Annotated in this window: 45 protein-coding genes, 2 other RNA genes and 3 pseudogenes (1 of these 50 cut by a window edge); 27 read left to right on the top strand and 23 right to left on the bottom strand. The window is 65.7% G+C overall.

Features of this window, described 5'->3' with window-relative positions:
- The 4 genes from XdyCFBP7245_RS16140 to XdyCFBP7245_RS16125 form a co-directional block, all read right to left on the bottom strand.
- Positions 1-1,073: the 5' portion of a TonB-dependent receptor gene (locus tag XdyCFBP7245_RS16140; protein WP_104616561.1), read on the bottom strand. The gene continues 1,642 nt to the left of window position 1, outside the view; 1,073 of the gene's 2,715 nt are visible here — the first part of the coding sequence; its start codon is at positions 1,071-1,073; the stop codon falls past the left edge of the window.
- A 130-nt stretch (positions 1,074-1,203) separates the two neighbouring features.
- The gene (locus tag XdyCFBP7245_RS16135) at positions 1,204-2,379 is read right to left on the bottom strand and encodes a phosphatidylinositol-specific phospholipase C1-like protein (RefSeq protein ID WP_386261772.1); all 1,176 of its coding nucleotides are present in this window, start codon (positions 2,377-2,379) and stop codon (positions 1,204-1,206) included.
- A 129-nt stretch (positions 2,380-2,508) separates the two neighbouring features.
- Positions 2,509-2,585, bottom strand: a non-coding RNA gene (locus XdyCFBP7245_RS16130) — sX9 sRNA.
- A 94-nt stretch (positions 2,586-2,679) separates the two neighbouring features.
- The gene (locus XdyCFBP7245_RS16125) at positions 2,680-4,638 is read right to left on the bottom strand and encodes an acetyl-CoA hydrolase/transferase C-terminal domain-containing protein (protein WP_104616560.1); all 1,959 of its coding nucleotides are present in this window, start codon (positions 4,636-4,638) and stop codon (positions 2,680-2,682) included.
- A gap of 142 nt (positions 4,639-4,780) precedes the next feature.
- On the opposite strand from XdyCFBP7245_RS16125, the gene XdyCFBP7245_RS16120 reads away from it, so the two are divergent.
- From XdyCFBP7245_RS16120 to XdyCFBP7245_RS16075, 10 genes are all read left to right on the top strand, one after another.
- A complete protein-coding gene (locus XdyCFBP7245_RS16120) occupies positions 4,781-5,464 on the top strand; it encodes a thermostable hemolysin (protein WP_372469479.1) in 684 nt (227 codons plus the stop codon).
- On the top strand, positions 5,461-6,957 hold the full coding sequence (locus XdyCFBP7245_RS16115; protein WP_104616559.1) for an AMP-binding protein: 1,497 nt from the start codon (positions 5,461-5,463) through the stop codon (positions 6,955-6,957). The genes XdyCFBP7245_RS16120 and XdyCFBP7245_RS16115 overlap by 4 nt, the downstream gene beginning before the upstream one ends.
- Entirely contained in the window at positions 6,954-7,628 is a 675-nt protein-coding gene (locus XdyCFBP7245_RS16110) for an iron-containing redox enzyme family protein (RefSeq protein WP_104616558.1), read from the top strand. The genes XdyCFBP7245_RS16115 and XdyCFBP7245_RS16110 overlap by 4 nt, the downstream gene beginning before the upstream one ends.
- Positions 7,628-8,461: an SDR family oxidoreductase gene (locus tag XdyCFBP7245_RS16105; protein ID WP_104616557.1), complete on the top strand. Its 834-nt coding sequence runs from the start codon at positions 7,628-7,630 to the stop codon at positions 8,459-8,461. The genes XdyCFBP7245_RS16110 and XdyCFBP7245_RS16105 overlap by 1 nt, the downstream gene beginning before the upstream one ends.
- The gene (locus tag XdyCFBP7245_RS16100; protein ID WP_104616556.1) at positions 8,448-9,110 is read left to right on the top strand and encodes a hypothetical protein; all 663 of its coding nucleotides are present in this window, start codon (positions 8,448-8,450) and stop codon (positions 9,108-9,110) included. The genes XdyCFBP7245_RS16105 and XdyCFBP7245_RS16100 overlap by 14 nt, the downstream gene beginning before the upstream one ends.
- A 22-nt stretch (positions 9,111-9,132) precedes the next feature.
- Positions 9,133-9,822, top strand: a complete 690-nt coding sequence (locus tag XdyCFBP7245_RS16095; protein ID WP_104616555.1) for a response regulator transcription factor — start codon at positions 9,133-9,135, stop codon at positions 9,820-9,822.
- 17 nt (positions 9,823-9,839) lie between these two features.
- Positions 9,840-11,210, top strand: a complete 1,371-nt coding sequence (locus XdyCFBP7245_RS16090) for an ATP-binding protein (RefSeq protein WP_104616572.1) — start codon at positions 9,840-9,842, stop codon at positions 11,208-11,210.
- Between the two features lie 275 nt (positions 11,211-11,485).
- On the top strand, positions 11,486-11,851 hold the full coding sequence (locus XdyCFBP7245_RS16085) for a BlaI/MecI/CopY family transcriptional regulator (RefSeq protein WP_104616554.1): 366 nt from the start codon (positions 11,486-11,488) through the stop codon (positions 11,849-11,851).
- A gap of 4 nt (positions 11,852-11,855) precedes the next feature.
- Entirely contained in the window at positions 11,856-13,133 is a 1,278-nt protein-coding gene (locus XdyCFBP7245_RS16080) for a TonB family protein (RefSeq protein WP_104616553.1), read from the top strand.
- 8 nt (positions 13,134-13,141) lie between these two features.
- The gene (locus tag XdyCFBP7245_RS16075) at positions 13,142-13,726 is read left to right on the top strand and encodes a hypothetical protein (protein WP_211287718.1); all 585 of its coding nucleotides are present in this window, start codon (positions 13,142-13,144) and stop codon (positions 13,724-13,726) included.
- A 231-nt stretch (positions 13,727-13,957) separates the two neighbouring features.
- On the opposite strand, the gene modC is transcribed toward XdyCFBP7245_RS16075, so the two are convergent.
- The 9 genes from modC to XdyCFBP7245_RS16030 all read right to left on the bottom strand — a co-directional run bounded on the left by modC (position 13,958) and on the right by XdyCFBP7245_RS16030 (position 20,182).
- On the bottom strand, positions 13,958-14,572 hold the full coding sequence (modC, locus tag XdyCFBP7245_RS16070) for a molybdenum ABC transporter ATP-binding protein (RefSeq protein WP_104616551.1): 615 nt from the start codon (positions 14,570-14,572) through the stop codon (positions 13,958-13,960).
- A complete protein-coding gene (gene modB / locus XdyCFBP7245_RS16065; RefSeq protein ID WP_211287717.1) occupies positions 14,572-15,258 on the bottom strand; it encodes a molybdate ABC transporter permease subunit in 687 nt (228 codons plus the stop codon). The genes modC and modB overlap by 1 nt, the downstream gene beginning before the upstream one ends.
- A gap of 16 nt (positions 15,259-15,274) precedes the next feature.
- A complete protein-coding gene (gene modA / locus XdyCFBP7245_RS16060) occupies positions 15,275-16,051 on the bottom strand; it encodes a molybdate ABC transporter substrate-binding protein (protein WP_104616549.1) in 777 nt (258 codons plus the stop codon).
- 73 nt (positions 16,052-16,124) lie between these two features.
- Positions 16,125-16,949 carry an MBL fold metallo-hydrolase gene (locus tag XdyCFBP7245_RS16055; RefSeq protein ID WP_104616548.1) on the bottom strand — a complete coding sequence of 275 codons (825 nt, stop codon included), beginning with the start codon at positions 16,947-16,949 and terminating at the stop codon, positions 16,125-16,127.
- Positions 16,950-16,963: 14 nt separating this feature from the next.
- A complete protein-coding gene (locus XdyCFBP7245_RS16050) occupies positions 16,964-17,779 on the bottom strand; it encodes a S1/P1 nuclease (RefSeq protein WP_104616547.1) in 816 nt (271 codons plus the stop codon).
- An 85-nt stretch (positions 17,780-17,864) separates the two neighbouring features.
- Positions 17,865-18,479, bottom strand: a complete 615-nt coding sequence (locus tag XdyCFBP7245_RS16045) for an OmpW/AlkL family protein (RefSeq protein WP_104616546.1) — start codon at positions 18,477-18,479, stop codon at positions 17,865-17,867.
- 126 nt (positions 18,480-18,605) lie between these two features.
- A non-coding RNA gene (locus tag XdyCFBP7245_RS16040) (sX9 sRNA) lies at positions 18,606-18,682 on the bottom strand.
- A gap of 61 nt (positions 18,683-18,743) precedes the next feature.
- Complete coding sequence (locus tag XdyCFBP7245_RS16035; protein WP_104616545.1) at positions 18,744-19,367, bottom strand: OmpW/AlkL family protein; 624 nt, start codon at positions 19,365-19,367, stop codon at positions 18,744-18,746.
- Positions 19,368-19,669: 302 nt separating this feature from the next.
- Entirely contained in the window at positions 19,670-20,182 is a 513-nt protein-coding gene (locus XdyCFBP7245_RS16030; protein ID WP_104616544.1) for an SgcJ/EcaC family oxidoreductase, read from the bottom strand.
- A gap of 455 nt (positions 20,183-20,637) precedes the next feature.
- Between XdyCFBP7245_RS16030 and gap the strand changes: the two genes are divergently transcribed.
- The 7 genes and pseudogenes from gap (at position 20,638) to pyk (ending at position 30,113) form a co-directional block, all read left to right on the top strand.
- Positions 20,638-21,639 carry a type I glyceraldehyde-3-phosphate dehydrogenase gene (gene gap / locus XdyCFBP7245_RS16025; protein ID WP_005988872.1) on the top strand — a complete coding sequence of 334 codons (1,002 nt, stop codon included), beginning with the start codon at positions 20,638-20,640 and terminating at the stop codon, positions 21,637-21,639.
- A gap of 326 nt (positions 21,640-21,965) precedes the next feature.
- A pseudogene (locus XdyCFBP7245_RS24930) lies at positions 21,966-22,167 on the top strand (hypothetical protein); the annotation flags it as partial.
- 254 nt (positions 22,168-22,421) lie between these two features.
- Positions 22,422-24,779: pseudogene (locus XdyCFBP7245_RS16020) on the top strand (DUF2339 domain-containing protein); the annotation flags it as partial.
- The gene (locus tag XdyCFBP7245_RS16015) at positions 24,776-26,119 is read left to right on the top strand and encodes a DUF3999 domain-containing protein (protein ID WP_104616542.1); all 1,344 of its coding nucleotides are present in this window, start codon (positions 24,776-24,778) and stop codon (positions 26,117-26,119) included. The pseudogene XdyCFBP7245_RS16020 and the gene XdyCFBP7245_RS16015, both read left to right, overlap by 4 nt.
- 449 nt (positions 26,120-26,568) lie before the next feature.
- A complete protein-coding gene (locus XdyCFBP7245_RS16010; RefSeq protein ID WP_104616541.1) occupies positions 26,569-27,744 on the top strand; it encodes a phosphoglycerate kinase in 1,176 nt (391 codons plus the stop codon).
- The gene (locus XdyCFBP7245_RS16005; protein ID WP_104616540.1) at positions 27,741-28,388 is read left to right on the top strand and encodes an HAD family hydrolase; all 648 of its coding nucleotides are present in this window, start codon (positions 27,741-27,743) and stop codon (positions 28,386-28,388) included. Before XdyCFBP7245_RS16010 ends, XdyCFBP7245_RS16005 begins: the two co-directional genes overlap by 4 nt.
- 258 nt (positions 28,389-28,646) lie before the next feature.
- Positions 28,647-30,113 carry a pyruvate kinase gene (gene pyk, locus XdyCFBP7245_RS16000; protein ID WP_104616539.1) on the top strand — a complete coding sequence of 489 codons (1,467 nt, stop codon included), beginning with the start codon at positions 28,647-28,649 and terminating at the stop codon, positions 30,111-30,113.
- Positions 30,114-30,337: 224 nt separating this feature from the next.
- Here the strand turns inward: pyk and XdyCFBP7245_RS24765 are convergent, their stop codons facing one another.
- Positions 30,338-30,463, bottom strand: coding sequence for a hypothetical protein (locus XdyCFBP7245_RS24765; RefSeq protein WP_280523199.1), 126 nt, complete (start codon positions 30,461-30,463; stop codon positions 30,338-30,340).
- A gap of 349 nt (positions 30,464-30,812) precedes the next feature.
- Here XdyCFBP7245_RS24765 and XdyCFBP7245_RS15990 point away from each other — a divergent pair, with 349 nt between their 5' ends.
- Positions 30,813-31,817 carry a class I fructose-bisphosphate aldolase gene (locus XdyCFBP7245_RS15990; RefSeq protein ID WP_104616537.1) on the top strand — a complete coding sequence of 335 codons (1,005 nt, stop codon included), beginning with the start codon at positions 30,813-30,815 and terminating at the stop codon, positions 31,815-31,817.
- Between the two features lie 407 nt (positions 31,818-32,224).
- Here the strand turns inward: XdyCFBP7245_RS15990 and XdyCFBP7245_RS15985 are convergent, their stop codons facing one another.
- The 4 genes from XdyCFBP7245_RS15985 to cobA form a co-directional block, all read right to left on the bottom strand.
- Positions 32,225-32,764 carry an O-acetyl-ADP-ribose deacetylase gene (locus XdyCFBP7245_RS15985; protein WP_104616536.1) on the bottom strand — a complete coding sequence of 180 codons (540 nt, stop codon included), beginning with the start codon at positions 32,762-32,764 and terminating at the stop codon, positions 32,225-32,227.
- A gap of 267 nt (positions 32,765-33,031) precedes the next feature.
- A complete protein-coding gene (locus XdyCFBP7245_RS15980) occupies positions 33,032-33,538 on the bottom strand; it encodes a methyltransferase family protein (RefSeq protein ID WP_104616571.1) in 507 nt (168 codons plus the stop codon).
- Positions 33,539-34,237: 699 nt separating this feature from the next.
- Entirely contained in the window at positions 34,238-35,197 is a 960-nt protein-coding gene (gene cysK, locus XdyCFBP7245_RS15975; protein ID WP_104616535.1) for a cysteine synthase A, read from the bottom strand.
- Between the two features lie 15 nt (positions 35,198-35,212).
- Positions 35,213-36,415, bottom strand: coding sequence for a uroporphyrinogen-III C-methyltransferase (gene cobA, locus XdyCFBP7245_RS15970; RefSeq protein ID WP_104616534.1), 1,203 nt, complete (start codon positions 36,413-36,415; stop codon positions 35,213-35,215).
- Between the two features lie 163 nt (positions 36,416-36,578).
- Here cobA and XdyCFBP7245_RS15965 point away from each other — a divergent pair, with 163 nt between their 5' ends.
- Both XdyCFBP7245_RS15965 and XdyCFBP7245_RS15960 read left to right on the top strand, forming a co-directional pair.
- Positions 36,579-37,559 (top strand): LysR family transcriptional regulator, encoded by a 981-nt coding sequence (locus tag XdyCFBP7245_RS15965; RefSeq protein ID WP_104616533.1) that lies wholly within the window; start codon positions 36,579-36,581, stop codon positions 37,557-37,559.
- A gap of 10 nt (positions 37,560-37,569) precedes the next feature.
- Positions 37,570-37,854, top strand: coding sequence for a hypothetical protein (locus XdyCFBP7245_RS15960; protein WP_104616532.1), 285 nt, complete (start codon positions 37,570-37,572; stop codon positions 37,852-37,854).
- Between the two features lie 660 nt (positions 37,855-38,514).
- On the opposite strand, the gene XdyCFBP7245_RS15950 is transcribed toward XdyCFBP7245_RS15960, so the two are convergent.
- Complete coding sequence (locus tag XdyCFBP7245_RS15950) at positions 38,515-39,711, bottom strand: GAF domain-containing sensor histidine kinase (protein ID WP_170068675.1); 1,197 nt, start codon at positions 39,709-39,711, stop codon at positions 38,515-38,517.
- 304 nt (positions 39,712-40,015) lie between these two features.
- Between XdyCFBP7245_RS15950 and XdyCFBP7245_RS15945 the strand changes: the two genes are divergently transcribed.
- The 3 genes from XdyCFBP7245_RS15945 to XdyCFBP7245_RS15935 all read left to right on the top strand — a co-directional run bounded on the left by XdyCFBP7245_RS15945 (position 40,016) and on the right by XdyCFBP7245_RS15935 (position 44,379).
- A complete protein-coding gene (locus XdyCFBP7245_RS15945) occupies positions 40,016-40,450 on the top strand; it encodes a DUF2946 family protein (RefSeq protein ID WP_104616569.1) in 435 nt (144 codons plus the stop codon).
- A gap of 192 nt (positions 40,451-40,642) precedes the next feature.
- Positions 40,643-42,646: a TonB-dependent receptor gene (locus tag XdyCFBP7245_RS15940; RefSeq protein ID WP_170068677.1), complete on the top strand. Its 2,004-nt coding sequence runs from the start codon at positions 40,643-40,645 to the stop codon at positions 42,644-42,646.
- The gene (locus tag XdyCFBP7245_RS15935) at positions 42,646-44,379 is read left to right on the top strand and encodes a PepSY-associated TM helix domain-containing protein (protein ID WP_104616529.1); all 1,734 of its coding nucleotides are present in this window, start codon (positions 42,646-42,648) and stop codon (positions 44,377-44,379) included. The genes XdyCFBP7245_RS15940 and XdyCFBP7245_RS15935 overlap by 1 nt, the downstream gene beginning before the upstream one ends.
- A gap of 321 nt (positions 44,380-44,700) precedes the next feature.
- Here XdyCFBP7245_RS15935 and XdyCFBP7245_RS15930 read toward each other — a convergent pair whose 3' ends face one another.
- The 3 genes from XdyCFBP7245_RS15930 to XdyCFBP7245_RS15920 form a co-directional block, all read right to left on the bottom strand.
- A complete protein-coding gene (locus XdyCFBP7245_RS15930) occupies positions 44,701-45,426 on the bottom strand; it encodes a phosphoadenylyl-sulfate reductase (protein WP_104616528.1) in 726 nt (241 codons plus the stop codon).
- Entirely contained in the window at positions 45,423-47,129 is a 1,707-nt protein-coding gene (cysI, locus tag XdyCFBP7245_RS15925; protein WP_104616527.1) for an assimilatory sulfite reductase (NADPH) hemoprotein subunit, read from the bottom strand. Before cysI ends, XdyCFBP7245_RS15930 begins: the two co-directional genes overlap by 4 nt.
- A gap of 108 nt (positions 47,130-47,237) precedes the next feature.
- A complete protein-coding gene (locus XdyCFBP7245_RS15920) occupies positions 47,238-49,085 on the bottom strand; it encodes an assimilatory sulfite reductase (NADPH) flavoprotein subunit (RefSeq protein WP_104616526.1) in 1,848 nt (615 codons plus the stop codon).
- A 182-nt stretch (positions 49,086-49,267) separates the two neighbouring features.
- On the opposite strand from XdyCFBP7245_RS15920, the gene cysD reads away from it, so the two are divergent.
- From cysD to XdyCFBP7245_RS15900, 4 genes are all read left to right on the top strand, one after another.
- Complete coding sequence (cysD, locus tag XdyCFBP7245_RS15915; protein ID WP_104616568.1) at positions 49,268-50,176, top strand: sulfate adenylyltransferase subunit CysD; 909 nt, start codon at positions 49,268-49,270, stop codon at positions 50,174-50,176.
- A 92-nt stretch (positions 50,177-50,268) separates the two neighbouring features.
- Positions 50,269-52,188 (top strand): sulfate adenylyltransferase subunit CysN, encoded by a 1,920-nt coding sequence (gene cysN, locus XdyCFBP7245_RS15910; protein ID WP_372469588.1) that lies wholly within the window; start codon positions 50,269-50,271, stop codon positions 52,186-52,188.
- A gap of 253 nt (positions 52,189-52,441) precedes the next feature.
- On the top strand, positions 52,442-53,512 hold the full coding sequence (locus tag XdyCFBP7245_RS15905) for an efflux RND transporter periplasmic adaptor subunit (RefSeq protein ID WP_104616524.1): 1,071 nt from the start codon (positions 52,442-52,444) through the stop codon (positions 53,510-53,512).
- Positions 53,509-56,634 carry an efflux RND transporter permease subunit gene (locus tag XdyCFBP7245_RS15900; RefSeq protein WP_104616523.1) on the top strand — a complete coding sequence of 1,042 codons (3,126 nt, stop codon included), beginning with the start codon at positions 53,509-53,511 and terminating at the stop codon, positions 56,632-56,634. Before XdyCFBP7245_RS15905 ends, XdyCFBP7245_RS15900 begins: the two co-directional genes overlap by 4 nt.
- A 124-nt stretch (positions 56,635-56,758) precedes the next feature.
- Here the strand turns inward: XdyCFBP7245_RS15900 and XdyCFBP7245_RS15895 are convergent.
- Positions 56,759-57,100 (bottom strand): annotated as a pseudogene (locus tag XdyCFBP7245_RS15895) (hypothetical protein); the annotation flags it as partial.

Here is a 57,100-nt window from a genome sequence, read left to right as displayed (position 1 = left end):
TCCAAGCGCAAACGGTCCAATGTGGTCTGCCCGCCAAGCTGCAAGGTCGCCAGCTTCTCGTCGATGTCGTGGGTATTGAAATAGCCGCCGCGCACCGCCGTGGGTTGGTTGAGATAGGTTTCCAGGCGTGCGCTGGATTGATCCTGCTGCCCAGTGACGCCGTAGCTGCCGTAGATGGCGCGCGCATAGAGCGCACTGGTGTCGCCTTGCCAATCCAGCGAGAGGTTGCCGCCATAGCGTTCGATCTGGCTGGTGTACAGGCTGTATTTGTAGCGCGTGCTGATCAACGGGCCGGCAGCGCGCAGATCGGTTGCATTGGCCAGCGCGGGATCGGCCGGCACGTATTTGCTGTTGGGTGCCGGTGCCTGCGCCATGTTGTTGTTCTTGCCGTAATAGGCCGATGCGTAAACGCCAAACGCATGGTCGCTGCCGAATTTCCAGGCGATTTCCTGCTGGAACGTGCCGCCGGTGTGCTTGCCGCCCAGGTGCGAGGCCAGTGCGTTGAGCTGGCCTTGCGCGGTGCTCCTGGCATACACGTCCTGGTCGAAATCGAATGCATTGGGCGTACGCATGTCGATCGCACCGCCGATCGCATCGCCGGGCATGTCGGGTGTGGGCGATTTGGACACCTGCACCGACTGGATACCGAACGGCGCCAGCATGTTCAAGGAGATTGCGCGCGTCGACGCATCGGTTTCCGGCATGCCGAAGCCGTTGAGCGTGTACGCGTTGTAGCTGGCGTCCATGCCGCGGATGCTGACGTAGGCGTTCTCGCCGGTGGTGGCCTGGCCCAGATGCATATCGCTGTACGACGACAGACCCGGCAGATGCGCCACGACATCGGCGATGCCGCCGGAGGGGATGGCGTCGATCTGCTGCTTGCTCATCACGCTGTTGACGCTGCTGGACAGGCGTTGCTCGTTGAGCGAGCCGGGCGTGGCGGCGTGCTTGGCCTGCACGTTGACCGAATCCAGCGTGGTGGTGGCCAGCTCGGGCGTCTCGGCCAATACGGGTGCAGACAGCACCAATGCGATGGCGCAGCTCAGGCGATGGAGGGTGCGGGGAGTGTGCATAGGGGAGACTCGTGTCAGTGAAAGGGGCCGCCTGGCCGTGACGCGGGCGCAGGCATGCAGTGCCGATGCCTTCCATTGCGGCGGGTCTGTGTGTGCGTCTATGCGTGTGCGCCAACGTCAGTGACGCCGATCAGTGACTCAGATCGACGCCCTTGCAGCGCGTTGGCGGCCGCTGCGGATTGCAGCGCGCAATCGCATCGCCATCCAGGCGCACCTCGTAACCGGTATTGGCCGGCTCGTGTGCGGGAAAGTCGGTGCTCAGCAACTGCGCACCACTGGCCAGCATGCTGTCGCGGCGGGTGGTGTCGTGTTGCTGGGCTTCTTTCAGGTCTGCGTCGGTTCGCGTGCGCACCAGGTAGCCGGCTTTCACCAGCTGCGTGATCATGTCGGCAGGCCCGTCGTTGAGTTCGGTGAATGCGGCATCGTCCTGGCCAGGCACGGCATTGGTGAAACAGACCCGGCCACGCAGCGACGGATGCCCGGGCAGGTAGCTCGCCCCGGCGTTACGTTGGTCGAGCAGAAACACCACCTTGCCGCGCGTCTCGGCCAACGAGGGCCAACCATGCGCACGCACCGCCGCGTTGAGCGTGCGCGCGCTGCCACGCACCTGGTCGGGGCTGACGTATTCGCCCGGTCGAAAGACCGAGCGCAGTTCTGCATCCAATGCATCCATGGCCTTTGCATCGAACGGCTCAGGCTGCACGCTGGGAAAGCCCAGCTGCACGGGCGCCTGCTTGGTTTCCAGCAGGATGAAGATCGGCACGTGCCCGGGGTGTTGCCTGGACCAGGCGCGCACCTGCCGCAGGCAGGCGATCAGCGGCTGGCAGTTGCTGCGTTGATCCACGTCCTGCACGTGCATGACCTTGAAGCCGGGTGCGTCCATCACGCCGTCGGGCGCGCTGGCCGGTGCTGGCGGCAGCCCGGCCTTGGCCATCTGCGCGGCGATCGCCGGGTGCGCGTAGCGACCACCCTGGACATCGGCAAATACGTCCAGTTCCAGTTGCCTGACGCCATCGTCCAGTTGTTGCGTCAGCGGCGGATGGCGGTAATCCAGTGCCGCGAACAACGCGGGATTGAGCTGTTTCAGCAGCGTGGCTTCGCTGGGTGCAAACCCGGCGTGGTAGCTGTTGTGGCTACCGACGTATTGCAGGTCGGTGAGCCGCGGCGCTGCAGCTAGCGCAAGATTGCTGGTGATCAAGGCAGCAAACAGTGCAGCGTTTGGCAGTGTGCTTCGTTTGATGCGCCACTGCTTCGCTTTGCGGTGAATGACTGAACAACGTGCGGGAAAAACCCGGAAAAAACCCATGCGGCGATGCCAGGAAACAAGGTGGTCGCCATCATCCGGGCGTAGCTTGACGCACATCTTTCCGCAGTGTTGCCGTCGTGCGTCAGTCGCTTCGATGCGTGCAAGCGAATCTGGTTAATCGCTAAGAGCGGCTAATAAAACCTAGCGAGCAGTCGTCAGATGGGTACGGGCGGCGCACTCAAAACCGGAGTGCACGCGTGGTACATGCCACACCGAGCACCGAGCACCGAGCACCGAGCACCGACTGCGCCCGCCTGGCGGTGAGCACAGTCTTTTTTTAACTGCTCTACATGACTAGTTTCATTGTGGTGTTGTTCGGCGCAGCGCATAGGCCAGCAATCGTGCCTGCAGACGCTCGCCAACCGTGCGCGGTGTGTCCAATGCCATGCGCTGCAGGCAGGCCGCGTCGTCGGCCGTGTCAGTAGCGCGCGATGTCATTGCACGCGCCAGCGTCGCCAGCGTCGCGCCCTTGCTGGCGGTGGCGCGTTTGAGCCATGTCAGTGCGCGTAGCAAGCGTTGTTCGATCGCGGTGAAATCGCTGCCAAGCGGATAATCGGGCAGGCTGCCATCGCGTCGAAATGGCGCCAATGCCTGTTCAAGCGCGTCGGGCGTGTTGCGTTGTGTGCGCGCAGGTAACACGGGTGCCGTGCGCAGCTTGCGTGACTGGGCGGCCTGCGCAAGCAGCGCGTCCTGAAAGCGCGCATCGCAGATGCCGGCCATTTCCACCACGCACTCCTGATCGGTCTTGTGGCGCAGATCGGCGATGCCGTACTCGGTGATGTAGATGTCGCGCAGATGGCGGGGAATCGTGGTGTGGCCGTAATTCCAGCGCACATTGCTGGCGGCGTCTGCGCCGGCATCGCGGGTGGCGCGCAGCATCAAGGTGCTACGTGCCTGCGGCAAGGCGTGCGCCATTGCGACAAAGTTGTACTGCCCGCCGACGCCGGAGACCACGCGGCCATCTTCCAGGCCGTCGGACACCGCCGCACCGAGCGCGGTGGCCATCATGCAGGAATTGAAGAAGCGTGCATCGCGGCGCTGCAGCCGCTCCAGTGCTTCATTGCCGCCATACAGCTGATTGATCTCGCTGATGCGGCGCATGCCGATGGCATTGCGGATGTCGGCATCCAGATCGCGCAGCCATTGATAGAAGTCCGGCGAGCCGAGATAGAACGCGCCATGCAGGAACTCGCCTTCGGTTGCCAGGCACGCTTGGTCGGCGGCATCCGCACTGCCGTCGGCGATGCGCTGCATCAGCGGTAGATCGTCGTGCACCTTGCGACGGATCACGCCGCTGTCCACCAATTGCTTGAAGCCTTCGTTGAGCATTTCGCTGCAGCCATACAAGCCAATCGCAAACGGCTCAAGGCCGCCGCTGGCACGCACGCTGGGGTGCGCCTCCAGGCTTGGATCCAGCGCCTTCAGCACGCGGCGATAGGTTGCATTGTCGGTATGCCGCAGCACCAAGGCATGACTCAATGCGTCGGCCAGCGTGCCGATGCCGATCTGCAAGGTGCCGCCATCGCGCACCAGCGTGCTTGCATACAGGCCGATGGCGTAATCGACGGTCGTCACCGGTTGCCGCGGCAGGCCGAACAGACGCGGCGAAGGGCCGGGCAGGTCGATGACCAGGTCGAAGAACGCTGCATCCACCGCGGCAGCGCCACCCATCCACGGCAGCTGCGGGTCCACTTCGGCCACCAGCAGCGGGCGTGGCAGGCCCAATGCCTGCACGGCGTCCAGCGTGTCCTGGGTGATGTCGTTGTTGCACGACAGCGACAGCCGCGTACCACCGGGTTCGCGCGCAACTTTCTGCGCGATCAGGTTCGGCGCGCGCTGCGCCACTGCGGCCGCGGCATGCGTGTAGTTCAAGCTGGTGTAATCGGCCTGCGCCTGCGTGGACTGCAGCAGACCGCCGGACTGCATGTAGAACTCTTCCACCTGCACATGCGCCGGCAAGGCATCGCGCAGCATGGCATCGACATACGCAAGTCGCGGGAAGTCCTCGCCGAAGTGACGTGCGATAAAACCAGTCGCAAAGCGCGCCTCAAGCCCCTTGCCCGGCCTCGGCGGATTGAGCGACAGCGCGGTGTACAACGCCAGCGGACGTGCGGGCGTGTTCTCGATCTGCGCGTACAACGCGTTCAACAGCCGATGCGGCTTGCCGATGCCCAGCGGTGCACCCACCCGCAACGGACCGTCGATGCGTTGCAGGAGCTGCGCGACCGCAGTGTCCAGATCAGTGACGTATGTAGGCATGCGCGAGAGCGTAGCCGAAAGCGCTGTGGTGGCAACACCGACAATCGTCGGGCGACTCCCGACAGTGCGCAACGAATCGCTTCTGCAGAAATTACAATTAGGTAACAACTGGCTCATGGTCACGTAATCGAGCGCGCCCAGGATGCGCAGCATGATCACGTCAACCACCCCCGCCGGTTTTTGCTCCCGCCATGGATTTGCCAGTGCCAGTCTGGTCGAGGCCACGCATGCACAGCGGCAGGAGGTGGAACAGTTCATCGCGGCGGTTTATCTGCGTCGCTATGGCGCGCAGCTGCGCAGCTTCTTGCCACACTTGCTGGCTTATCGCGATACCAATGGAGTGCTGCTGGCGGCGGTAGGCGTGCGGCTCGGCAGTGCCGGTCGCCTGTTTGTGGAGCAATATCTGGATGGCCCGGCCGAGTCGGCGCTGGCTGGGCGGATGTCGGTGCCTGTCGCGCGCTCGGGCCTGGCCGAAGTCGGCAACTTCGCCGCGATCAGCTCCGGCAGTGCGCGCGCGCTGATCCCGCAGATGACCCATGCGCTGCATCACGCGGGCGTACGTTGGGTGTTGTTTACCGCAACCCGGACCTTGCGCAATACCTTCGATCGGCTGCAGCTGCAGCCGGTGGCCTTAGCGCCAGCGTTGCAGTCGCGTGTGAAAGACGACGGCACCGAGTGGGGCAGTTACTACGCCACCCATCCACATGTCCTGTGCGGCGATGTCGCCGCCGGTCATGCGTTCCTGCTTTCGCGGCAGGCGCTGCATCCGCAGGCCGCGCGCTGGGGTGTCGAGACGACGCTTTGCCAGGCCGGAGTAGGCGCATGAGCGCGCGGTTCGCCGCGCTGCTCGGCGCCCTGCATGGCCATGCGCCGCGCGTGCTGACCGCCGCAGGCAGCCTGGATGCGCAGGACCTGTCCGATGCCGTGGTGGGGCTGGCCGCACGCCTGCAGACAGCGGGGCTGACGTGTGTCGCCAGCCGTCTGGACAACGGCCCGGGCTGGTTGATCCTGGATCTGGCGCTGCGCCTGATCGATGCGGTGCACGTGCCGTTGCCGACATTCTTTTCAGATGCGCAGGTGGTGCATGCGTTGATGTCCAGCGGCGCGCAATGCGTCGTGACCGACGCGGCAGCCGCCGCGCCTCCAGGCACCCATGGCGCGATGGCGGCGCTGCAGTTCGATGCACTGCGCGCCTGGCGGGTGGAAGCGCTCGCGCAGACCATCGTGCTGCCGGCCGACACCGCCTGCATCACCTACACCTCAGGCACCACCGGCCGTCCCAAGGGCGTGTGTCTGTCGGCCGACAGCCTGTTGGCGGTGGCCGGCGCGTTGGTGGATGCATCGGCCGCGATCGCGCCGCGTCGGCATCTGTGCCTGATGCCGTTGTCCACCTTGCTGGAAAACGTCGCCGGGCTCTACGCGACCTTGTTGTCCGGGGCGCAGGTTGCGCTGCCGTCGCTGGCGGAAATCGGCTACAGCGGCGCCAGCGGGCTGGATGTGCCGACGCTGCTGCGGTGCCTGCAGCGTTATCAACCGGAGAGCGTGATCCTGGTTCCGCAGTTGTTGTTGGCATTGGTCGGTGCGGCGGAGCAGGGCGTGGCGCTGCCTGCATCGTTGCGCTATATCGCCGTTGGCGGCGGCCACATCGGCCCGAGTCTGCTGGCGCGCGCCGCAGCGTTGGGCCTGCCGGTGTTCGAAGGCTATGGGCTGACCGAATGCGGCTCGGTGGTCTGTCTCAACCGTCCCGGCGCGCTGCGTCCCGGCAGCGTCGGGCAGCCGCTGGCGCACGCCCAGGTGCAGATCGTCGATGGCGAGATTCACGTCGCCGGCGTGCGTGCGCTGGGCTATCTGGGCGAACAGCCGATGCCGTCGGGACCGGTGCGCACGGGCGATCTCGGGCGGGTGGACAGCGATGGGTTCGTCCATATCACCGGGCGGCGCAAACATGTCTTCATCACCGCGTTCGGGCGTAACGTCTCGCCGGAGTGGGTGGAAAGCGAATTGCTGCAGCATCCGTTGCTCGCCCAGGCCGTGGTCTGGGGCGAAGCGCAGGCCGACAACGTCGCGGTGCTGTGGCCGCGTCGTCCCGATACCAATGATGCGGCGATCGCCCGGGCGCTGGCCGAGGTCAACGCCGGCCTGCCCGACTACGCACGCGTGGCGCGTTTCGTGCGCGCCGATGCTCCTTTCAGCGCACATGACGGCCTGCTCACGGCCAACGGCCGCCCCCGGCGCGACGCAATCCTGGCGCGCTACCAATCCGACGTCGATCGCAGCTATCGATTGCCGGCCACTGTTTCTCTCGGAGTTTCACTATGACCTTCTACACCTCCCTGCTGGCGCAGACCCAGGCCGAGCGCGAACGCATGACGCAGGTGCCGATCATCCAGGCCGCACTCGTCGGGCAGATTGCGCGCGCCGATTACGTGGCGTTTCTCGCGCAGGCCTACCACCACGTGCGGCATACCGTGCCGCTGCTGATGGCCTGCGGCGCGCGGTTGCCGGCGCGGCTGGAATGGCTACGCGAAGCCATCGGCGAATACATCGAAGAAGAGATGGGCCATCAGGAGTGGATCCTGGACGATCTGGTGGCGTGCGGCCAGGCGCGTGAAGCGACCGTCCTCGCCGGGCCATCGCTGGCAACCGAACTGATGGTCAGCTACGCCTACGACACCATCCAGCGCGGCAATCCGGTCGGTTTCTTCGGCATGGTGCTGGTGCTGGAAGGCACTAGCGTGGCATTGGCCACGCGCGCGGCCAATCAGATTGCCCAGTCGCTGGAATTGCCGCGCAACGCCTTCAGCTACCTGCTCTCGCATGGCGATCTGGATATCGAGCACGCCGGTTTCTTCGAAGGCCTGATGAATCGCCTCGACGACCCGCTCGACCAGCAGGCGGTCGTGTATGCGGCCAAGCGCTTCTACGTGTTGTACGGCGATCTGTTTCGCACCTTGCGCGCCGATGGCGTGCGTCTGGCGGAGGCGGCGTAATGGATCTTCGGGGCAGGTGCGTGATTCTCACCGGGGCCAGTGGCGGTATCGGCAGCGCGTTGTGCGCGCAGTTGGTGGAGGCGGGTGCGACGGTGGTGGCGGTCGGGCGTACGCCGGCGACCTTGCAGCGCCTGGCCGACATGCAGCCGGCTGGTCGCGTGCTGCCGGTAGCGGCGGATCTTGCCAGCGCAGCGGGCCGTGCGTTGCTGCTGACGCGGATACAAGCGCTGCAGCCCGCACCCTCGGTGCTGGTCCTTGCGCATGCGCAAAGCCACTTCGGGCTGTTGCAGGAGCAGGATCCGGCCGCCCTGGAGGCGTTGGTGCACTTGAACCTGACCGCGCCCATGCTGCTGGTGCAGGCGCTGTTGCCACTCTTCTTGAGGCAGCCGGAAGCGGCGATGGTGGCGGTCGGTTCCACGTTCGGCAGCATCGGTTTTGCCGGTTTTGCCGGCTATAGCGCGAGCAAATTCGGGTTGCGCGGGCTGTTCGAGGCCTTGGCCCGCGAACATGCAGATACGCAGGTGCGCTTTCAGTATCTGGCGCCGCGCGCCACTGCTACCAGCTTCAATCCTGCCGCTGTCGATGCGCTCAACGTGGCGTTGGGTACGGCCGTGGACCGGGCGGAGGACGTCGCGGCAGCGCTGTTGCAGTCCATTGTGCGTGGCGATGCGCGTCGGCAGTTGGGCTGGCCGGAAAAACTGTTTGCCCGGCTCAACGGTGTGCTGCCCGAATTGGTGGACCGTGCGTTGCGCAAACAACTTCCCCTCATCCGCCGCCATGCGCGGCCCGGCAGCGTGGCTGCCACACAGGAGCTTTCGCATGAATCGCAATGACTGTCGGCTGCGCATCTTGGCCGCACTGGCGATGTGGGTGACGACCGGTGCCAGTTGGGCGGCCGGTCCGGCGCCGCAGGTGGCGCAGCTACAGGATCGCTGGGCGGTGATCACCTACCAAACTCCAAAACCAGAGCGGGTTGCGGCGCTGGAAGCGCTTGCGCAGCAAGCCGAGCAGGTCCGTCATGCCTTGCCGGACGATGCCGATGCCTTGATCTGGGACGGCATCGTGCGCTCCAGTCTGGCAGGCGAAAAAGGCGGTCTGGGCGCATTGGCGCAGGTCAAACTCGCACGCACGGATTTCGAGGAGGCGATCAAGCGCGCACCGCGCGCGCTCGATGGCGCGGCCTACACCAGCCTGGGTGCGCTGTATTACCAGGTGCCTGGTTGGCCGATCGGATTCGGCGACGACGCCAAGGCGCGCACCTTGTTGTATCAGGGTCTGGCGATCGACCCTGACGGGCTCGATAGCAATTATTTTGTCGGCGATTTTCTGCGTGATCAGAAGGATTGGGCCGGTGCCGCAAAGGCCTTCGAGAAAGCCGCTGCTGCGGCGCCCAGACCAGGCCGGCAGATTGCCGATGCCGGCCGCCGCAAGGAGCTTGCCGCCAGGTTGGCAGATGTGCGCGCGCAGCTTGCCAAGCACTGAGCCGCCTTACAGACTGGCTCACATGCGCATCTTGTTGGTCGAAGACGATCTTTCGCTGGGCGAAGGCATCCGCACCGCCTTGCGGCGCGCCGCCTATGCGGTGGACTGGGTACATGACGGTGTCAGTGCGTTGATGGCCTTGCAGGAAGACACCCTGGACCTGGTGATCCTGGACCTGGGGTTGCCGCGCATGGATGGGATCGAGGTCATTCGCACCGCCCGCGCCCGCGCGCTGGATACGCCGATCCTGGTGCTCAGCGCACGCGAGCGCGCCGCCGATCGTGCGCTGGGCCTGGATGTGGGTGCCGACGATTACCTTGGCAAGCCCTTCGATATCAACGAGCTGCTGGCGCGCACGCGCGCACTGCTGCGACGTGCGGCCGGGCGTGCGCAACCAACCCTGCAAGCCGGCGCGCTGCGGCTGGATCCGGCCGGGATGTCGGTGCGCTGGCACGGCCGCGATCTGGATCTGACCCGGCGCGAATTTGCCCTGCTGTGGCTGCTGATGGAGCAGCACGGTCGGCCGATCGGACGCGAACGCATCCAGCAACATCTCTATGGGTGGGACGAGGACGTCGCCAGCAATGCAGTGGACGTGCATGTGCATCAGCTGCGTCGAAAACTCTCTCCAGCGCTGATCCGTACCGTGCGCGGCATCGGTTACGCGCTCGACGAACAGGCCGCCCAGGCCGCCGCCGTGCCGCCGCAATGAATTCGATCCGTCGCGTGCTGTTGCTGGCCTTGCTCGGCGTACTGTCGTTGCTGATGTTGGCTGCAGCTGGTTTCAGCTATCGCGCCGGCCTGCAGGAAGCTGGCGAAATGTTCGATGCACGCCTGGTGCAATCGGCGCGCGTGCTGGTGTCGTTGGTGGATGAGCCCTTGGGCGATCTGCCGCAAGGCGAGCCGATCGTGATCCGTGGATGGCACGGGCAGGCGCAAGGCGTGGGCGACGCGCTGGCGTTCAAGGACGGCCATGCCTACGAAACCAAACTGGCGTTTCAGGTGCGCAATGCGGGCGGCGCGTTGCTGCTGCGCTCTGACAGTGCGCCTGCGCAGGCGCTGGCGCCGCTGCACGCCGGCTATGCAGATGTGCAACTGCCCGATGGGCAATGGCGTACGTTTACCTTGCACTCGGCGGGTGGGCGTTGGTTTCAATCGGCCGAACGCGCCGACATCCGCGAAGAGCTTGCCGAAGATATTGCGCTGGGCACGTTGTTGCCGTTGCTGATGGCATTGCCGTTGATGGCGCTGTTGATCTGGGCCGTGGTGAACTGGGCCACGCGCTCGCTGGTACGGGTCTCCGACGAGATCGGCGAACGCGACCCGAAGCGTCTGCAGCCGCTGCAGCCGCTGCAGCCGCAGCACATGCCGCGCGAAGTGCATGGCTTGGTACGTGCGGTCAACGGGTTGATGGACCGCGTGCAGGAAGGGTTGGAGCGCGAACGTCGCTTTATCGCCGATGCTGCGCACGAACTACGCACACCGATTGCGGCGTTGAAAGTGCATGCGGCCAATCTGCGCCTGGCCGCCGACGCGCAGGAACGTGACGAATCGCAGCAGCAACTCGATGCCAATGTGCTCCGCATCGAACGCATGGTGGCGCAATTGCTTGCCTTGAGTCGGGTCGAAGCAGTCACTGCCTTGCCACGGCGCAGCGTGAGCCTGGATACCTTGGTGCGCAGCGAATCCGAAGACGTGTTGGCGGTTGCGTTGCAGCGACAGCAAGACGTGGAACTGGCACTGCAGCCGGTGCTGGTGCTCGCAGACGAATCCGCACTGTCGCTGCTGTTGCGCAACCTGCTGGAAAACGCGGTGCGCTACACACCGCCGGGTGGCCGCATCCGGATCAGCACACACGCCGAACCGGTACCGATGTTGGTCGTGGAAGATTCCGGGCCGGGCATTCCGGAAGCTGCGCGCGGACGTGTCTTCGACCGCTTCCATCGAGAGCTGGGCACCGGCGTGGAGGGCAGCGGCCTGGGTCTTTCGATCGTCCAGGACATTGCCCAGGCGCACGCAGCGCAGGTCCAGCTGGACGACGCGCCAACGCTCGGTGGCTTGCGTGTCAGTGTGCGATTTGTGGACAGTTCCGCCGACTGAAGTATCCAGGTGTTACGCCGTGCGTCTGGCTTGGGAGCCACGGCCGGTGCCCAGTGCACGTCGCAGAGAGTGCCGAAATAGCGGCCCTGCGCAGCGATGTCGTGAGGATGTTGCTGCGCATCGACGCGCATACGCAGATACCCGCCCACAGGCATGCCAAAAGATTGCAGTGCAGGCAAGGCCGGCGCTGGTGGATCCCGCCAAAAAAGCGTGACTCATGCTTGACAAAGTCTTCGTTCACAGTTGTAATCGTTAAAAATTACAAGCGTAATCGAATGACGATCAGCGATGCGGAAGCGGTGGTGATGCAGGTGCTCTGGGACCAGGCACCGCGCACGGCGGACGAGGTGGTTGCCGCGCTGGCGCAGACCCATTGGGCCGAGCCAACCGTCAAGACCTTGCTCAACCGGTTGCTCAACAAGGGCGCCATCGCAGCGCAAAAAGAGGGGCGCAAATACCTCTACACGCCGCTGCTGCAGCGCGACCATTGGGTGCAGCAGCAAAGCGAAGGGCTGCTGCAACGCCTGTTCGGTGGGCGGGTTGCGCCGCTGGTGGCGCACTTCAGCGAACGCGGAAAGCTCAGCGCCTCCGACATTGCCGAATTGAAGCGTCTGCTCAAGGAACTGGACGATGAGCCCTGAGACGATGAGTCCTGATGCGCTGATGTGGCTGCGCGCCACGCTATACACCACGGTTGCGTTGCTGGCGTGCCTGCTGCTGCGCCGTCCGCTGCGTACCCAGCTGGGCGCCACGGCAGCCTATGCACTCTGGGCGAGCGTGCCGCTCGCGTTGCTGGCGGCAGTGCTGCCTGGCCCGCCGATGGGCGCGGTGGTAGTGCAGCTGCCGGCGCTGGCTGCCATCCCGTTCGCATCGGATACCGGCACTGGCGCGCCAGGCGTGCAGCAATGGCTGATTGCGGTGTGGCTGGCGGGCGCCGTACTGAGCGCGGTCATCATGTGGCGTGGCCAGCGGCGCTTCATGCGCAGTCTCGGTGCGCTGCATGCGTTGGACAAGACGCTGTGGCTGGCCACGCATGATGTCGGTCTGCCCGCTTCGTTGGGGGTCTTGCGGCCACGGATTGTGCTGCCGATCGATTTCACCACGCGTTACAGCGCCGATGAGCGTGCCTTGATCCTGGCCCACGAGCGCTTGCATATGCGCCGTGGCGATCTGCAGGCCAACCTGCTGGCGACCGTGCTGCTGTGCATCGGCTGGTTCAATCCGCTCCTGCATCTGGCGTGGCGTGCGTTCCGGCTGGATCAGGAACTTGCGTGCGATGCCGCCGTGCTTGCGCGGCATCCGGACAAGCGTCGCAGCTATGCCGGCGCGATGCTCAAATGCCAGTTGGGCGACAGATGGTCGCCGTTGGCGTGCCACTGGGCCGCGACGCATCCGTTGACCCAGCGCATTGCCGCGCTACGTGCGCCTGCGCTGGAGGTGCGGCGTGCACGGTGGAACGTGCGTATGGTGGTCTCGCTTGTGACCGTCGCCAGTCTTGCCTGTTGGGTCATCCAGCCTGCGCGTCTGAGCGCGACACCGACGCCCGGCACTGCAGTGGATTTCAGTACGATGCAACCGCCCAGTTACCCAGCCGAAGCGATCGCTGCAAACCTTGCAGGCCTTGTCGAGTTGCAGATCGACGTCAGCCCGAGCGGTGCGCCCGACCATGTCGTGATCGTGCACAGCCGGCCGGCCGGGGTATTCGATCAGGCCGTGCTCGAGGCAGCGCGTCACTGGCACTTCAAGCCCGCGATTGCAGACGGCAAGCCAGTCGCTTCCCGGGTACGTGTGCCGGTCCGGTTCGAGCTGGATCCGCCGGAACAGGTGGGTGCATCCAGCGATGTGGGCGGCGACCAGCGCCTTGCGTCGCAATCCAGTCGCACCGATGGCTGCGTGGCATCCACAGGATGCGAAAAAAAATGAGCACTGCAATGAAGTACGGTCTGGAATGGTGCAGCCTCGTCGCGCTGAGCCTGTGCGGATGCGCAACGCAGCGCATGGTTGAGCAGGAGCGCAGCCAGCGTGAGGATTCGGTGGATCAACGCATGCTGCCGCCGCAATCGGGTGGCGGTGGCGCTGCTGCGATAGCCGCGTACACGCTTGCGGAAACGCAGCGGTTCCGCATGCCGCGCGCCTTGCGCAGCGAAGCCCCGGTGCTGCCGGCCGATTCGCCACGACAGACCTTGCCGGCAACCACGGTATGCGCGCATGTGATTCTTGCCGCCGACGGCGCAGTGCAGCGCGTGGACCCCCTGTCCGATCGCGACGAGTGCGTGGCCGGGCTACTGCCGGAGAACGCCGACTTGCTGCAGGCTGTGCGCACAACCGTGCAGCACTGGCAGTTCGTGCCCGCCGCACTGTGCACGTATGCACCGGGTGTCGCACAGCCTGCGGCACTGGACGATTGCACCGGCGCAACGCATGAAGAACCGGTACCGGTGACGTTGTCGTTCGCGTTTACCTTCGAAGTGCGGCAAGGCAAGGTGAGTGTGCGTACCGGCAAGGTTGCGCAATGACGGGGCGTGATTGCGACGTTTGATTTGCGCGTGCGCAGTAACGGCTGTCTCGAGCAGTGACGAACAACCATTCGTCATGCAGGCACTGGCATGGCTAAAGAGGTAGCGCAGCGATCGTCTGCAATGTGCGGACGATAACGCGCGGGTCACCGTGATGGGTGTCGGCTCAACACGAGTGCTGGCCGCATACAGCGGACAGTCCGCACCGCCGCCGTATCGCCCATCAACGTCTCACTCCAGCACATGCACGCTGTCGGCAATGCGCTGCACTTCGTCCGGGTTGTGGCTGACGTACAGCATCGGCAGACGGATCTCGTCGCGCACGCGCTGCAGGTAAGGGATCAATTCCTCGCGACGCGCCTGGTCCAGTGCGGACAACGGTTCGTCGAACAACAGGATGGCCGGTTGCGACAGCAATGCGCGGCCGATGGCCACACGCTGCGCCTCGCCACCGGACAGGTTGCGCGGGCGGCGTTGCAGCAGCGGGGCGATACCGAGCAGGGCCACCACGTCGTCGAATCCGAACGGCGCCGCACCACGCGCATGCCGGCCGTAGTGCAGGTTGCGCCGCACATCCAGATGCGGGAACAGCCGCGCATCCTGAAACACATAGCCAATGCTGCGTCGATGCGTCGGCACGTCCACACCCTGCGCGTGATCGAACAGGCAGTACCCATCGATGCGGATATGCCCGGCCTGCGGCCGCACCAGGCCGGCGATGGCATTGAGCACGCTGGTCTTGCCGGCGCCGGAGGGGCCAACCAATGCCACCACGCGTGCGTCGTCCTGGATACGGATGCGCCGCTGAAAATGGCCACGTTGCAGGTGCAGATCGAGATCCAGCATCACTCGTCCTCGCGTCGGTACTGCCTGCGCACCAACCACTCCGACAACAGCAGCGCCGCCAGCGAGATCGCCAGCGCCACGCCGGCCAGACGCCACACGCCCGATTCCATGCCCGGCACCTGCATCAAGCCGTAGATGGCCGACGACAGCGTCTGCGTCTCGCCGGGGATATTCGACACAAAGGTGATTGTGGCGCCGAATTCGCCAAGCGCCTTGGCAAACGCCAGCACCACGCCGGACACCAGGCCCGGCCAGGCCAGCGGCAGGGTGATGCTGAAAAACACCCGCCACGGCCCCGCGCCGAGGGTGGCGGCGGCCGCTTCCAGGCGGCGGTCGGTGACCTCGATCGACAACCGGATCGCGCGCACCATCAACGGGAATCCCATCACCGCGCAGGCCAATGCTGCACCAGTCCAGCGGAACGCAAACTGCACGCCAAAATAGTCCAGCAGCCAGCTGCCGATCGGCCCCTGCGTGCCCAGCATCACCAGCAACGCATACCCGGTGACCACCGGCGGCATCACCAGCGGCAGATGCAGCAATGCGTCCAGCAGCGCCTTGCCCGGAAAACGGCGCCGCGCCAGCAGCCAGCCGAAGGCGATGCCCGGCGGCAGGCTGGCGATGGCGGCAACCAGCGCGACCTTCAGGCTCAGGCCGATCGCGGTGACTTCTTCAGCGGTGAACATCGACAGGCAGGGTGCCTCACTCCTTCAACGAAAAGCCGCGACGCACGAAGATCGCCTTGGCCGGCTTGCTGCTCAGCCACTGCACAAACTTGGCGGCATCGGGCGTGCTGCTGTTTTTCAGGACCGCCACCGGATACACGATGGCGTCGTGGCTGTCTGCGGGGAAGGTGGCGACCACGCGCACCTTGGGCTCGGCGCGTGCGTCCGAGCCATAGACGATGCCCAGCGGCGCTTCGCCGCGCGAAACCAGCATCAGTGCGGCGCGCACGCTCTCCGATTCGGCCAGGCGGTTGCTCAGCCCATCCCACTGGCCCAGTTTGCGCAGCGAGGCGGCGGCGTACTTGCCGGCCGGCACGCTGCTGGTCTGTCCCACCGCCAGGCGTCCGTTCTCGCCAAGCGCCTTGGCGATGGCGCCGGGTGTGCGTGGATCCCCCCGCACCTTACTGGTGGCCGGTGCGATCAGTACCAGCGTGTTGCCGAGCAGGTTGCGGCGCTGCGCCGGCACGACCAGGCCGCGCTGTTGCAGGTAGTCCATCCATTCCAGGTCGGCCGATAAAAATACATCTGCCGGCGCGCCTTGTTCGATCTGCCGCGCCAAGGCGGAACTCGCCGCATACGACACCCGCACCGGCGTACCGGAGACTTTTTCGTAAGCGGCGGCGGCCTCGTCCATCGACTCCTTGAGGCTGGCGGCGGCGAACACGGTGACCGGCGGGGTCTGCGCAGAGGCCAGGACGGGCAAAGCGAGCATCAACGCACACAGGGCGCGTTGCCAGAAGCCGATGGTACGCATGGGAATGTCCAACCGAGGGAAGGCACCGATGATAGCGGCTGTGCCCGACCGGCGTGGCGAACGCCAACGGGCGCTACGGAGCCACGTCCTCGCAGCGGCCCGCCTGAAGGTTTGCCTGCAATGCGGGCCGGATCAGTTTCGGCTCGGGCAGGGTAGCGTCGCGTGCCTGCCGTTGGGCGACGAATGCTTCGACATCGACGCCATCGCGCACATGGACATTGCTGCGCCGCTGCTCGCCAATGGTGGTCTGATGCGCCACTGCCCGGCCACCGGGGCCATAGTCATGGCAGACGAACACGCGGGTGTCGTCGGCAAGCGCGTACAGGCGCTGGATCGATGCGTACAGTTGCCGCGCATCGCCGCCAGGAAAGTCGCAGCGCGCCGTGCCCGCGTCGGGCATGAACAACGAATCGCCGGGAAACAGCGCATCGCCGATCAGATACGCAATGCTGTCGCTGGTGTGCCCGGGCACCGCAATGACGCGTACCTCGATGCCGCCAAGCAGAAAGCGTTCGTCATCGGCAAACAGATGGTCGAACTGCGAGCCATCGGCGCGAAAGCCCTGCGGTAATGCATAGCGCGGCGCCAGCGTCTGCTGCACCTGACGGATTCCCTCGCCGATCCCGACCCGCGCCTGGGGCCACTGTTGCTTCAGCCATTGCGCGGCCGACAGATGATCGGCATGCGCGTGGGTTTCCAGCAACCAGTGCACGTGCCAGCCGCGTTGCCGGATGGCATCGACGATGGCCTGCGCGGTGTGCGTCCCGACGGCGCCGGTGTCGGCTGTATAGTCCAGCGCCGGGTCGATCACCACTGCCGCGCCGGACGCCGCATCGGCGACCACATAGGTGAAGGTGTTGCTGTCGGCATGGAAGAACGCAAGAACCTCGGGTTGCATCGCTTATCTCCGTCTCAGGGTGTGGCCAGTGCTGCATTGAGCACGGCGGCCAGTCGGTCGCCTGCCAGCCGCAACTGCGTCTCGGCGATCGGACGATAGGTGGCGATGTAGTTGGCCGGCAACACGTGCGCGGCGGGATAGACGCCCGGCGTGATGGCGATCTTGCACGACGCTTGCGCCCATGCCGCAGCCGGCGGCGGCAGCGTTGCAGCGACCGCGCTGGCGGCCGGCAACGCCAGCAGGCGTCGCAGATAGGCATCGTCGCTGAGGTGGCGGTCGTTGAGCATGCCGCTATCCCACAATGCGTGCAGGTTGCTGCCCTTGCCATCGACCTGCAGCTGAAAATCGTTGCCGCCCTTGTCGTGCGCGTAACCGGCGTGCATGGGCTGATGGATATCGCCGACAAAATGCACCACAAACTTCAACGCCTGACGACGCGCGTCCAGCGGCTGGCTGCGGTCGGCAAGCACGGAGGTCTGGCGGTCGAGTGCGGCGATCACGCAGTTGCCATCCGGGCAATCGCGCGGCGGCGCATAGCCGCAGTCGTGTTCGGCGAGGTTGACGTAATGCCACGGCCCCGAACGCTTGCCCAGATCCGGATCGTGTTCGCGCACTTCATCGGCCCAGCTTGCGACTCCGTGCAGGGTCGGATCCGGCTCGCCGGCAAGCAATTGCGCCACTTGCGCGCGCGCCTGCGGGCTCAATTCGGTTTCGGCAATACGCGCCACCAGGCGGTGGCCCTGCGGGCCCCAGGCGAATGCGGTGACGGGCTGAATGGCCGCGGTCAGCGCCACGGCAAGCACAACGAACGAAGGAGAGAAGGTTTTCATCCCTCGATTGTACGCAACCGTCCGCGACCGTTTGATGGCTGTCGCTGCCACGTTGCCGCGCAGCAGCGCGACGGCGGCAACGCGATCAGTAATAGACCAGGTACGAGATGCCATAGGTCAACGGATCGACCCGCGCCTTGCCAAGCCGCGTGCCGTTGAAATCGACATTGCTGCGCGAATCGGTCCAGCGTGCATCCACGCGCAGCCCGCTGCGGTCGTTGAAGATGAAGTCCACACCGACATGCGCGGTGGCGCCGACCGAGTCGCCAAACCGCAGCTCGCTATTGCCGAACGCTTGCTCGGTGTCTTCGCCCAGGAAGGTGGTGTAGTTGATGCCGACGCCGACGAACGGCGACACCGTGCCGTAGCCATTGATGTGGTACTGCAACAACACGCTGGGCGGCACCGACCAATAGCTCCCCACCTTGCCGACGCCTTCCAGCTCGAGATCGTGCTTGCCGGCAACGGCGGCATGCACCTCGATACCGAGGTTGTTGCGGATGAAGTATTCGTAGGTAAACGACAACGTAGGCGCGCCTTTGATCTCGGCGCGTGCGCCGCCGAAGTTGCCGCTGTCGGACTTGGGCGAGACGTAGCCCGCGCCGTAGCCGGTCGTCCAGTGGCCGGCCGACTGTGCAAGCACGGGAGTGGCCGAAGCGGCCAATGCGATGGCGAGGGCGGTGCGGATGAACATGCTCATGGAATCCCCGGTAGGTCGGACAGGCGTTCGACGTGACCGACCTGTCCGCAACTCCGGCGGTGGATGCACGTCCCTGGACGTCAAGTGTGCCAGAGATGCACCGCGCTTGCCGCTGTGTCTCAGAGTGGCTGATAGAACCTGGCGAGCAGTCGTCAGGTGGGTGTGGACGGCGCGGAGGAACCGGAAGTGTACGCGTGGTCCATGCCGCACCGAGCACCGGCCGCGCCCGCCTGGTGGTGAGCACAGTCGGTTTGTTAGCGGCTCTTAGAACCGGTAGACGTACGCCGCGCCGTAGACCAGCGGGTCGATATTGACCGTGCCGATGCGGGTGCCGTCGAGGCGTGCTTCGCTGTCGATGTCGATCCAGCGTGCGTTGACGCGCAGCGCGCCGCGCTCGCTGAGCTTGAAGTCCAGCCCGGCATGCAGGGCCAGGCCCCACGAATCGTCCAGTTCCAGCTCGCTGCCGGCCAGCGCGCCGCGGGTATCGGTGCTGAAGAACCGCGTGTAATTGATGCCGGCGCCGACGAAGGGCGACACCTTGCCCTGGCTGTTGAAGTGGTACTGCAGCGACACTACCGGCGGCAGATGTTTGGTGCTGCCGACGCGGCCCAGCCCGCGCAGGGCGATGTCGTGCTCGAACGGCAGCGCTGCCAGTATCTCGATGCCCAGGTTGTCTGCGATGAAGTATTCGGCCGTAAAGGTCGGTTTGATGTCCTTGCCCACGTCCGCTTCGAGCGTGCCGCCGACCAGACGGCCATTGTCGGATTTGGGAGCAACCTGGTGCGCGCCGACGGCAACGGTCCAGTCGCCTTTGGATTGAGCCAGTGCGGGGACGCTGGCCAGGCTGGCGGCCAGGCCGGCGAGCAGAAAGGTAGAGCGCATGCGCATAAAGAGTCTCGTTGTGTGGAGTGGATGGACAAAGTCTTGTGGGTTTGCGCCGCGGCCGCCTTGATCCTGATCAAACCAGGGCCGCGACCATCCGGCTCACCGCGATGCCGGTGGTGATGGGTCGACGGCAGCGTCGCTGCGCAGTGACAGCAATGTTGGGTGTCCTGGCGCTTGTCGCAGGCAGGCCGCATGTTGGATGTGCGGTGCGCTACAGATCGCGCCACCGTCGGCGGGGGAGGTGTACCGACGGTGACATGCAGCGGGCCGCAGACAGCGGGCGGCGTCCTCCTAGGCGCCCGCACTTACTTGGTCTTGGCGACCTGCGGGGCATCCACTTCCGGCATCGCCGAGCTGTGGTGGTTGATGATCAGCCACTTGCCGTCGCGCTTTTCGTACACGAAGGTGTAGCGCGCCTGCACATTGCTCTTCTTGCCGGCCTTGTCGGTCAGCGTGAAGGTGTACACGCCCGCATCCACCGCGCTGTCGTCATCGAGCACGCGCACGGTGCGGTAATTGACCACGCCCTGCGGCTTTTTGGTCAGGAACATCTCGAAGTACTTTTCGATCTGCTCGCGCGAGGCACGCACTTCGTTGGAGACCGTCGGCAGCAGGACGCCATCGGGTGCATACAGATCGGCCACCTTGTGCGGGTTGCCCGTCGCCAGCGCGGCGTTCCAGGTATCGAACAGCGCGGCGACTTCACGTGCTTCACCGTCGACAGGCAGCGCCGCCTTTTCGGTGTAATGCATCACGCCGGCGGCCAGCGCCGGGGTGGCAGCCAGAGCCAAAGCCAGAGAGAACAGGGTGCGACGCATGGGAAATCTCCGTGTAGTTGATTGGGTGCCTCAGCAGGCAGGGCCAGTATCGAAATCCACGGAGCGCCGAAATGCTGCTGTTCGGCATATGCATGAATACGCTTTTCGGCGTAGTTGGTTGAATTGCAAGTGTTTGAAAATTAAATATTTTCGTATGATCTTGTGCGTGCGGTGCCGTTTATCGTTGATGCGTCGAACTGCCTATTGGGTGCGGCAGGGACCATGGGTGCGCACGCTCGGGCGAGCACGCGACGCGACCCAGCCAGGCACCAGCCTCACTGCTGCATCCGCGAAGCGAGCGAAGCACGCCACAGATCGGTCGGGCACGCAGAGTAAGCGGTGCCTGCTCCTCGATCATCGCCGCACGCAACTGCACGGCCGTCCAGGGAGGACGCTGTTAGAATGTCAGCCCCTTTCCATCCGCCGCGCTGTCGCGGCCGCAGGAGCTAGTGAACATGGCAATCAAGGTTGGCATCAACGGATTCGGTCGCATCGGACGCAACGTGCTGCGCTCTGCGGTGCAGAACTTCGCCAATGACATCGAGATCGTGGCCATCAATGACCTGCTCGAGCCCGACTACCTGGCCTACATGCTGCAGTACGACTCGGTGCACGGCCGCTTCAAGGCCGAGGTGTCGGTCGACGGCAACACCCTGATCGTCAACGGCAAGAAGATCCGCCTGACCCAGGAGCGCGACCCGGCCAACCTCAAGTGGGATGCCGTGGGCGCCGACGTGGTGATCGAGTCCACCGGTCTGTTCCTGACCAAGGAAACCGCGCAGAAGCATATCGACGCAGGCGCCAAGAAGGTGATCCTGTCGGCCCCGTCCAAGGACGACACACCGATGTTCGTCTACGGCGTCAACGACAAGACCTACAAGGGTGAGGCGATCGTCTCCAACGCCTCGTGCACCACCAACTGCCTGGCGCCGTTGGCCAAGGTCATCAACGACAAGTGGGGCATCAAGCGCGGCCTGATGACCACCGTGCACGCGGCCACGGCCACGCAGAAGACCGTGGACGGCCCGTCGAACAAAGACTGGCGCGGTGGGCGCGGCATTCTGGAAAACATCATTCCGTCCTCCACCGGCGCTGCCAAGGCCGTGGGCGTGGTGATCCCGGAGCTCAACAAGAAGCTCACCGGCATGAGCTTCCGCGTGCCGACCTCGGACGTCTCGGTGGTCGACTTGACGGTCGAACTGGAAAAGCCGGCCACCTACGCCGAGATCTGCGCTGAAGTGAAGGCACAGAGCGAAGGCGCGCTGAAGGGCATCCTCGGCTATACCGAAGACAAGGTCGTGGCCACCGATTTCCGTGGCGAGACCTGCACCTCGGTGTTCGACGCCGACGCCGGCATCGCGCTGGACTCCACCTTCGTCAAGCTGGTGTCCTGGTACGACAACGAGTGGGGCTACTCCAACAAGTGCCTGGAAATGGTGCGTGTTGTTGCCAAGTAAGATCTGACGTTGTGCAAAAGACCCCGGTTCGTCCGGGGTTTTTTATGGGCGTTTCGCTCGTTCCGGTGGCAGGCCCGGTGGGGTGTGGATGTAAAGCCGCAGGTGTCCCCCAGACGTGTTGTCCGCCCCATGGCATGCGCAAGCTGCGCGGCTGGCTTTACTGCAAGACGCAGGCACCCGGTAGGCGAGCCACCTGCTTTACCGTCCAGGTCGTCTTGGGCGCAGCGTCTTGTCGTGCGCTTATGCGCGGCGATGCCGACTTTCGTGCGTACGCCGAGTAGCATGGCGGCGCTAGAGTCGGCCGGATGCCGGCTAGGGGATAGGCGTTGGAAACGATAATCGTGCTGGTGGCCCTGGTGCTGCTCGCGGTGCCGGTGGGCGTGGTGATCGCGCTGGTGTGGATTGCCGGGCTGCGGCGGCGGGTGGATGCGCTGGAACAGCGGCTTGCGCAGTGGCAGGCGGGGAATGCGCCTGCGGATGCAGCAGCGCGTGTGGCAGAAAGGCCAGCTTCTGCGCCGACAGACGCTTGGCCGCAGCCGGGCGACCCGCCTGTATTCGACACATCCGCAGCCAGCGCTGCGGTGCCTGAGTCATCCGAGTTGTCGCCCACGTCGGATCGCGTTGGGGCGTCTGCGCCTGTGGCATCGCTGCCGCCAACACTGCCTGTCGACGCGCCTGCAGCGTCGGTTGCCGGTCAAACACAGCAGATACCGCCTGCGTCCAGCTGGCAAGCCTCGTCGTCGCCGTCGGAGCCGCAAGGACTGCCACAGCAGTCGCAGGAATTGCCTGCGCTGCCAGCGCAACCGGACCCGATCACGCGCGCCTTCGGCGCGGTAAAACGCTGGTTCACCGAAGGCAATGTGCCGGTCAAGGTGGGCATGCTGGTGTTGCTGGCTGGCGTGGCGTCGTTGTTGAAGTACGCCAGCGATCAGGGCTGGATGCGCATGCCGGTCGAGCTGCGGTTGGCCGGCATCAGCGTGCTGGCGCTGGTCGGTCTGGTATTTGGCTGGAAGCAGCGGTTGCAGCGGCCCGGGTTTGCGTTGGCGTTGCAGGGCGGTGCCATCGGCGGCTTGTTGCTGACGGTGTTTGCGGCATTCAAGTTGTACAGCTTGCTGGGCGCCGGGCTGGCGATGGGCATCAGCGTGGTGCTGATTGCCGGCATGTGCGTGCTGGCGGTGGTACAGGATTCGCGCACGCTGGCGGTGTTGGGCGTGCTTGCCGGGTTTCTTGCGCCAATCTGGTTATCCACCGGCAGCGGCAATCATGTCGGGCTGTTTTTGTATTACGCCGTGCTCAACGCCGGCATCGTGGCGATTGCGTGGACGCGGCCGTGGCGCGTGCTCAACCTGCTTGGGTTCGCCTTTACCTTTGGCATCGGCACGCTGTGGGGCGCGCTGCAGTACACCCCGGCAAAATTCGCCAGCACCGAGCCGTTCTTGTTGCTGTTCTTCGCCATGTATGTCGCGATTCCGGTGCTGCATGCGCGGCGCGGCGACGGCAGTGCGGGCAAGCTCATCGATGGCAGCCTGTTGTTCGGCACGCCTTTGGTCGCCTTTGCGTTGCAGGCGCGTTTGCTGGAAGGCGATCGCCTGCCGTTGGCGTTGTGCGCCGTCGCCGTGGCGGCGTTGTATGCAGGTCTTGCGAGCTGGTTGCTGCGGCGTGACTCCACACGTTTGCTGGGCCAGGCGCACGCGATGCTGGCCGTCGGCTTTGCGACGCTGGCAGTGCCGTTGGCGTTGTCGGCGCGTGCCACCGCCAGCGTGTTCGCGCTGGAAGGCGTGGGGCTGTTGTGGCTGGGCCTGCGCCAGCAGCGACGCATTCCGCAGATCAGCGGTGTGGCCTTGCAGCTGATGGCAGCGGTGGGGGTGGCCTTCGGTGTGGATGCGTGGCGTTACGACAACGTGGCGGTGGCCAATGCCACCTGCATGAGCAGCTTGCTGATCGCCATTGCCGGCTGGGCCAGTGCCTGGTTCCTGCGCGATGCGGGTCATCGGCGGAGCGCGCTGGTGGCGTATCTGTGGGGGCTGGGCTGGTGGACCATGTGCGGGGTACACGAAATCCTGCGCTTTGCCGGCGATCTGCGCAGCGAGCCGGATCTGCTGCTGGGCTTCGTCGCGTTCAGCGTGTGGCTGGTGGCCGAGGTGCACCGCCGTCGCCCTGCCGCTGCATTGGTGTGGACGGTCATGGCGGGTCTGGCGCTGGCCGCGCCGTTGGCGCTGTGGCAGAACCATGCGCATACGCAGCCCTTCGCGCATTGGGGTGCCCTGGCCTGGCTGGCGTTTGCGCTGGCAGGCGCGCGGGCATTGTGGTGCCTGCGGATGCAGCCTGGCGCAGGCGCCGTGGTCGCGCAGTTCATCTGGTGGCTGTTGTGGCCGTCGGTGGTGTCGTTGGGTGCGGTCTGGCTGGCCGATGCGTTTGCGCTTGCCAACGGCTGGCGCTGCGCCTTGCTGGCGGTGCCGTGGCTTGCCGTGGCGACCGTGGGCTTGCTGCGCTGGCCGTGGCTGACCTGGCCGCAGGGGGCGCGCTTCGATCCTGCGCGCACCGGGTTGCTGAGCTGCGTGTTCGCGGTATTGGGTATCGGTTGGCTGCTCGCATTGCTGGATCCGGTCAGCGCCGCGCCATTGCCCTGGGTGCCCTTGCTCAACCCGGCCGAACTGGCGCAGCTGGCGGTGCTTGCCTTGGTCGCGCGCTGGGCGTGGTCGACGCACGCGCCGGCGATCCTGCAATGTCGGCGCGTTACTGCGCTCGGTGTGCTGGGCTGGGTGTTGATCACCGGCAGCACCTTGCACAGCGTGCATCACTGGGGCGGTGTGCCGTGGAATGCAGCGTTGGTGGGCGCGACGGTGTCGCAGACCAGCCTGACCATCGTCTGGAGCGTGCTGGGTGTGCTGGGTTGGGTGGTCGGCTCGCGTCGCGGGCAGCGCGGACTGTGGCTGGGCGGTGCCTTGTTGATGGGTCTGGTGCTGGCCAAGCTGGTGCTGGTCGATCGCCAGCATCTGGGCAATCTGCTCGGCATCGGCTCGTTCATGGCCTACGGCCTGTTGTGTACGGTGGTGGGGTATCTGGCGCCGGCGCCGCCGCGTCCGGCGATTGAAGAGCGCGCTGTCGACGACGATGGCGCGGCAAAGGATCAGGCATGAGTACGAAGCATTGGGGATGGTCGCTACTGGTGCCGCTGATGGCGCAGGCGGCCGATGTGCGGCAGGACTATCGGCAACAATGGCCGCTGCAGGTGGCCGGCTCCGATGCCGGCCTGTACCAGCTGAGCTTGAGCGAGGCGGTGTATCGCAGTGCAGTCGATGCGGAATTAGGCGATGTCACGGTGATCGATGCGCGTGGCGAAGAAATGCCCACTGCGCCGCTGCCCGTCGCCGCTGAGCCATCCGCATCGCGTCGGCAGCGGTTGCCGTTGTTCGCATTGCCGGAAGGCGCTGCGCCGGCCAACGGCGATCTGCAGTTGATTGCCGAGCGCGATGCCAGCGGGGCAGTGCGGCGGCTGGAAGGGCGCTTTGCAACCGGTGCGCCCGCAGCGCCCGGCGTCGGCAGCTGGTTGATCGACGCCAGCGCATTGCGCGATCGCCCGCGTGCGTTGTTGCTGGACTGGGAGGGCAATACGCCGGTGCAGGCGCAGCTGCGTGTGGAGGGCAGCGACGATCTGCGCGACTGGCGTGTGCTCGCTTCCGATGCAACAGTCATGGCCTTGGACAATCAGGCGCAGCGGCTGCAGCAACGCCGCATCGCGCTGGACGACGGCGCAAAATACCTGCGCATCGTGCCGGTATCGGGCAGCTTGCCGCCGTTGCGCGCGGTCGATGCGGAAGTGGATGGCGCGGTTGCGCCCACCCAACTGTCCTGGCTGGACTTGCAGGGCACTGCACACGACACCGGCGTGACCTATGTCGTGCCCGGCCGCTTTCCGATTACCCAGCTGGATGTCGGCGGCGGTCTGGCCGAAGCAGTGGAGTGGGTCGTGGAAAGCCGTGACGCCGACGACGCACCGTGGCTGCGTCGCGCCGGGCCATGGCTGGCGTATCGGCTGGGCAATGGCGCCTCGCCCCCGCAGCTGTTGTCCGCACCCGTGCGCGATCGTCAGTGGCGATTGGTGGCTGCCCAGGGCCGCAGTACCGCAGTGCCGACCTTGCGCGCGGGGTATCAACCGGAGCGATTGATGTTTCTTGCGCAGGGGCAGCCGCCGTATGCGCTCGTCGCTGGCAGCGCGCGCGTGCAACGTGGCGACGCGCCATTGGCCTCGATGCTGCAGGCGCTGCGGCAGGAGCGCGGAATGCAGTGGCAGCCCGTGCAGGCCAGTATGGCCGCGCAGGCACAGCCGCTTGCCGGCGATGCGGCACTGCAGCCGGCCGCCACGCCGCGCGACTGGAAACAATGGCTGCTCTGGGCGCTGCTGGTCGGTGGCGCCTTGCTGGTCGGCGGTTTTGCGGTCAGTCTGCTGCGCAAATCCGGTACGGAGCGGCCGCTGTAACGCTTCGCTATCGCACGCTCGCCAGATCTGTGCGGGCGATGCGGGTTTGCCGCTTTGCTGCGAAGGCCGGACAATGGGTATCCCCCGTCGCCCAGGCAGCCGCATTGCCCGTCGTGTTCGACCGATCAGAGTTGGCGCCATCCGCATGTACGGCAGCGCCCGTCCGGCGCACTGCCTCGTTGCGGTACGGCGCGCCGATCCCGAATCATGATTGTCCAATCCCCGCCGCCAAGGCGGTCGCATTGCGCGTCGTCTCCGGTCGACTGCCGTTCGTGTCTGCCGCAGTTGCAATGGCGGCATTTTTGCAAGGTGCTGCTCCGTCAAGGCGGCGCAGTAGCGTGATTTCCTCCGCGCACAGAAGGTGCACGCACGCGTCCAACGCAGGCGCGGCGCCGTGTACCAATCCCCCCTTCCGATTCCCGAATTCCAAGACTTAGCGAGCCAAGCCCATGTCCATTGTCCGTATGACCGACCTCGATCTCTCCGGCAAGCGCGTGCTGATCCGCCAGGATCTCAACGTGCCGATCGATAACGGCCAGATCACCTCCGAGCAGCGCATCACCGCCTCGGTGCCCACCCTCAAGCTGGCGCTGGAAAAAGGCGCGGCGGTGATGGTCACCTCGCACCTGGGCCGCCCGAAGGAAGGCAGCTGGAGCGAAGAAGATTCGCTGGCGCCGGTCGCTGCGCGGCTGACCACCTTGCTGGGTGTCGAAGTCAGCCTGGTGCGCGATTGGGTGGACGGTGTGGAGGTCGCGCCGGGCCAGGTGGTGCTGTTGGAAAATTGCCGCATGAATGTCGGCGAGGGCAAGGACGACGAGACCCTTGCACGCAAATATGCCGCGCTGTGCGATGTGTTCGTCATGGATGCCTTTGGCACCGCGCATCGTGCGCAGGCGTCCACGCATGGGGTGATCCGCTTCGCGCCGGTGGCCGCCGGTGGCCCGCTGCTTATGGCCGAACTCGATGCGCTGGCCAAGGCGCTGGATAACCCGGCCAAGCCGCTGCTGGCGATCGTGGCCGGCAGCAAGGTCTCGACCAAGCTGGAGCTGCTCTCCAATCTGGTCAACAAAGTCGACCAGCTGATCGTCGGTGGCGGTATCGCCAACACCTTCATCGCCGCCGCCGGGTATGCGGTGGGCAAGTCCTTGAACGAGCCGGATCTGATTCCGACCGCCAACCAGATCGTGGCCGATGCCAAAACGCGCGGCGCGGAGATTCCGCTGCCCACCGACGTGGTCGTCGCCAAGCAATTCCTGCCCGATGCGCAAGCCACGGTGAAGCCGCTCGACGCCGTCGAGGCGGACGATCTGATTCTCGACATCGGCCCGCAGACCGCCCAGCACTATGCCGAGATGATCGCCAATGCCGGCACGGTGGTGTGGAACGGCCCGGTCGGTGTGTTCGAATTCGAGCCCTTCAGCCATGGCACCGAAACCCTGGCACGCGCGATCGCCGCATCCAAGGCGTTTTCCATCGCCGGCGGCGGCGACACCCTGGCGGCGGTGGACAAGTACGACATCGCCAAAGACGTCACCTACATTTCCACCGGTGGCGGCGCGTTCCTGGAATTTCTGGAAGGCAAAACCTTGCCGGCCGTTGCCGCGCTCGAGGCCCGCGGCAAGTGAGTGCAGCCACGCTGTTCTTCGATCTGGACGGCACGCTGGTGGATTCGGAGCCGGGCATCGTCGCCAGCATCGTGCATGCCTTCGATGCCGTCGGCCAGCCGCGTCCATCGCCTCAGACCTTGCGTGCCTGGATCGGCCCGCCGTTGCGCGACAGCTTTGCCGAGTGTTTTCCGCAGGACCCGGAGCTGGTGCAGCGCGCGCTGGGCCTCTACCGCGTGCGCTACGACGCGGTGGGCTGGACCGAACTCAGCGTGTTCGATGGCATCGGTGAGGTGGTCACCGGCCTGCAACGCGCCGGCCATCGCCTGGCCGTGGTCACCTCCAAGAACGAGCGGTACGCACGCCGCATCGTCGAGCACCTGCCGTTCGGTGCATGCTTCGAGAACGTGATCGGTTCCAGCGAAGATGGCGAACGCCGCTTCAAGCCGGACCTGATCGCCGAAGCACTGCGCCGCCTTGAGATCGACAAGACCGGCTGTGTGATGATCGGCGACCGTCGCATGGATATCGATGGCGCCAATCACCACGGCATCCACAGCATCGGTGTGTTGTGGGGCTTTGGCGACGAGGCCGAGCTGCGCGCTGCAGGCGCCGGCGCGATTGCGCACACGCCGGCGCAACTGACGCAGTTGATCCACGCGTGAGCGCCGCGCATCGGCGATGGCGCTCGCTTGGGCGCCGCTGGCGCGCTGCGCGAGGTGATGCAACAGATTGCTCTTCACTGCCACCGGGTTAGGGTGGGGCGACCGCATCGCGTTGCCCAGTGCAACGCGTGCGTAAACGGACGTACTGTCCCGCACTGTCTGTAAGACATGCCGGAATAGGAGGGTGGCTATGCCGCAATGCCATCCTCGGTACGTGACGTGTGTGTTAAGTTTCGCGGCTTTTACAGGGAGGCCATCATGAAAGAACGTCAACGCCGCACCAAGATCCTCGCCACCCTCGGACCGGCAACGGACGCGCCCGGTGTGCTGGACGCTTTGTTCAAGGCGGGCGTCAACGTGGTGCGCCTCAACTTCAGCCACGGCGACCCGTCCGGACAGGCCAAGCGTGCCGCCGAAGTGCGTGCCGCCGCTGCACGCGCCGGTGCCGAAGTGGGCATCCTGGCCGACCTGCCGGGCCCGAAGATCCGTATCGAACGCTTCGCCGAAGGCAAGATCAAGCTGACCATGGGCGCGCGCTTCGACCTGGTGGCCGATGCCAATGCGCCGGCCGGCGACCAGAATCAGGTGGGCGTGAGCTACCTGGGTCTGCCGCAGGACGTGGCGGCCGGCGATGTGCTGCTGCTCGACGACGGCCTGGTGCAGTTGCAGGTCACCGACGTGCAGGGCGCACGCATCGTCACCACCGTGCTCAACGATGGCGTGCTGTCCGACCGCAAGGGCTTGAACAAGCAGGGCGGCGGTCTGTCGCTGGGCGCGCTGACCGAGCGCGACAAGGAGCTGATCGGCATCGTCGCCAAGATCGGCGTGGACTTCATCGCGGTGTCGTTCTGCCGCAATGCGCAGGACATGCACGACGCGCGTCAGATCGCCCAGCAGCACGGCTGCGATGCGCAGCTGGTGTCCAAGATCGAGCGCACCGAAGCGATCGAAAATCTGGTCGAAATCGTCGAAGCCTCTGACGTGGTGATGGTGGCGCGCGGCGATCTGGGCGTGGAAATCGGCGATGCCGAATTGCCGGGCCTGCAGAAGAAGATCATTCGCGAGTCGCTGGCGCAGAACAAGGTGGTGATCACCGCCACGCAGATGCTGCAGTCGATGGTCGAAAGCCCGATCCCGACCCGCGCCGAAGTGCTGGACGTGGCCAACGCGGTCATCGACGGTACCGACGCGGTGATGTTGTCGGCCGAAACCGCCGCCGGCGCCTATCCGGTGCGCGCGGTGGAAGCGATGGCACGCATCTGCCTGGGCGCCGAGCACCAGTTCGAATTCGATACCGACTTCGAAGCGGCGCAACGCAACCTGCAGCGCGCCGATCAGGCGATCGCCATGGCGACCATGTTCCTGTCCGAGCACATCGGCCTGGGCGGCGTGGTGGCGTTGACCGAATCCGGCGGCACGCCGCGCTTCCTGTCGCGCTTCCGCTCCAACATGCCGATCTACGCCTTCACCCGTCACGATGGCGCGCGTCGCCAGATGGCGATGATGCGCGGTGTGTTCCCGATCAGCTTCGACAGCCGTGGCCTGACCCCGCGCGAAGCCGCACGTGCGGCCATCCGCCTGCTGGTGGAAAACGAGCGCATGGGCCCGGGCGACCGCGTGGTGTTCACCAGCGGCGAGCACATGGAAATGCACGGCGCCACCAATACGCTGCGCCTGCTGGAAGTGGGCGAAGACGGCCGCGCCACCGGTCTGGGCGAGCTGTAACGCACTGCCGGCCATCCGCGGACGTCGATTGACGTCCGCGGCGGGTTGAACAGCACGCATCCTGTACAGCGGCGGCCTTCGGGTCGCCGTTGTGCTGTGTGCGGTTCGGTGCGTCAGGTGTTATGGCATTCGGCATGCACTGGCCTGCGTGCCGTGTGGCGTACGCACCGCGGGTGCGTTGCATGTCGCTGATCGCACACGCATTCCATCGTGCGTGGCTTGATTCAGCTGGCCTGGATCATCGGCGGCATCTGCTTGGCGGCCATCGCGCTCCAAGCGGCGGCGATGCTGCCGGTAAAGCGGCTGTCGCGCGGCACGTCTTCGCAGGCACGCGACCTGTACCCGTCCACGTGTTGACGTGATCGATCGACGCGACAACCGCGATGCCGGCACGTTCGACGCACACGATTGCGCATGCAGATCGGCCGTTCTACGCGCGCTGCTGCGGTGATCGCGGCGCAAGTGCAGGGCTGCCTGCAACATGGCGGTCATGCATGCCGACGCGATGGCCGCATGCGCTTGTGCAAGCGATGGCAATCACGCGACACATCGACCCTGCCTTCTGCAGCGCGATGCGAGCGGCGCCACACATCCTGTCACGCAGGCAAGGTGTAATCGGTTGCAGGCATTCCGTGAAGGAATGTGTACGACTTTCGTCGCTATACTTTCGTTCTCCCCCGCAGCTGCCACAGGAACTACATGAGCATCGAACAGCTTGCCGAAACCGCCCAGGCCATGGTCGCCCCGGGCAAGGGCATCATCGCCATCGACGAGTCGACCAGCACGATCGCAAAGCGTTTTGCCAGCGTCGGCATCGAGAACATCGAAGAAAACCGCCGCGCTTACCGCGAACTGCTGCTGACCACACCCAAGCTGAGCGATTACATCTCCGGCGCCATCCTGTTCGACGAGACCATCCGTCAGAAGACCAAGGACGGCGTGCCGTTCGCCAAGTACATGGCCGAGCACGGCATCATCCCGGGCATAAAGGTCGACAAGGGCGCGCAGCCGCTGGCCGGCATGCCGGGCGAACTGGTTACCGAAGGTCTGGACGGCCTGCGTGCACGTCTGGAGGAGTACTACACGCTGGGCGCGCGGTTCGCCAAGTGGCGTGCGGTCATCAACATCGGCGAAGACATCCCGTCCGGCACCTGCATCGAAGCCAACTCGCATGCGCTGGCGCGTTACGCCGCGCTGTGCCAGGAGCAGGGCCTGGTGCCGATGGTCGAGCCGGAAGTGATCATGGACGGCAGCCACGACATCGAGACCTGCTACGAAGTGACCGAAGCCACGCTGCGCTCGCTGTTCGGCGCGCTGTATGAGCAGAACGTCGTGCTCGAAGGCACCATCCTGAAGGCCTCGATGGTCATCTCCGGCAAGGGCTGCGAAGAGCAGGCCAGCGTCGAGGAAGTGGCCGAGTCGACCGTGATGTGCCTGAAGTCGACCGTGCCGGCGATCCTGCCGGGCATCGTGTTTCTGTCCGGCGGTCAGACCGATGAGCAGTCCACCGCGCACCTCAACGAAATGCACCAGCTCGGCAACCTGCCGTGGCCGCTGAGCTTCTCCTACGGCCGCGCGATGCAGCAGGCTGCACTGCAGTTGTGGGCCAAGGACATGACCGGCAACTTCGCCAAGGCGCAGCAGATCATCTATGAGCGCGCCAAGGAAAACGGCCTGGCCGCACTGGGCAAGTGGAAGGGCTGATCGGTTGATCGCAGCCGCAAGGCCGCGTTGCCGGTAAGACCAGAACGCCGGCAGCGATGCCGGCGTTTTTTATTGGGTGTCGACGTGCGGGTTGGCTGCGCCCAGGTGCGCACCAGCCCGGCCCAACGCAGCCGCAACGCACCAAACACTGCGCCGCCATCGGGCGGGTATGGCCGGCCGGTGCCTGGATCGGCATGCACCGATGCAGTAGTTCCTCGGCGCTGTCCGCACGCGCCTGACGTTCGCTCCGTTTGTCAGCCGCTCCTGGTGCGATCGTGCGAGCTGAGGCCGTGCATCCGGACTGCTGCACAGCAGTGGCGTGTTGAAAGACGACGACGGGATTCCACTGACCAAAACGCAACGAGCGCCTTGCGGCGCTCGTCAGTGCAACCTGCATTGCGTAGCGATCAGGCGGCCGCGGTGTCCTGCGTTGCCAGTGCCTGCTGATACGCCTTGTAGGTCGCCTCGTTATAGGCCACCAGCACGATGTGCTTGGGTACCTTGTGCGAACGCTGCCAGTCGCGGGTTTCGGTCACCGCAATCCGCGCAGCCTGGTACAGCGGATAGCCGTAGATACCGCAGCTGATGGCCGGGAACGCGATCGAATGCAGCATCATCTGCTCGGCAAGTTTGAGCGACTGCCAATAACAATTGGCCAGTTGCTCCGGCTCGTTGTGCTTGCCGTCGCGCCACACCGGGCCCACGGTATGAAACACATGGCGCGCCTTTAGATCGAACCCATCGGTGATGCGGATTTCGCCGGTGGGGCAGCGCACGCCCGGGCGCACCTGCGGCAGCGCCTCGCAGGCGTGCAGCAGACGTGGGCCGGCAGCACGGTGGATGGCGCCATCGACGCCACCACCGCCCAGCAGTGATTCGTTTGCGGCGTTGACGATGACGTCAACGTCCAGTTCGGTGATGTCGCCTTGCCAGACTTCGATTCTCATAGCGCGATAGTTATGGGATTTGAATGATGAACGCGTGATGGGGTCAGGCGTTGCGGAGCCCCACGCTAGGGCCCATTCATCTCACACGCTGCGACAGCCTCCGACGGTGCCGGAGGCGCAGCAAAAGATCGGCCGGAATCGCGTTTTCGGGCGAAACAGTCGCGGCAACGATTGGAAGAATTTATCGCTGGCGCAAGCGCCTCTTGCGGCCCTGGCTGCCAAACCGCTGCCGCATCGCGCGATGCGGCGCCACCCGCGCGTTGCGCGTCAGAGCCAGCGGCGGACGCGCGTGCAGTATTCGCTGTAGGCGCGGCCGAATTCGGCGCGCAGGCGGCCTTCTTCGAACGGGATCAGATAGAACTGCAGCGCCAGCCACGGCAGCGGCAGCAACAGCACGCCCCATAGATAGCCCATCTGCACGGTCAGGCCCAGATAGCTCAGGATCAGGGCCAGATACATCGGGTTACGGGTGAAGCGGTACGGCCCGGTCAGGACCAGCTGCGAGGGATGGCCGCTCGGCAGGATGGTGGTGCGACGGCGCGCGAACAGCACAAAACAATTCACCGCCAATGCAAGTCCCAGGCAGGCGACTATGCCGCCAAGCAGTTCGATCCAGGCCAACAGGTCCGGCGGCGGCAAGGGCAGGTCGAACCGCCGCTGCAGCCAGGCGCCCAGGGCCAGCGTCGCAGCGAAGTGCACGGGCGACGTGATCTTCACCAGCCACGGCGCGCGTGCGCTGCGTGTGCCGCCGTGTCCATACGATTGCTTGCTCACCACACTCTCCCTGCAGAACGGCGGACATCCTAACGTTTCCTTGGCAGGGAGGGGAGTGCATTCATCGCAATGCAATGTGTGGCTGGGAGTACGCTGAGGCAGGACCCCTGGTGACCGCTAAAGTGGGGGTGCGGCGCGTTGCGATGGCGCGCTCTTCCATGGGGTGGAGCTCTGCTTGTCTGACGCGCACGTGCGTGCGGCTTCGCTGTCGCAATGCGATGGCATCTTGCGGTGATCGATCAGCTGGTACGGCGCGTTTCGATTGCATACCAGCCATCAGGGTTTCGACATCAGGGTTTCGAGTTGATCGCGCGATGTGCGGCGATGATGGGTGTGGCGCCTACCACCTACCACCTACCGTCTATGGCGATGCGAACTCCCCTCCACGGTTGGCTAACGCGCTGTGCCCGGTTCGGCTGCTGACTTTCTTCTCAAGGCGCTCGTCACGGCTGCGCTTGGCGCTGTTGCGCGAGCGCGATTGCTTCGGCAATCAGCAGCCCGGCATGTGGTCCGCGTTGCAACGCACTCCAGCGCGCACGATCGAAATGGTGGTCGCGCTTCGCTCAGTGGTGGCCGTGGTTAAAACGAGCAGGACTATTCCAGTCTGCCGATCGACCGCGCTTCCCATATTCCCGGTCCCGAAACAAACAAGGCCGCACCAGATGCGCGGCCTTCCAGTGTCGACCAGCCAATCGCCGATCAGGGCAGGCCAGCCAGCCAATCGTCGTCCGAGCCTTCGTTGATGTCGGCGAACAGCGGGGTGGAGAAGTAGCGCTCGCCGGTATCGGGCAGCATCGCCAGGATCACCGCGCCGGGCGCGGCGGACTCGGCCACGCGCAGCGCCGTGGCGACAGTGGCGCCGCCGGAGATGCCAGTGAAGATGCCTTCTTCGGCAGCCAGACGGCGGGCGATGGTGATCGCATCGCTGTCTTCCACGCTCAGTACCTCGTGCGCGACCTCGCGATTGAGCACCTCGGGAATGAAGTCCGGGGTCCAGCCCTGGATCTTGTGCGGCTTCCAGTCCTGGCCCTGCAACAGCGCCGCGCCAGCCGGTTCGCTGGCGGTGATGCGCACTTCCGGGCGGGCAACGCGCAGCACTTCGCCCACGCCGGTGAGCGTGCCGCCGGTGCCCCAGCCGGTGACGAAATGGTCCAGCCGGTGGCCGGCGAAGTCGCGCAGGATTTCGGCGGCGGTGGTGTTGCGGTGATAAGCCGGGTTGGCCGGATTGGCGAACTGGCTGGCCAGGAACCAGCCATGCTGCTCGGCCAGTTCCTTGGCCTTGCGCACCATGCCGCTGCCGCGTTCGGCGGCCGGGGTCAGGATGACCTTGGCGCCGTACGCGCGCATCAGCTTGCGGCGCTCGATGGAGAAGGTTTCCACCATGGTGGCGACGAACTTGTAGCCGCGCGCGGCCGCGACCATGGCCAACGCCACGCCGGTGTTGCCGGAGGTGGCTTCGACGATGGTGTCGCCGGGCTTGAGCAGGCCGCGCTGCTCGGCGTCGAGGATGATCGCCAGCGCCAGGCGGTCCTTGACCGAGCCGCCCGGATTGAACGCCTCGACCTTGACGTACAAGGTGACGTTGTCCGGGGCGAGGCGGTGAAGTTTGACCACCGGTGTGCGGCCGATGGTGTCGAGGATGTTGTCGTACAGGGCCATGGGGTCTCCGTCGATTCAGGCTGCGTGGGCCAGTGTGGGCGTGTCGGGCGTTGCGATGGGTGAGTGTGGCAGCGGCGCGCTGAGCGGTGCAGCGCCAAACCAGTGCAGCGCCGGCGCCAGCGCGGTCACTTCGCCCAGGATCAGCAGAGCGGGCGCCTGCACCTTGAACTGCCGTGCGCTGCTGGCCAGGGTGGCGAGCGTGCCGGTGATCACCCGTTGCTGCGGGCGCGAGCCGTTTTCCACCAGGGCGAATGGCGTGGTGGGCGCGCGGCCGGCCTGCAGCAGGCGCTGCTGGATACCGTCCAGGCCCGCCACGCCCATGTAGAAGGCCAGCGTCTGGCGCTCCTGGCCCAGCGCGTGCCAGTCCAGTGTGTCCAGCGAATCCTTGCAGTGCGCGGTGATCAGGCGCAGCGACTGCGCGTGATCGCGATGGGTGAGCGGGATGCCGGCATAGGCGGCGCAAGCGATGGCGGCAGTGATGCCGGGGACAACCTGAAAGCCGATGCCGTGCGCGCGCAGGAATTCCAGCTCTTCGCCGCCACGGCCGAACACGAACGGGTCGCCACCCTTCAGCCGCACCACCCGGCGCCCGGCGCGGGCATGTTCCAGCATCAGCGCATGGATCTGTTCCTGGCGGGTGCTATGGCCTTGCGCGGCCTTGCCGACTTCCACGCGCAACGCGTCGCGGCGGGCCAGTTGCAGGATCTGCGGGCTGACCAGGCGGTCGTACAGCACCACCTCGGCCTGCCGGAGCGCGCGCACCGCGTGGCGCGTGAGCAGGCCGGGATCGCCGGGGCCGGCACCGACCAGGGTCACGCTGCCGGGGGAGAGCGGCGCGACACCTGTCTGCGGCTCGGGGGAGGGCGCCGGCGCAGTTGCGGATGCGGCCGGTGCCGCGCTATGGGTCAACAAGCGGTGGCGGCTCGCTGCGGCGCGCAGGGCAGCGTTGTGTTCCAGCTGCTCGCTGGCGGCGATGGTGAGCCAGACGGGGGTATCGGGCAGCGCCAGCCAGGCGGGGTCGAAGTGGCCGGGCAGCCACCGAAGCCGGCCGGCCCTCGCCCACTGCTGCAACTGTGGGGTCAGTTGCGGGGCGCCAACCAGCGGCAGCGCCCCTGCCTGCAGCAGGTTGGCGGTGGCGCGTTCGGCATCGGCACCGCCACCGACCACCAGGACGGCACGGCCACGCAGGTCGGCAAGGAGCGGGAACGCAGAGGTCACGGACCGGGGCATCGAAAGGGAGGGCCAGACCGTAACGCCGGCTTATAGCCGTCGGAAATGACTTCATGCGCCCTAAAAATAGCGTTCGGTTATAAGCTGGGCCGTCGAACTCCTCTACAGTCCAAGTCCTTGTGGCGCCTCGCGCTTTTTTGGACATAAGCCCATGACGCTGACCCAACTTCGCTACCTGGTGGCCATCGCCGATGCCGAGCTGAACATCACGCTGGCGGCAGCGCGTGTGCACGCGACCCAGCCCGGCCTGTCCAAGCAGCTCAAGCAGCTGGAAGACGAGCTGGGCTTTTTGTTGTTCGTGCGCAAGGGACGCAGCCTGGACGCGGTGACGCCGGCCGGGGTGGAAGTGATCGAGCGGGCACGCGCGGTGCTGTCGGAAGCCAACAACATCCGCACCTACGCCGCCAACCAGCGCCGCGAAAGCCAGGGCCAGCTGACCCTCACCACCACGCACACCCAGGCGCGCTTCGTGTTGCCGCCGGCGGTGGCGCAGATCAAGCACGCCTACCCGCAGGTAAGCGTGCATCTGCAGCAGGCGGCCGAAAGCGCGGCGCTGGATCTGCTCAGCCAGGGCGATGCGGATATCGCGGTGGTCAGCACCGCCGGCGGCGAGCCCAGTGCCGGCATTGCGGTGCCGCTGTATCGCTGGCGGCGGCTGGTGGTGGTGCCGCGCGGGCATGCGCTGGACACGCGGGTGGCGCCGGACATGCAGGCGCTGTCCGAGCACCCGCTGATCAGCTACGAATCGTCCACCCGGCCGGGCTCGTCGCTGCAGCGGGCGTTTGCGCAGGTCGGGCTGGAGCCGAGCATCGCGTTGACCGCGCTGGATGCGGACCTGATCAAGACTTATGTGCGTGCCGGGCTCGGTGTGGGGTTAGTAGCCGAGATGGCGGTCAACGCCCAGGACGAGGACCTGCGTGCCTGGCCGGCGCCAGCGCCGATCGCCGAGTGCATCGCCTGGGCGGTGCTGCCGCGCGACCGGGTGCTGCGCGACTACGCGCTGGATCTGGTGCACGTGCTGGCGCCGCAGATCGACAAGCGCGACCTGCGCCGCGTACTGGACGGCAACCAGGCGCCGAACTGGCCGCTGCCGCCGACCTGGGAATCGCTGACCCAGACCATCACCAGTTGAGCGCTACGCGATGACCGAGCCAGTACGTCCGTCCCTCAGCAGACTGTGGTCGCCCGAACCCGATGGCGGCATATCGTTGCAACTGTCGGCAAACATCGACGGACGCGAGCACGCCATGCTGACGGTGCTGGCCGACCCGCAGGACGAATCGCTGTGGGTAGCGCTGCAGGCCGGCGCAACGCCGGTGCAGATTCCGCTGGTCGTGCTGCGTCAGCTGCTGGACGTGGCAGCAGAGGACGTGCATTCGGCGGCGTGGTTTGCGCAGCAAGGGGATGAGGCCGGGATTGGAGATTAGGGAGTTGGAATTCCTAACAGCGGTTTCTGCCACGTCGTGGTGGCGCGTTACGTGCTGTTGTTGTGTCCGCTAACGCGCATTGCATGCTGCACTGCAGCGTAGAGTGGCGCGAAAATTCTCTTTGCAATCAATGTGATGCGAGCGCTGGGCAATGTGCCGCGCGTGTTGCTGTCAGTGATTCTCCCTACACGTGTCAGGGCCGTCTTAGCGGTGTTTTCGAGGCCCATCAAGTTGGGCGCGGCGCTGTCGTAAACCCTTATAGCAACCATGACGCGACACTTCGGACGTCTAGGGGTGGACGGCGCAGGACCGGCGATGCAGGTATCGCTTCACCGGTGTGATCAGTGGTGTCGTCGAAGGGTTGCTAGCGCTGTCGCATCACTGTTGCGCGAGGCTGCGCACACAGCGCGGCTGGCGCACCCGGGTCCCTGGGGAGAGGCCTGGCGTGTTTGGCGGCGGATCCGGGTCGGGAGCTCGGGTCCGCCTTTTTTTTTGCCGATTCTTTTGCCGAAATAATCGCAGCACGCGCCCGCGGCCGAGCTGGGTTGGCCGCTTTTGGCGAGCGTCAGATATTCGAATCAATGCCTGTGAAGCGACGTGCGCCAGGCCTGCTGCACATCAGCGCGGTCGCGCATCGCCACGCAGTCGCGCGCGACTGCGTCAGGCCAACGGAATACGAACCGAAAAGCAGGTGCCGCCTTCCGATCGCGGCCGTACCGTCACCTCGCACCCCAGCGTCTCGGCGGTGCGGTGCACGATCCATAGCCCGATGCCCAGACCGTCGCTGCGCGGGTCCGCCTGGCGGAACGCCTGGAAGACCTGCTCGGGCTGCTCCAGATTCAGGCCGATGCCGCTGTCGATGATCTCCACCACCGCATAGCCGGGCCGACGGCGGGTGCCGACCAGCACGCGTCCACGCTCGGTGTATTTGATGGCGTTGCCGACCAGATTGCCGATCAGGGTGGTCAGCAAGGTCGTGTGGCTGCGCACGCGCAGCGAGGTCGGCACGTGGCGCAGCGCCAGGCACTTGTCGATGGCCGGCTGGCGCCAGACGCCGAGCACCGAATGCAGCACGTCTTCCAGCTGCAGCGGTTGCAGATCCGGCATGGCGGACTTGCTTGCGGCGGCCAGCGTAGCCAGTTCGTCCAGGCTGCGACCGACCAGGCTGATCGCGTCGCGCGCAGTCACCAAGGTCGGGATGGAATCGACATTGGCATGCCGGCGCATCTTGTCGATGGCGTAAGCGGCGGTGCGCAGCGGGGTTTTCAGATCGTGCCCGGCAATGGCCATCAAGCGGCTGCGGTAGCGGTCGGATTCTTCCGCGATCAGCAGCGCACGGCGCAATTCCAGCTGCGCCATGGTCTGGCGCGCGAGCGCGCGCAGCGCTTCGACCTGTTCGTCGCTGAGCTTGCGTGGCTGACGGTCGAGCACGCAGACGGTGCCTAACGGCAGGCCGTCCGGCGTCTTCAACAGCGCACCGGCATAGAAATACAGCGGCGCTTCGCCGGTCACCAGCGGGTTGCGCGAAAAGCGGCTGTCTTCGCGCGTGTCCGGCACCACCAGCACGTCGCTGTCGAGCAGCGCATGCGCGCACATCGACTTGAACAACGGCGTCTCGCGCTCGCCCATGCCGAGCTCGCTCTTGAACCACTGGCGGTCCGCGTCCACCAGGCTGATCAGGGCGATCGGAGTCTGGCAGATGATCGACGCCAGCCGGGTGATGTCTTCGAAGGCCGCCTCGCGCGGCGTATCGAGGATGCCGTAGCTGCGCAGGGCCTGAAGGCGCAGCGCCTCGCTGGGCGGTTTGGGCGCGCAGGGAAGTGGCTCAGCCGCTGGATCGGACAGGACAGTACTCATGCGCGGGCAGGATGAATGGGATGACGCCCAAGCATAGGGCATGGCGACGCCTCGCATGCGCGCAGCCTTATACGCATCGGTAGAACTGTGACTGCCGGCCTGGACAATGGAGCGGCAGTGATATTCAGGTGATGGCCTGTGCTTCATCGATTCGGCCATGGCGGTGGCTGGTGGGGCGCAGGTCGACAGGCGGCAGCGTGCGATGTTGGTCCGCCCGGACGCCTGCGCGGGTTTGGGTGCGACATCCGGTCGCGCACCGGCCGCTCCCATCGCTCCTGCCGACATGGCGGCTTACACTGCGGCGATGCCCGCGCTTCATCGCCATCGTCTGTTGCACCTGCTCGCCTGCCTGGCAGTGGCGCTGATGCTGTTGGCGCCGTTGATCAGCCGTTGGAGCCAGGCGCGCATGCTCGAGCCGATGTGCATGAGTGGCCCGGCGCTTGGCACCAGCGCTGCAGTGCATGCGAGCCACGCGCCTGCGCAAGCGTACAGCGCAGTGCCTCGGGATCACGGCATGCCCGGCGCCCCGCAACGTGCCGGCGACCATGACGCCGCGCTGCACGGCGAAGCCTGCGACTACTGCATGTTGGCCGCGCGCCTGCTGCCCTGGCTGGCACTGCTGGTGCTGTGTCTGCTGCAGCGACGTCCGGTGCCGATACCGCTGCCTGCCGCGGTGCGGGCATGGTCGGCCTTGCGTTGGACCGCCCTCGGAGCGCGTGGGCCACCGTTGTACGCCTGAGCCTTGCCCCGTTGCGGGCGTCCGTTCTGCTGCAGCCTGTCTGCGCCTGATGCGTTGGCGTGCCTGCGCGCACGCGATGGACGACGCATTCTTTTGAACGAAGCCGGTGCTCGCCCTGTGGGGCGGGGCACGGCGGCATTGCCGTGGTGTCACGGCAAAGGGTTGGTCATGCGGTTACGGTTGTTGAAAACGATGTGGTACGCGCCGTCGTTGGCGCTGGTGTGTGGCCACGCCTGGCAGGTGCAGGCGCAGGATGCGGCATTGACGCTGGGCAAGGTGCAGGTGAGCGAGCACGCGCAGCGCACGCCGAGTACGGCGCGCGTGCTGAGTTCGGTGGATGTGATCGGTGGTGCGCTGCTGCACGATCAGCACGTGGATTACAGCTGGGAACTGCTGATGCGCGCGCCCGGCGTGCAGGTGACCCAATTCCGCATGGGCACCGATGCAGGGCGGTTTTCGTTCCGTGGTTTCAATGGCGAGGGGCGGATCAACGCGGTCAAGCTGCTGATCGACGGCATCCCCAGCAACGACAACGCCGGTGCCATGCCCTATCTGGATGCGGTGTTTCCGCAGGACATCAGTGCGATCGAAATCGTGCGCGGTACCAACGATGCGCGGTATGGCTTGAACGCCATCGCCGGCAGCGTGGATGTGCTGACCCGCACCGGTGGCAACGATGGCCGCCTCAGCGTGACCGCGGGCAGTTTCGGTGCGCGCGAAGTGCAGCTGGGCAAGGGATTCGAGCGCGGCCCGTGGAGCCAGAACTATGTGCTGGCCTGGCGCGATTCCGATGGCTATCGCGCGCACGCCGATGCGCGCAAACGCAGCGTCACCGGCAAGTGGTTCTACACCGACCCGGATGGCGCCTTCCGTGCCGGGCTGACCACGCGCTACTACGACAACCACGCGCTGGAGGCGGGGTATCTGGATGCGGCCAGCGCGCGTGCGGCGCCGCGCAGTTCGCCGGCCTATGCGCAGGACGATCGCAGCGAGCGCCGTGTGCGTCAGACCGCATTGCATGCCGATGGCACGCTGGGCGCGGATGCGCAGTGGAGCGCAAAGGCCTACCAGAACGACTATCGCAATCAACGCTGGGTGCGTTTTTCCGCGGCCGGCCTGCAGCAGGAGCGCGATACCGATGAAACCCATCGCGGCGTGCTGCTGCGCGGCAACTGGCAGCCCGACTGGGGCCTCTGGAATGCGGCGCTGGAAGCTGGTGCGGATGCGCAGTGGCAGGACAACCGGTCGCAGCGCTACCGCACCGTCGCACGCGTGCGCGGCGCGCAACTGCGCGACTGGAACTACGATCTGCACACCCAAGGTGCCTATGTGCAGGCGGTGCTGAGCCCGGTCGACCGTTTGCAACTGGTGCCGGGGTATCGCATCGATCGTGTCGATGGCACCTTGCACGACCTGCTGGCCGGTGTCTGGGCGCCGAGCTACGACTACGGCACCATCAAGCAACCCAAGTTCAGTGCCAGCTACCGCGTGGGCGAACAGAGCAGCGTGTACGCCAACTGGGGACGCACCTTCCAGATCGGCAGCGGCGATGGTGCCTACCGTCGCCAGCCGGGCAATCTCGGGCCATCGATCAACGATGGCTGGGAAGCCGGCTTCAAATTCGCCCCGTCGGCACTGCTGGATGGGCGGGTGGCGTATTGGGAACAACGTGCGTCTGGCGAAGTGGCCACCATTCTCGGTGTCAATGGCGTGGCCGGCATCGGCGATGTAGCCAACGTCGGGCGGACGCTGCGGCGCGGTTGGGATGCGCAACTGAACCTGCAGCCTGCCGAGCATTGGCGTGCGTGGATGTCGTATTCGCGGCAGAAGGCCAGCATCGCCACGCCCGACCCCAGCGCGCCGGCCACGCGCGGCAAGGAGATCGAGAACGTGCCGCACTGGTTGGCCACTGCCGGGCTGGAGTGGCAGGTGAGTGCAGCCGTGCAGCTCAGCGCCTGGGGCAATGCGCAGGGCGATTACTACCTGGAGCGCAGCAATACCCTGGGTCGCACCGGCGGCTATGCCTTGCTCAATCTTGGCGCGCGCTGGAACGTGGATGCGCGTAATGCGCTCAGCGTGCAATTGCGCAATGTCACCGATCGCGCCTATGTGTACGCGTGGTACGACAGCGGTAGTTCCGGCTATTCGCCAGGCGATGGCCGCGCGCTGTCGGTGTCCTGGGATTGGAGTTTCTGATGCGTACACACACTGGGACCGCCAGCGTCGACATCCTGCCGCGCGATGGCCGCTGGCGGTTCTATCGGGCCGTGTGGCGCTGGCATTTCTATGCCGGGCTGCTGGTGCTGCCTTTCATCATCTGGCTGGCGCTGACCGGCGCGGCATTTCTGTATCAGGATGCCATCGATCGCACCGTGCACCATGGCTTGAAAGTGGTGCCGGTGGGTGTGGCGCGCGCATCCGCACAGCAACTGGTGGAGGTGGCGCAGCGCGAGGAGGGTGGGACGTTGTTCCGCTACACCACGCCCAAACGCGCCGATGTCAGTGCCGAGATCGGCCTGGTGGACGCGCATGGCACCCGCACGGTGGTGTATGTGGACCCGTATCGCGTGCGTGTGCTGGGTCGCTTGCCCGAGCACGGCACGCTGGCCTGGACGATTCGCCGGCTGCACAGCCTGGAGTTGATCGGCCCGTTCGCGCGGGGGCTGATCGAAATGGCGGCGGGGTGGGCGATCGTGCTGGTGCTCACGGGTGTGTACCTGTGGTGGCCGCGCGGACGGCGTGGTGGGGTGGTCAACGTCCGTGGCACGCCGACACAGCGGCTGTTCTGGCGCGACCTGCACGCGGTGACCGGTGCCGGTGTGGGTGCGGTCCTGTTGTTTCTGGCGCTCACCGGCATGCCGTGGTCGTGGCTGTGGGGCGCACAGGTCAATCGTTGGGCCAACGGGCATGATTTTGGGTATCCGGCCGGGCTGCGGGTGCAGCAACCGATGTCGGAGCAGCGCCTGACCGACAGTGGCGAGCCTGCGTGGTCGCTGCGGCAGGCGCGGTTGCCGGAATCTGCTGTGCCTGGTGCGCTGGATGAGCGATTGCATGACAGCCAAGCGGGTGGGCTGCACGCGGCTGCAGTGCGTGCGGCCGACCCGCACCCCAACCCCCGGCCCGCGCTAGCAGCGTGGGCGCTCCAAGTCACGCGTGCCAGTGGCGCACAAACAGTGCATTCTCGCCCCGAGGAGAGAGGGGCTAACTTCGACCGTGCTCATGCACAGCATTCGGAGTACTCGGAGCACTCGGAGTACTCGGAGTACTCGGAGCACTCGGAGCACTCGCAGTATTCGCAGCATTCAGATCACTCACAGCATTCGGCGCACTCAGAACATTCAAGCCAGTCAGAATATTCAGTCCATGCAGCGCACGGTGGCGCCGGCAGTGTCGCTGCGCCGGGCATGGGCGCAATTGGTCTGGACGCGGCGATGGCGCGGTTCGATGCGCTCGGCATTGCGCCGGGGTATAGCGTGTCGCCGCCGCGTGGTGCGCGCGGTGTGTATACGGCATCGGTGTATCCGGCCGATCTGCAGCAGCAACGGGTGATCCATCTGGATCAGTACAGCGGCGCGGTGCTGCTGGACATGCGTTATCGCGACTACGGGCCGGTGGGGCGTGCGCTGGAATGGGGCATCAATGTGCACCTGGGCCAGCAATACGGCACTGCCAATCAGTTGATCCTGCTGGTTGCCTGCGCGGCGATCGTGCTGTTGTGCGTCAGTGCCGCGGTGATGTGGTGGAAGCGGCGGCCGGTGGGTGGCCTGGGCGTGCCGCCGTTTCCCGCCGACCCACGCACCCTGCGCGGATTGCTAGTGCTGCTGGTGCTGTGCGGGTTGCTCTTTCCGCTGGTCGGGCTGTCGTTATTGCTGATGTGGTTGTTCGATCGTTACTGGATGCAACGCGCGCAAGCGAATGCTGTGGCGTGATGCGATGGCTGCGCGTGTCGCTATCGCTACACGTGTCGCGATTGCATCTCTCAGCCGCTGCAGCTGTAGCTACAGCTCGCGTCGATGTCGTCTGTGTTCGCGGTGCTGTGACCAGCATTGCCGCGCTCTTCGGCAAAGAGCACGCCTTTCTCGATCCTGCGATCTTGCTGCAACGACGGCGCGATGCCTCGCATGTGTTACGGCCACCACAGCCCACCAGAAAAATCGCCAGGCGTTGCGCTGTCTGCCACGCGAACAGCACGCAGAAACCAGGCATCTCGCGTCGCGACGCTCTACATAGCGCGCGATGTGTAGCTCAACTCAGATGTCCTCGTGAATCCCGCACTCGCGCTTGAGGCCGAAGAAGCGGGTGTCTTCTTCGCGCATGCCCGGTTCCCAGCGGCGGGTGGTGTGGAAATCGCCGATCGAGACGTAGCCCTGTTCCCACAGCGGGTGATACGGCAGGTCGTGCGCCTGCAGGTATTGCCACACATCGCGGTCGGTCCAGTCGGCGATCGGGCTGATCTTGTAGCGGTCGCCACGCTTCTGCACGATCGGCGTCTGTGCACGTCCACCGGACTGGCTACGGCGCAGGCCGGTGAACCAGGTGCCGACATTGAGCTCGTCCAGTGCGCGCCGCATCGGCTCGACCTTGCGCAGGTTGTTGTACTGGTCGATGCCGACCATGCCCTGTTCCCACAAGCGGCCATGGCGCGCTTCCATCCAGGCGCGGCTGACCAGCGGGCGATAGACCTTGAGGTTGAGTTTGAGCCGGTCGGTCAACGCGTCGGCAAAGCGATAGGTTTCCGGAAACAGATAGCCGGTATCGATCAGGATCACCGGAATATCCGGGCGCTGCTGGGTGAGCAGATGCAGCGTCACCGCCGATTGCGCGCCGAAGCTGGACGACAGCGCGGCGTCCTGCGGGCCATGCTCTAGCGCCCAGGCCACGCGTTCGTCGGCACGCAGGGTTTCCAGCTGCGCGTTGAGCGCGTCCAGATCGTCCAACGCGGAAGAGGTGATCGATGCAGCAGGCAACGCGGTCATGCGAGCAGTTCCAGGTCGAGGTGACGGTGCGTGGGGTAGGGCGGCAGGGCGATCAGGCCACTGCGGTGCAGGAAATCGCCGAAGCCTTCGTCGCTGGCCTGGTCGCGTTCGGCGGCGTAGCGAGCCAATAGCGGGTCCAGCGCGGCCAGGATCTCTGCTTCAGTGATGTTTTCGCGATACAAGGTGTTGAGCCGTTGGCCGCGACGGTCGCCGCCCAGCATCAGGTTGTAGCGGCCGGGCGCCTTGCCCACCAGCGCGATCTCCGCCAGATATGGACGCGAGCAGCCGTTGGGGCAACCGGACAGGCGCAGCACGATGGGGGTGTCGGCCAGGCCGTGTTGTTCCAGCAACGGTTGCAAGGCCGCGCTGAAGTCGGACAGATAACGCTCGGCTTCGGCCATCGCCAGGCCGCAGGTTGGCAGTGCCACGCAGGCCATCGCGCCGCGCGCCAAGGCGGTGCCGGCATGGTTGCCCGCATCCAGCGCGTACTGCGCAACCAGCGCATCGATCTGCGCGCGCTGCTGTGCAGGGACGCCGGCGATGACCAGGTTCTGGTTGGGCGTCATCCGGAACTCGCCCACGTTCAACTGCGCAATCGCGCGCAGCCCGCTCAGATGCGCGGCGGTGTCGGTGTCGGCAATGCGGCCGGCCGGTAGCGACAGGGTCAGATGCCACAGGCCGTCTTCGCCTGCGACCCAGCCATAGCGGTCGCCGTTGTGGTCGAACGCAAACTGCCTTGCAGGCTGCAACGAAAAACCGGCACGGCGTTGGATCTCGGCCACGATGGTGTCCAGGCCATGATCGTCGATGGTGTACTTGAAGCGCGCGCGCTTACGCACTGCGCGATTGCCGAAGTCGCGCTGCGTGGTGACCACGGCGGTTGCCAGATCCAGCAACTGATCGCGGGTCACAAATCCAATGACGTTGGCCACACGCGGCCAGGTCTCCGCGTCGCCGTGGCTGGCGCCCATGCCGCCGCCGATGCTGACGTTGTAGCCGAGCAGCTCGCCGTCGCGCAGGATGGCGATGAAGCCCAGGTCGTTGGCGAACACGTCCACGTCGTTGAGCGGCGGTGCGGCGAAGCCGATCTTGAACTTGCGCGGCAGATACCGATCGCCGTAGATCGGCTCGTCTTCGCTGCCGGAACCGGACACGCGTTCTTCGTCCAGCCAGATTTCGTAGTACGCACGCGTATTCGGTAGCAGATGCTCGGACACGCGCGCGGCGTCCGCGTACAGCGTGGCATGCGCCTGCGACAACAAGGGGTTGGCCGCCACCTGCACATTGCGATTGACGTCGCCGCACGCCGCCAGCGTATCGATCAAGGTGGCGTTGATCGCCTGCATGGTCGCCTTGAGTTCGCGCTTGATCACGCCATGGAACTGGAACGCCTGGCGGGTGGTGATGCGCAGCGAATGGTTGGCGTACCGCGTGGCGATGCCATCCAGCGCCAACCACTGGCTGGGCGAAATCACCCCGCCCGGCGTGCGCGTGCGGATCATGAACTGATATGCCGGCTCGAGCTTTTGCCGACGCCGCTCATCGCGGATATCGCGATCGTCCTGCTGGTAGCTGCCGTGGTACTTGATCAGCGTCTGATCGTCCTCGCGCAGCGCCCCGGTGACCGGGTCGGCCAGGCTCTGCTGCAGCGACCCGCGCAGACGGCGGCTTTCGGATTTGATGTCTTCGACAGAGTGGCTCATGGGAATCGGAAATGGGGAATAGGGAATCGTAAAAAGCGGCTTGGTCTGCCAGGAAAAGTCAGGTGAGTGCTGTACCAATTCCCGATTCCCCACTCCCGATTCCCGGCACTAATACACATCGCGCGCATATCGCCCCTCCACCTGCAATTGAGTGAGATATGCGGCGGCGTCTTCGGCGCTGCGGGCGCCGTGGGTGGTGACGACGTCCAGCAAGGCGGCGTGCACATCCTTGCCCATGCCGATGGCGCCACAGACATAGACATGCGCGCCGCCCTGCAGCCAGGCGTAGACCTCGGCGCCGCGTTCGCGCAGGCGGTGTTGCACGTAGATTTTTTCGGCATGGTCGCGCGAGAACGCCAGGTCCAGCGCGTGCAACTCGCCGCGTTGCAAGGCCTGCTGCCACTCGGCCTGATACAGGAAATCGGTATTGAAATGCTGGGCGCCGAAGAATAGCCAGTTGCGGCCCTTGGCGCCGGTTTCGGCCCGTTCCTGCACGAAACCGCGGAACGGCGCCACGCCGGTGCCCGGGCCGATCATCAGGATGTCGCGGTCGGCGTCGGCCGGCACGCGGAAGCGGGTGTTGGGTTCGATATAGACCGGTGCGGTATCGCCTTCGCCAAGCGCGGCGAGAAAACCGCTGGCCGACCCCAGATGCGCGTGCCCGTGCGCCTGGTAGTTGAGTTCATCCACCGCCAGATGCACTTCATCGCCCACGCGCTTGCGGCTGGAGGCGATCGAGTACAGCCGCGGGGTGAGCGGGCGCAACGTGTCCAGCAGGCTGGCGTGGTCCCAATCCGCCGGCCAGCGTCGCAGCACGTCGATCACTTGATGATCGGAGAGCAACGACGCCAGGCCGGCAGTCTGGGTGGGGGTGAGCAGCGCCTGCAGCTCGTCTGCGCCTGCGCGTTCGGCATGGGCAGTGAGAAACGGCCGCGACAGCTTGGTCAGTTCGCGCCGGGTGGCCAGCCACTCGTTCAAGGCCAGCGTCTGGTCGCCGACGGTGACCGCGGCATGACCATCCAGCCGCAAGGTCTGCAGCACCGCGTCCACCAGCGCCGGCGGGTTGCGATGCACGATGCCCAGCGCATCGCCGGGCTCGTAATTCAGGCCGCTACCTTCCAGCGAAAATTCCAGATGCCGCACCCGCTTGCCGGGCTGTGCATAGACGCGAAAGCCCGGGCCCTTGAAGTCGCGCCCGCTGATGATCTGGTTGGCCAGCAGCTCGGCGCCAAACGGGTGCTGGTGCGACCACGTCGGCGCCACCGGGTTGCTGCGCAACGGTGTGACCGTGGCCGAGTGCGGGGCGCTCTTGAGCAGCTCGCGCGCATGCGTGAGCGCTTGCGCGCGCCATGGGTCGGCGATGCTGTCGATGTCCAGGTCGGCTTCGCCACGCGGCTGCACGCGGCTGGCGCCGAGCTCGGCCAGACGGTCGTCGATGCGCCGCGCAATGCCGCAGAACTCCGCATAGCTGGAATCGCCCAGGCCCAGCACCGCGTACTTGAGCTCGGGCAGCTTGGGCGCGCGGCGGCCGGTCAGGAATTCGACCAGGCCGATCGCATCGTCCGGCGGGTCGCCTTCGCCCTGGGTGCTGATTACCACGTACAACAGGCGTTCGTTAGCCAGTTCGCGGGTGGGGTAGGCATCGGCGCGCAGCAGCCGCACGCTCAGCCCGGCGGCCTCGGCATCGGCGGCCAGCTGCTCGGCTTGGCGGCGCGCATTGCCGGTCTGGCTGCCGTACAGCACGGTCAGGCGCTGGCTGTCCTGCGCGGCTGCCTGCGGTTGCCCGCCCGGCAGCACCGCCAGCGAGCGCGGCGGATGACCCTGCGCCAGCCCGGCGGTGTAGCCGGACAGCCACCACAGCGCTGCGGTATCCAGGCCGTCGACCAACCGTTCCAGCAGCGCCTTGCGCTCGTCGGGCAAGGGGCTGGGCGGTAGCGCGGAACTGGCGGCGGTCATTCGGATCCAGGGGCGGGGGATTTGGATGAACGATGTTAGGGAAGCGTTCGCGCGTTCAGAAAGGATCACCCGTTATCGCGTTATGCCGCCCGCTTATTTCAAGCAGACATCTGCCCGCCACACACTGCGCTGCCTTGGCCTACCATCGGCTGGTCTTGCCCGCCGCCGCTCCCGACACCCTGATGACCCTGCCCCCGTTGTCCCATCTCGACCGGCTCGAAGCCGAAAGCATCCACATCCTGCGCGAGGTCGCCGCCGAGTTTCGGGCCCCGGTGATGCTGTATTCGGTCGGCAAGGACAGCTCGGTACTGCTGCATCTGTTGCTCAAGGCGTTTGCGCCGTCGCCGCCGCCGATCCCGCTGCTGCACGTGGACACGCGCTGGAAATTCCGCGAGATGATCGCCTTCCGCGACCGCCGCGCGGCCGAAACCGGGGTGGATCTGCGCGTGCACATCAACCCCGATGGCATCGCGCAGGACATCGGCCCGATCACTCACGGCGCCGCGGTGCACACCGACATCATGAAGACCCAGGGCCTGAAGCAGGCGCTGGAGCAGGGCGCGTTCGATGCGGCGATCGGCGGTGCACGGCGCGACGAAGAAAAATCGCGCGCCAAGGAGCGGGTGTTTTCGTTCCGCAACGCGCGCCATCGCTGGGACCCGAAAAACCAGCGTCCGGAACTGTGGAACCTCTACAACGCCCGTACCAAACCCGGCGAGAGCGTGCGCGTGTTTCCGTTGTCCAACTGGACCGAGCTGGATATCTGGCTGTACATCTACCGCGAAAAGATCCCGGTGGTGCCGCTGTATTTCGCCGCAGCGCGCCCGGTCGTGGAGCGCGACGGTGCGTTGATCATGGTCGACGACGAGCGCCTGCCACTGCAGCCGGGCGAAACCCCGCAGCTGCGCTCGGTGCGCTTCCGCACGCTGGGTTGTTACCCGCTGACCGGCGCGATCGACTCCACCGCCGACACCCTGGAAGCGGTGATCGCCGAAATGCTGGTCAGCACCAGCTCCGAACGCCAGGGTCGCATGATCGACCACGCACCCGGCGCATCGATGGAACAGAAAAAGCTCGAGGGGTATTTCTGATGGGCAGTGAATGGGAAAATGGGAATGGAGATGCCGGGACCGGGGACCGGGGACTCGGGACCCGGGAACACCAGTGTCATGCCGACGGCGCGATCGCCTCTGGCTTTTTCGGGTCCCCGGTCCCCGGTCCCGAGTCCCGAGAGAGCGACTCCATCGACACTTACCTCCAGCAGCACGAATCCAAACCGCTGCTGCGCTTCATCACCTGCGGCAGCGTGGACGATGGCAAGAGCACCTTGATCGGACGCTTGCTTTACGACAGTAAGCGCTTGTTCGACGATCAGCTGGCGGCGCTGGAAAGCGATAGCCGGCGGCACGGCACGCAAGGCGAGGGCATCGATTACGCGTTGCTGATGGACGGGCTGGCGGCCGAGCGCGAGCAGGGCATCACCATCGATGTGGCGTACCGCTATTTCGATACCGACCAACGCAAATTCATCGTCGCCGACTGCCCCGGCCACGAGCAATACACGCGCAACATGGCCACCGGCGCATCCACCGCCGATGTGGCGGTGGTGCTGGTGGACGCGCGCAAGGGCTTGCTCGCGCAGACGCGCCGGCACAGCTACATCGTGTCGTTGCTGGGCATCCGCCATGTGGTGCTGGCGGTCAACAAGATGGATCTGGTGGACTACGACGCCGATGTCTTCAGCGCCATCGCCGAGGGCTACCGCGCGCTGGCGGCGCAGCTGGGCATTGCCGATGTGCAGTGCATCCCGTTGTCGGCGCTGGCCGGCGAGAACCTGTCCAGCGCCTCCACCCGCATGCCGTGGTACAGCGGCCCGCATCTGCTGCAGCATCTGGACAGCGTGCAGATCGAGCCGCCCGAGGCCGGCAGCGGCCTGCGCTTGCCGGTGCAGTGGGTCAACCGCCCCAACTCACAGTTCCGCGGCTATGCCGGCACCATCGCGTCCGGCCAGGTGCGCGTGGGCGATGCCGTGGTGGTGGTGCCATCGGGGCGGCGTTCGCAGGTGGCTGCGGTGCTGGATGCCAATGGCGCGGTGGCCAGCGCACGCGCAGGGCAGGCGGTGACGCTGACGCTACGCGACGAGATCGATATCAGCCGTGGCGACATCGTCGCCGCCATCGACGACCCGCCGGAAGTGGCCGACCAGTTCGCCGCGCATCTGCTGTGGATGGACGATGCCGCGCTGCTGCCCGGCCGCCCGTACTGGCTCAAGATCGGCACCCGCACGGTCACCGTGAGCGTCAGCGAGATCAAGCACAAGGTCGATGTGAATACGCAGGAGCGGCTGGCGGCCAAGCGGCTGGAACTCAACGAAGTGGGCTACTGCAATCTCGCCTTGGACGAGCCCATCGCCTTCGCGCCGTACGCCCGCAACCGTGCGCTCGGCGGCTTCATCCTGATCGACCGGCAAAGCAATGCCACCGTGGCCGCGGGCACGCTGGAGTTTGCGTTGCGCCGCGCCGGCAATGTGCATTGGCAGCATCTGGAGGTGGACCGCAGCGCCCGTGCGCGCATCAAGGGCCAGGCGCCGCGCGTGCTGTGGTTCACCGGCCTGTCGGGGGCGGGCAAATCCACTGTCGCCAACCTGGTCGACAAGCGCCTGCATGCCTTGGGCTATCACACCTTCATCCTGGATGGCGACAACGTGCGCCATGGGCTCAACCGCGATCTGGGCTTTACCGACGAAGACCGCGTGGAAAACATCCGCCGCGTGGCCGAAGTGGCGCGCCTGATGGCCGATGCCGGCCTGATCGTGCTGGTCAGTTTCATCTCGCCGTTCCGTGCCGAGCGGCAACTGGCGCGCGAGCGTTTCGATACGGGCGAGTTTGTCGAAGTGTTCGTGGATGTGCCGCTGGCGGTGGCGGAAGCGCGCGACGTGAAAGGGTTGTACCGCAAGGCGCGGGCCGGGCAGATCCCCAATTTCACCGGAATCGACTCGCCGTACGAGGCGCCCGAGACGCCGGAGATCCATCTTCACGCCGATGGTGAGAATGTAGAGGCGCTGGCGCGCCACGTGCTCGAGTTTCTGGGGCTGGAGCGCTGAGCGCAGGCATCAGGACGTGGCACCCCGTCTCCCGCGTAGTGCGCGTGGCGCCAGACCCCAGCGTGGAGTGACCGCGCGGGTTTGCGCCATCGGGCGTGCCCGGGCGGTGGTATGCAGTGTCGAGGGCCGCGCCGACCAGCGCATCATGACGACGACAGCAAGGGTCGTTGGTCATGGTGCAAAGCGCGCCCTTTCTGTCAACGCATGGCGGTGAGGTCGGTACACTTTCGCGGTACCCCGCCAGGATGTTCTGATGCTTGTTCTGCCCAGCGCGCGCAGTTGCGCCGCGCTCTTGTTGGCCGTATGGCTGTCCGGTTGTGCCCGCCAGGCCAGCGCGCCGGCCGCTGCCAAGCCTATCCCGGTGGTGGTGCAGCCGGTGGCGGTGCAGCCCTGGAACTCCACCGTGCAATCGATCGCCACCGTACGTGCGCGCGAATCGGTCGCGCTCACTGCAGCGGTCAGCGATGTGGTCGAGCAGGTCAATTTCGACAGCGGCGATGAGGTCAAGGCGGGGCAGTTGCTGCTGCGGCTGCGCGGCAATTCGCAGCAGGCCGCGTTGACCGCCGCGCAAGCCACCTTTGAGGAAACCGACCAGCTCTACCGTCGCCAGTTGAGTCTGGTTGGCCAGCAATTGGTCGCCAAGTCCACGGTCGACACCCAGCGCGCCCTGCGCGACGCGGCGCAGGCGCGGGTGCAGCAGATGCGCGCGGAAATCACCGACCGCGAAGTGCGCGCGCCGTTCTCCGGCGTGCTGGGCATCCGCCAGATCAGCCCGGGGTCGTTGATCACCTCGACCACCGTGATCGCCACGTTGGACGATGTGGCGCGCATGTACGTGGATTTTCAGGTGCCGGAATCGCAGTTCGGCCTGGTGCAGCTCGGCAATACCGTCAATGGCACCGCGGCGGCGTATCCGGGTGCGCGCTTCGACGGCATCGTTGCCGCGATCGATTCGCGCATCGACGAGACCACCCGCTCGGTGACCGTGCGGGCCGATTTCCCCAACGACGATCGGCGCCTGCGTCCGGGCATGCTGCTGGATGTGCGGCTGCTGCAGCCGGCGCGGCAGGCGCTGGTGATCCCGGAGATTGCGGTGGTGCAGGTGGGGCGCGAGTCGTACGTGTTCCGGGTCAAACCCGACAGCAGCGTGGAGCGTGCCGATGTGCGGCTGGGCGAGCGGCGCGATGGCAAGGTGGAGGTTCTGGAGGGCGTCACGGCCGGTGAGCGCATCGTGGTGGACGGCACCGGCAAGCTGCGTCCGGGCCTGAAGGTGGTCGACCAGGCCGCGCCCGCGTCGGTGCGTCCGCAGGCAGCGGCACAATGAAGCTCTCCGACCTGTCCATTACCCGCCCGGTGATGGCGGTGGTGATGAGTCTGTTGCTGATCGTGCTGGGAGTGATGTCGTTCACCCGCCTCACGCTGCGAGAACTGCCGGCGATCGACCCACCCATCGTCTCGGTGGATGTGGAATACACCGGCGCCTCGGCAGCGGTGGTGGAAAGCCGCATCACCCAGGTGCTGGAAGACGCGCTGGCCGGTATCGAGGGTATCGCCACCATCGAAGCGCGCAGTCGTAACGGTTCGTCCGACATCAGTATCGAGTTCGTGCAATCGCGCGATGTGGAAGCGGCCGCCAACGACGTGCGCGATGCGGTCAGCCGCGTCTCCGACCGCATGCCCGACCAGGCGCGCCCGCCGGAAATCTCCAAGGTCGAAGCCGACGCCGACCCCATCCTGTGGCTCAACATGAGCTCCAGCACGATGGACACGCTGCAGCTGTCCGACTACGCCGAGCGCTATGTCGTTGACCGCTTTTCCAGCCTGGATGGCGTGGCGCAGGTGCGCATCGGCGGACGCCAGCGCTATGCGATGCGCATCTGGCTGGACCGCGACCAACTGGCCGCACGCGCACTCACCGTGGCCGATGTCGAAACGGCGCTGCAGAACGAAAACGTGGAGTTGCCGGCCGGCAGCATCGAATCGGCGCAGCGCGATTTCACCTTGCGTGTGGAGCGCAGCTACCTCAAGCCGGAAGATTTCGCCAAGCTGCCGCTCAGCAAGGGCGAGGGCGGCTATGTGGTGCGCTTGGGCGACGTGGCCAAGGTGGAGTTGACCTCGGCCGAACGGCGCGCCTATTTCCAGAGCAATGGCGTGCCCAACGTGGGCCTGGGCATCGTGCGCAACTCCACCGCCAACGCGCTGGATGTGGCGCGTGAGGCGCGCGCGCAGGCCGAAGAAGTGCAGAAGTCGCTGCCGCAGGGCACCAACATCTTTGTCGCCTTCGACACCACCACCTTCATCGACGCGGCGGTGGAGCGCGTCTATCACACCCTGATCGAAGCGGTGGTGCTGGTGCTGGTGGTGATCTGGGTGTTTCTGGGTAGCGCACGTGCGGCGCTGATTCCGGCGGTCACGGTGCCGGTGTGTCTGATCGCAGCATTCATTGCGCTGTACGCGTTCGATTTCTCGATCAACCTGCTCACCTTGCTGGCGCTGGTGCTGTGTATCGGCCTGGTGGTGGACGATGCCATCGTGGTGGTGGAAAACATCCAGCGCCGCATCGATCTGGGCGAGCCGCCTTTGGTGGCCGCCAGGCGCGGCACCGGGCAGGTGGCATTCGCGGTGATCGCCACCACCGCCGTATTGGTGGCGGTGTTTCTGCCGGTGGGATTTCTGGAAGGCAATACCGGGCGCTTGTTCCGCGAGTTGGCGGTGGCGTTGGCCGCGGCGGTGGCGATCTCGGCATTCGTGGCGCTGACGCTGACGCCGATGATGTCGTCCAAGCTGCTGCGCTCGCACAGCGTGGCCAAACCCAATCGGTTCCATCATTGGTTCAACGGGCGCATGCAGGCGGTGTCCGGCGCGTACGGGCGCTCGCTGGAGCGTCACGTGCACCGCACCTGGATTTTCGCGCTGCTCATGCTGCTGGCCTTGGGCGCCAGCGCCTGGTTGATGAGCCGTATTCCGTCCGAACTGGCGCCAGCGGAAGATCGCGGCAATTTCCAGATCATGATCGACGGCCCCGAAGGCGCCGGCTTCGATTACACCGTCGGGCAGATGCATCAGGTCGAAGACATCCTGCGCCCGTACGTGGGCCCGGACAAACCCATCGTGCGCGCCAACCCGCGCGTGCCCGGCGGCTTCGGCAGCAGCGAGGAAATGCACACCGGCCGCGTCAGCGTGTTCTTGCAGGACTGGGAAAAACGCACACGCCCCACCACCGAAGTGGCCGATGAGCTGCAACAAAAGCTCAGCGTGCTCAGCGGCGTGCGTGCGCGCACGCAGGTCAGTGGCGGCCTGGTGCGCAGCCGTGGCCAACCATTCCAGTTGGTGCTCGGTGGCCCGGACTATGCCGAGATCGCGCAGTGGCGCGACCGCATCCTGCAGCGCATGGAAGCCAATCCCGGCCTGGTCGGCCCGGACTCGGATTACAAGGAAACCCGCCCGCAAATGCGCGTCAACATCGACCGCCTGCGCGCGGCCGATCTGGGCGTGCCGGTGACCGCCATCGGTGGCGCGCTGGAGGCGATGATGGGCTCGCGCCGCGTCACCACTTTCGTCGACAACGGCGAGGAATACGACGTGATGCTGCAGGCCGGGCGCGAAGGCCGCATGTCGCCGGAGGACCTTACCGCCATCCGCGTGCGCTCCAGCCGTGGCGAGCTGATTCCGCTGTCCAACCTGGTGAGCTTGAGCGAAGTGGCCGAAGCCGGCACCTTGAACCGCTTCAATCGCCTGCGCGCGATCACCATTACCGCTGGTCTGGCGCCGGGCTACCCGTTGGGCGATGCCATCGCCTGGGCGCAGCAGGCCGCGCAGGAAGAACTGCCGGAATACGCGCAGCTGGACTGGAAGGGCGAATCGCGCGAATACCAGCAATCCGGCAGCGCGGTATTGCTGACCTTCGGCATGGCCTTGCTGGTGGTGTATCTGGTGCTGGCTGCGCAGTTCGAAAGCTTCGCCCATCCGCTGGTGATCATGCTCACCGTGCCGCTGGCGGTGCTGGGTGCATTGGTCGGGCTGTGGCTCACCGGCGGCACGCTCAACCTGTTCAGTCAGATCGGCATCGTGATGCTGGTGGGCCTGGCGGCGAAGAACGGCATTTTGATTGTGGAGTTCGCCAATCAATTGCGCGACGAAGGCCGCAGCGTGCATCAGGCCATTGTGGAATCGGCCTCGGTGCGGTTGCGCCCGATCCTGATGACGTCGATCGCCACGGTGGTCGGCGCGATTCCGCTGGTAGTGGCCGGCGGGCCCGGCTCGGCCAGCCGCGCCACCATCGGTGTGGTGGTGATCTTCGGTGTGTCGCTGTCCACGTTGCTGTCGCTGTACGTGGTGCCGGCGTTCTACAGCCTGATCGCCCCGTACACCAAGTCGCCGGAAGCGGTCGCACGCGAGCTGGAAACCCTGGAGGCAACCACGCCATCGGTGGGCGGGCACGCATAAGCGCGGCCGTCAGCGCCTGCGTCTCTTTCCGCTTCATCCCATCGCATTTTGGAGAGCGCGCAACTCCAGAAGCAGGCCCTTTGTCGCAGCCGTTTGGGCAACAGGATCAATGCTGGTTGCAGTATTACTGCGCAGTTGGTGCGGCGCGCAAGTTGATCGCTCTGTATTGCCTCTGATTGCCGTAACGCGGTCCGTTCTTCTCGAACGTGGCGCAGAGCCGATCCTCTCCGCAAGGGGCCAAGTCCGCGCGTGCGACTCGCTCCCAATAATCGATCGAGGCGCGAAGCTGCACCAGCTCGTTGCGTTTCTCATCGATGATGCCAATCGAGTAAGCCACCGCACCAAGGCCCAAGACGCCCGACACCAACAGAGCGATCGATGCGATCCACATGCGCCGCGTTGCCGTTGTTTCCAGAGAGTGCTGCGCGTGGACGTAGCGCTGGGTGGCCTGCTGGACCGCCTGCTC

Origin of the sequence: Xanthomonas dyei, from assembly GCF_002939865.1 — a bacterium.
Classification (GTDB): Bacteria; Pseudomonadota; Gammaproteobacteria; order Xanthomonadales; family Xanthomonadaceae; genus Xanthomonas; species Xanthomonas dyei.
The sequence above is the reverse complement of the archived record's forward strand: the minus strand, read 5'-3'. Positions and strand labels throughout refer to the sequence as shown.

Excerpts from the sequence above, each read along its gene's own strand:
- XdyCFBP7245_RS16135 (WP_386261772.1), bottom strand. The coding sequence starts at position 2,379 with ATGGGTTTTTTCCGGGTTTTTCCCGCACGTTGTTCAGTCATTCACCGC.
- XdyCFBP7245_RS16125 (WP_104616560.1), bottom strand. The coding sequence starts at position 4,638 with ATGCCTACATACGTCACTGATCTGGACACTGCGGTCGCGCAGCTCCTG.
- XdyCFBP7245_RS16120 (WP_372469479.1), top strand. The coding sequence starts at position 4,781 with ATGCGCAGCATGATCACGTCAACCACCCCCGCCGGTTTTTGCTCCCGC.
- XdyCFBP7245_RS16115 (WP_104616559.1), top strand. The coding sequence starts at position 5,461 with ATGAGCGCGCGGTTCGCCGCGCTGCTCGGCGCCCTGCATGGCCATGCG.
- XdyCFBP7245_RS16110 (WP_104616558.1), top strand. The coding sequence starts at position 6,954 with ATGACCTTCTACACCTCCCTGCTGGCGCAGACCCAGGCCGAGCGCGAA.
- XdyCFBP7245_RS16105 (WP_104616557.1), top strand. The coding sequence starts at position 7,628 with ATGGATCTTCGGGGCAGGTGCGTGATTCTCACCGGGGCCAGTGGCGGT.
- XdyCFBP7245_RS16100 (WP_104616556.1), top strand. The coding sequence starts at position 8,448 with ATGAATCGCAATGACTGTCGGCTGCGCATCTTGGCCGCACTGGCGATG.
- XdyCFBP7245_RS16095 (WP_104616555.1), top strand. The coding sequence starts at position 9,133 with ATGCGCATCTTGTTGGTCGAAGACGATCTTTCGCTGGGCGAAGGCATC.
- XdyCFBP7245_RS16085 (WP_104616554.1), top strand. The coding sequence starts at position 11,486 with ATGACGATCAGCGATGCGGAAGCGGTGGTGATGCAGGTGCTCTGGGAC.
- XdyCFBP7245_RS16080 (WP_104616553.1), top strand. The coding sequence starts at position 11,856 with ATGAGTCCTGATGCGCTGATGTGGCTGCGCGCCACGCTATACACCACG.
- XdyCFBP7245_RS16075 (WP_211287718.1), top strand. The coding sequence starts at position 13,142 with ATGAAGTACGGTCTGGAATGGTGCAGCCTCGTCGCGCTGAGCCTGTGC.
- modC (WP_104616551.1), bottom strand. The coding sequence starts at position 14,572 with ATGCTGGATCTCGATCTGCACCTGCAACGTGGCCATTTTCAGCGGCGC.
- modB (WP_211287717.1), bottom strand. The coding sequence starts at position 15,258 with ATGTTCACCGCTGAAGAAGTCACCGCGATCGGCCTGAGCCTGAAGGTC.
- modA (WP_104616549.1), bottom strand. The coding sequence starts at position 16,051 with ATGCGTACCATCGGCTTCTGGCAACGCGCCCTGTGTGCGTTGATGCTC.
- XdyCFBP7245_RS16055 (WP_104616548.1), bottom strand. The coding sequence starts at position 16,949 with ATGCAACCCGAGGTTCTTGCGTTCTTCCATGCCGACAGCAACACCTTC.
- XdyCFBP7245_RS16050 (WP_104616547.1), bottom strand. The coding sequence starts at position 17,779 with ATGAAAACCTTCTCTCCTTCGTTCGTTGTGCTTGCCGTGGCGCTGACC.
- XdyCFBP7245_RS16045 (WP_104616546.1), bottom strand. The coding sequence starts at position 18,479 with ATGAGCATGTTCATCCGCACCGCCCTCGCCATCGCATTGGCCGCTTCG.
- XdyCFBP7245_RS16035 (WP_104616545.1), bottom strand. The coding sequence starts at position 19,367 with ATGCGCATGCGCTCTACCTTTCTGCTCGCCGGCCTGGCCGCCAGCCTG.
- XdyCFBP7245_RS16030 (WP_104616544.1), bottom strand. The coding sequence starts at position 20,182 with ATGCGTCGCACCCTGTTCTCTCTGGCTTTGGCTCTGGCTGCCACCCCG.
- gap (WP_005988872.1), top strand. The coding sequence starts at position 20,638 with ATGGCAATCAAGGTTGGCATCAACGGATTCGGTCGCATCGGACGCAAC.
- XdyCFBP7245_RS16015 (WP_104616542.1), top strand. The coding sequence starts at position 24,776 with ATGAGTACGAAGCATTGGGGATGGTCGCTACTGGTGCCGCTGATGGCG.
- XdyCFBP7245_RS16010 (WP_104616541.1), top strand. The coding sequence starts at position 26,569 with ATGTCCATTGTCCGTATGACCGACCTCGATCTCTCCGGCAAGCGCGTG.
- pyk (WP_104616539.1), top strand. The coding sequence starts at position 28,647 with ATGAAAGAACGTCAACGCCGCACCAAGATCCTCGCCACCCTCGGACCG.
- XdyCFBP7245_RS15990 (WP_104616537.1), top strand. The coding sequence starts at position 30,813 with ATGAGCATCGAACAGCTTGCCGAAACCGCCCAGGCCATGGTCGCCCCG.
- XdyCFBP7245_RS15985 (WP_104616536.1), bottom strand. The coding sequence starts at position 32,764 with ATGAGAATCGAAGTCTGGCAAGGCGACATCACCGAACTGGACGTTGAC.
- cysK (WP_104616535.1), bottom strand. The coding sequence starts at position 35,197 with ATGGCCCTGTACGACAACATCCTCGACACCATCGGCCGCACACCGGTG.
- XdyCFBP7245_RS15965 (WP_104616533.1), top strand. The coding sequence starts at position 36,579 with ATGACGCTGACCCAACTTCGCTACCTGGTGGCCATCGCCGATGCCGAG.
- XdyCFBP7245_RS15960 (WP_104616532.1), top strand. The coding sequence starts at position 37,570 with ATGACCGAGCCAGTACGTCCGTCCCTCAGCAGACTGTGGTCGCCCGAA.
- XdyCFBP7245_RS15950 (WP_170068675.1), bottom strand. The coding sequence starts at position 39,711 with ATGAGTACTGTCCTGTCCGATCCAGCGGCTGAGCCACTTCCCTGCGCG.
- XdyCFBP7245_RS15945 (WP_104616569.1), top strand. The coding sequence starts at position 40,016 with ATGCCCGCGCTTCATCGCCATCGTCTGTTGCACCTGCTCGCCTGCCTG.
- XdyCFBP7245_RS15940 (WP_170068677.1), top strand. The coding sequence starts at position 40,643 with ATGTGGTACGCGCCGTCGTTGGCGCTGGTGTGTGGCCACGCCTGGCAG.
- XdyCFBP7245_RS15935 (WP_104616529.1), top strand. The coding sequence starts at position 42,646 with ATGCGTACACACACTGGGACCGCCAGCGTCGACATCCTGCCGCGCGAT.
- XdyCFBP7245_RS15930 (WP_104616528.1), bottom strand. The coding sequence starts at position 45,426 with ATGACCGCGTTGCCTGCTGCATCGATCACCTCTTCCGCGTTGGACGAT.
- cysI (WP_104616527.1), bottom strand. The coding sequence starts at position 47,129 with ATGAGCCACTCTGTCGAAGACATCAAATCCGAAAGCCGCCGTCTGCGC.
- XdyCFBP7245_RS15920 (WP_104616526.1), bottom strand. The coding sequence starts at position 49,085 with ATGACCGCCGCCAGTTCCGCGCTACCGCCCAGCCCCTTGCCCGACGAG.
- cysD (WP_104616568.1), top strand. The coding sequence starts at position 49,268 with ATGACCCTGCCCCCGTTGTCCCATCTCGACCGGCTCGAAGCCGAAAGC.
- XdyCFBP7245_RS15905 (WP_104616524.1), top strand. The coding sequence starts at position 52,442 with ATGCTTGTTCTGCCCAGCGCGCGCAGTTGCGCCGCGCTCTTGTTGGCC.
- XdyCFBP7245_RS15900 (WP_104616523.1), top strand. The coding sequence starts at position 53,509 with ATGAAGCTCTCCGACCTGTCCATTACCCGCCCGGTGATGGCGGTGGTG.